Raw genomic sequence first — 56136 nt, 5'->3', positions numbered from 1 at the left:
CATGTCGCAGGATGTTGCGGCCTTTCTGATGTGGACCGCTGAACCCAAGATGATGGACCGCAAGAAAGCCGGTTTTGTCGGCGTTCTCCTGCTGACCATCCTCTCGGTTCTGCTGTACCTCACCAACAAGCAGCTCTGGGCACCGCATAAGAACAAGAAAACCAGCTGATCTTTGCTGGATTTCTGAAATAAGAAACCCCCGCTCGGTTAGACCGTGCGGGGGTTTTTCTTTGGCTGAGCTATGCCTTGGCGGCCTCTGCTTGTTGGGCCAGCAACCGCATCTATTCGACCTCAGCGGTGCGCAGCTTCGTATTGTTCAAGCGGTAAGCTGTGACCCTTTTGACCCGCTGATTGTGGCCATGACGATCTCACCTTCGGTCTGCGGGGTGGTAAAACTCACCTCGGTGAACTGTTCTGTCCGCCCCATATGCGGGTTCTCCATCAGGATGTGATGGGTCTTACCTAGCTGCGCCTGGAGATGGCGCTGGGTCTGCGCCTCTCCAGCAGCGCGCAGGCGGGCCGCACGTTCCTTGATCAGCTTGCCATTGACCTGGTTCGGGATCTTCGCCGCCGGAGTGCCCTCTCTCTTGGAGTATGGGAAAACATGAAGCCAGGTCAGATCGCAGTCGGTCACCAGTTTCAGTGAGTTTTCAAAATGGGCTTCGGTTTCAGTGGGGAAACCCGCGATGATATCGGCGCCAAAGGTCATATCGGGACGCAAGCGTCGCGCCTCTTCGCAAAAAGCGATGGCATCATCCCGCAGATGACGCCGGGCCATACGTTTGAGAATCAAATCATCGCCATGCTGCAGCGAGAGATGCAGATGCGGCATCAGGCGCGGCTCTGTTGCGATGGCCTGCATCAGGTTCTCATCTGCTTCGATCGAATCAATAGAAGAGATACGAAGGCGCGGCAAATCAGGCACCAAGCGCAGGATTCGCATCACAAGATCGCCCAGACGCGGGGTAGCGGGCAGATCCGCCCCCCAGGAAGTCAGATCAACACCGGTCAGAACCACCTCGTTGTAGCCCTTGTCGATCAGACGTTTGATCTGGTCGATGACCACACCAGCTGGCACAGAGCGCGAGTTGCCGCGCCCATAGGGGATAATGCAGAAGGTGCAACGGTGATCGCAGCCATTCTGGACTTGCACATAGGCGCGGGAGCGGGTGCCAAAGCCGTCAATCAGATGGCCTGCGGTCTCATTGACCGACATGATATCATCCACTTGGATTTTTTCGGTCTCGCCGATGAAATCCGGCCCCTTGGCGATCTGCTGCCAGGTTTCAGCCTGCATTTTCTCATTGTTGCCAATGACCCGATCAACTTCGCCCATTGCAGCAAAACTCTCGGGTTCCGTTTGCGCTGCACAGCCAGTGACAACGATCTGAGCCTCGGGGTTTTCGCGCCGCAGCCGACGGATCTCCTGGCGAGACTTCCGCACCGCTTCGGCAGTGACTGCACAGGTATTCACCACCACGAGATTGTCGAGCCCGGCCTCTTGGCTCAGCTCTTTCATCGCCTCGGTTTCATAGGCATTGAGACGGCAGCCCAGGGTGGTGAATTTTGGCGGGTTCATCCCAGGCTCTCCAGAAATTCGCGGGTGAAGCTGCCGCTGCTGACATGCATGGTCGGACCTGTCATCCATACCCCATCCTCACGCCAATCGATCCATAGGGTTCCACCATCAAGATCCACTTGGACTTTACGCCCTGTAAGCCCCCGGCGTGCTGCGGCCACAGCGGTCGCACAGGAGGAAGAGCCGGAGGCCAAGGTCACCCCGACACCGCGCTCCCAGACCCGCATCCGGATATGGTCAGGACCGACAATATGCGCGACTTGCACATTGGTGCGTTCAGGATAGAGCGGATGATGCTCATAGCGGGGACCAAACTCCTCCAGTGGAATGAGGTCGGCGTTTTCAACGAAAAAAGTGCAATGGGGGTTACCCATGCCCGTCGCCGTTGGCCCACCCTCAATCGGAAGTTCCAGCGTGTCCACCTCTTCAGCCAACGGTACCTGATCCCAGAGTAGCTGGGGTTGCCCCATGTTGACCGAAGTCAGGCCGTCTCCGCTGTCATGGGCAAGAAGATCCCCGCGATCTGTCGTCAAATGCAGTTCTGATTTACCGCTTTCTGCCATCAGGTGACGTGCGACACAGCGGGTGGCATTGCCACAGGCCGCGGATGTCGATCCGTCTGCATTGTAGAACAGGAGATGCGCGTCGGCTGGAGAATTTGCCTTGGGCGATTCGATCAGTGTGAGCTGGTCAAATCCGATGCCGAATCTGCGATGTGCGATTCCCTTTGCCAAAGCAGGCGTGACATCTAGTTTCAGATGCCGTGCATCTACAACAACGAAGTCATTGCCGAGGCCATGCATCTTCATAAAGGGGAGGGGAGTATCAGAATCTATGCGCATGACGGGCATATAGACCCGCGTTGGAAATGAATCCAGCCTGAGGCGCAGAAAGTTGGAAAAAGGGGGTTGACCCTTTGCAGGCTTGACCGTAGATACGCCGCCTATCGGGACAGCGTGACTGACACAGAAACGCAGCCTCGAAGCGAAATAAGCGCTTGATCCTTCTGGATAAATCACTTAGATCGCGAAGCACAGAGAGTGGGCCGTTAGCTCAGTTGGTAGAGCAACTGACTTTTAATCAGTGGGTCGCAGGTTCGAATCCTGCACGGCTCACCACTTTCTTCTGAGAAGCAAGATATTGCCGTTCAGGTTGCTGGGTATACTCTCAACACCCATGCGGAGAGTCGGTTACAGGGATGCGTGAAACGCGTACGAAAGTCGGCTGTTTGTTCGCCGTCCAATAGTGCGCGAACAAACCAGAATGCGTCCAGCAATAGTGTTTTCTTTAGGCTCAGTGACCATTCTTGCCTTCTGAGGGCTAAGGAAAAGCGTATTGCACTATCAGCTAGACACATCGCGCTTTCGTTCCGTTCCATTCTGGTGAGTTCAGCAAAGGGATATTGGGTTGAGAAGTTGGTGCCAATTAAGTCTAAGAATGCATGCTTCTTTGATTCGAGAATCTAGACACTGAATTTTACTGTAAAATATCAGTTGCTTATATTTTGATGAATCCCGGCGCACCTCAAAAACATGCACTGGCCTGGCAAAGAAAGAGTCCGCTCAAGGTTTTTGCTGGTGCGGGGGATCTCGAAACCCGCGTCAGCGAGTGCGTCGATCATGCTGGCGCGGTCGGTGATGCTGCCGACGCTGATCTGATCGAGGACCCAGTCGTGCAGCGCTTCACGACCTTGCGCGCGCGTTGGTGCTTCAATCGTCGCCCTCACTTCACGGGCGCTTTCTGGCTCCAAAGGCTCTGTCCAGCCATGGGTCTTGTTCAATAAACCGCGGAGGCTGGAAAAGGCGCTCTCATGTCCTGGTGGCGCGCAGAAGTGCAGCTCGACATTGCTCTCGTGCGTGTGGCGCATCCAGAGGCAGTCGTATTGATCCCGGTCCAGCCCGGCAAAGGCCAGAGCCTCAAATCGCTCAATGGCCTCTTGCTGGGCGTCGGGACTGGGATCATCGCTATCGGCAAAGCTGATCACGCCTGCCGTGTAGCTCCACTTGTTGGTGCTCGCGTCGATCAGGTCGCGGGTTTGGTCGGGGTTACCGTGCAGCACCTCGGGCAGCGGGTTGCGGATCTGGGTTTGTGGTTTACCGGTGCTATCGCGGATCAGATTGCGGTTCTCGTCATTGGCCAGAACTTCTCGAGCTGTCAGGTAGTCTACAGGGGCCGCACTGCCGCCTGTGCCAATGGAAAAGAACCATTCTTCACCGCGTGTGTGTGCCGCTACGGTCTGCGCCATCTGTCGTTCGATGACCACCAGCTGAGCCGTGACCTTGAACGCCTCGATCTGGCTCGCGCGACCAGATTTGACCGCGCCGTTGATCCAGCGGGAGAGCTGATTGAGGTTGCCGCCGAAGCGGGCAATAGCAAAGGTCAGCTTTGGGTCGACACGTGGGACAGGCTTGCGTCGACGTGCCTCGACCAGCCCCAAGGCCTCCCGCATCAGCGTGGCATTAGGTAGACTAGCGGCGAGCGCTTTTGCCACCAGCGCTGCCTTTTCCGACGGGGTGCATCGAAAGATCACGCTCTCGGAAAGGCCCTCTTTGACGCCGCCTTCGTGCGTTTGATTGGGGTTTGAAGGGGAGGCTTGCCGCCCCTCACAAGTCCCGCCGATGTAATCGGTGGGTAACCTTGCTCTCTGCTCATTGTGCAGACCTGTCGCATTCATGCTCTGAGCCCCGCCGCTTCGATTTCAGCAGTTCGGCTTCTTTGGCTTTGCCAGCTTCTCTCGCCTCTTCAAGGCTGTGAAGATATTTCAGCCAGCGGCCAGACGTGAACCAATTGTCGGAGAAGCACACCTTGGAGCGGGTGAAGCCTTCGCTTTCGCTCGCATAGGCCCGCACTGCTTCCTCGAGGTCTTTGGCATCCACTCCGTCGGCCAACGCTTGGCGGATTTGTGAGAGACAATCCGCTTTCCCACGAATGCGATCCTCGGCATAGGCGGACAAAATCTTTGCAGAAACTTCATCCTCCACCGCAGCCTTCGCGTGCGAAGGATTTGGTTTTTGATATGGTTTATATCTGTTCTTATAGGATTTGGCTCTGGGGCAGATGGCTTGCCCTAAGGGGCAAATGCATCATTTTCCCTTTCGGTCGGATCGATTTGCCCAGGGCATACCAACAGGTTCGGTCATAGCGATCATCGCTGAAATTGCCCTTGATGATGAGCCCTGCGCTGACCAGCTTTTCGAGCGCTGTTCGGATCTGCTTCTCGCTCAGATAGGGGAACAACTCACCAAAGGCAGAGATCGAGTTGTAGGTCCAATACCGCCCGTCGCGAAGGTTCCGGCGATTGGCTTGGTTCTTCTCAATCCAGAAGGTGATGTTCTGGAAAATCACTGCCGCGTTCAGGCTCATGCGTCCGGCGATTTCGGGATCAAAGCTATGGCGGCTCATGACTAACTCCAGAAATACGCACAAACGTGCGAATTTTGTACAGGTTTTGTACGGGAAATCAGCCGTTCCAGCTGATTTCGCCGCGAAAGCCGACGGGCGTTTCTGCACGCATCCGCACAACGCCCTGTAAATATGCCATATCTTTCAAGAGTTTTTGGCGACCCCGGCAGGATTCGAACCTGCAACCTGCCCCTTAGGAGGGGGCTGCTCTATCCAGTTGAGCCACGGGGCCGCTTATTTGACCTACATATGTAGATCTTGGTTTTTCTGAGCATACAGGCTCAGAGCTGCTTGCAGGGGGCAAAAGCCAATCTTCCTGCTTTGGTCGTTTTGCCTCTTGTGTCACGGACGGTCAACAGGCCTCGTTACCAATTTTGGGATGAATAGCCTTGTCCTACCCCGTACGGTCGCTCCGGAGAGGTGGAACATTGCCTCGCGATGCCTGGTTGAGCCTTGTTGCGTGAATTGACCTTTTGCATTGCATTTTGAGCGCGCCATGAGGCGCTCTGTCTTCTGACGGGTGCAAGTTGCGCCAATAGCTTTAGGGTTTCCCCCCAATCAGGGGCTTGGGCATGGTTGTTTTGACTGCTGCCATTTACCCGATGGCAAAGGCTCTCTGTCATCTTTGATGTGGGGGCTCCAAGCGGGGTTTCTTTTGTCGCATATGATCTGCCCCCATTGTATCGGATGCGCTCTCTGCGCTAACCTTCTAACAGCAGAAAATAAAAGGCCATAGAACGTGACCACGGATAACAAGCGCCCGCTCACCCTTCGCGATGTCTCTGATGCCACTGGTGTTTCTGAAATGACGGTGAGCCGCGTTTTGCGTAACCGCGGAGACGTGTCTGAGAAGACCCGCGTCAAAGTTCTGACGGCCGCCAAGGAACTGGGCTATGTGCCCAATAAGATTGCCGGGGCCTTGGCCTCCAGCCGGGTAAATCTGGTCGCGGTGATTATCCCGTCGCTTTCCAATATGGTTTTTCCCGAGGTGCTGACCGGTATCAACCGGGTTCTGGAAAACACTGAGTTGCAGCCGGTTGTCGGTGTTACAGACTATCAGCCTGAAAAAGAAGAGAAAGTTCTCTATGAGATGCTTTCCTGGCGGCCTTCTGGCGTGATCATTGCCGGGCTTGAGCATACAGAGGCGGCGCGCGCTATGCTGAATGCAGCTGGCATTCCGGTGGTTGAGATCATGGATACCGATGGCAAGCCGGTGGATGCCATGGTCGGGATTTCTCACCGCCGTGCGGGCCGTGAGATGGCCAAGGCGATCCTCAAAGCGGGTTACCGTCATATCGGTTTCATGGGGACCAAGATGCCGCTCGATCACCGAGCGCGCAAACGCTTTGAAGGGTTCACCGAAGCGTTGGCGAAAGAGGGTGTCGAGATCGAGGATCGTGCTTTCTATTCCGGTGGCTCTGCTCTGGCCAAGGGGCGCGAGATGACTCAGGAAATGCTGGAGCGCTCGCCGGAGCTGGATTTCCTCTATTACTCCAATGATATGATTGGCGCTGGCGGGCTTTTGTATCTGATGGATCAAGGCATTGATGTGCCTGGCCAGATTGGTCTTGCCGGCTTCAACGGGGTTGAACTGCTGCAGGGGTTGCCGCGCAAATTGGCCACAATGGACGCTTGCCGCCAGGAAATTGGGCGCAAGGCGGCGGAGATCATTGCCGCCCAGCTGGATGACCCCGAGGTCGAGCTGGAGAAACATGTGAGCCTGACACCCACAATCTCCTTTGGCGATACACTGAAGCGCCGCTGATGGCGCTGCCGCGTCTGGAAAACGGTCTGGCGCGGCGGCTTTTCATGGATCGTCACGCGCTGCTGGAAGCTCCAAGCGGGCCGGCCAAGGGGGCGGATCTGCTGGACTTGATCTCCCGGCTGGGATTTGTGCAGCTGGACAGTATCAATACCGTAGCTCGCGCCCATGATGTGATCCTTTATGCGCGCCGCCCCAGCTACCGGCCCAAGCACCTGACCAGTCTCTATGACCAGGGCGATACCCTGTTTGAGCATTGGACCCATGATGCGGCGATGATCCCGATGGAGTTTTACCCGCGATGGCATTTGCGGTTTCAGCGCGACGAGGCCTTGCTTCGCAAACGCTGGCGCAATTGGCGCCGGGATGGGTTTGAGCAGCAATTCGAGACAGTGCTGACGCATGTGCGCGACCATGGGCCTGTTAGTTCCTCCGATGTGGGCAAGGGCGAAAAGAAGGGCTCCGGAGGTTGGTGGGATTGGCACCCGTCCAAAACCGCCCTGGAGTACCTCTGGCGCAAAGGTGCGCTCACCGTTGTTGGTCGGACGGGATTTCAGAAACGCTATGATCTGACAGAGCGGGTGATCGAAGAGGTGCTGCGGCCTCCGCATGAAACGCTTGACCCAGCAGCCACGGTGGACTGGCTATGCAATGCGGCGCTGGACCGGCTTGGGTTTGCCACCTCAGGCGAGTTGGCTGCGTTCTGGGATACGGCCTCGGCTGCGGAGGCACGTGATTGGTGCCGCGATGCGCTGGGACGGGGGGAGTTGATCGAAATCGAGGTGGAAGCCGCTGATGGTTCTCTGCGCAAGCATTTTGCGCGACCTGATGTAGTGGAACAGGCGGCGGACCTGGGCACGGCTCCGGGGCGGATGCGGGTGCTTAGCCCTTTTGATCCGATGCTCAGGGATCGCAAGCGGGCAGAGCGGCTCTTTGGCTTTCACTACCGGATCGAGGTCTTCACCCCGGCGCCCAAACGGAAATACGGCTATTATGTATTTCCCCTGATCGAGGGGCAGCGCATGGTTGGTCGGATCGACATGAAGGCCGATCGCAATGCGGATCTGTTGCGGGTGACAGCGCTGTGGCCCGAACGCGGGGTGAAGTTTTCACCTGCCCGGATCAAGCGGCTGGAGGCAGAGCTGGAGCGGGTGGCACGCTTTGCCGGACTGGCTGAAGTGGACCTGGCGGATGAGTGGCTGAGAGAGCCGGCTTGACGGGGTGCCAAAGTCCTTTTCCCCGGCCGCAAGGCCGGGCAGCGCCCGACCCTCCCCATGGGAGGGCGCTTTCGCACCCGCCCAGGCTCGGGCGCTGCCCTCTGTAACAAAACGGGTTCTATTCCGGCCGCAGGTTTGCCTCAACAATGGCGCGGTAATCCTCCGGCGCAGGGCGGGCCTTGAACTCAGCCGGGTCAATAAAGACGCAGGTGAATTTGCCCTCAAAGCACAGGGTGCCGTTCTGGAGGGCATCCACCCGGAAGGTGACGGATTTATTGCCGATGGCACAGGGCCAGACCTCACAGTCGAGCCTGTACCGCGGAGTGACCGGACTGCGGAATTCCAGGCTCATGGAGACAAAGGGAGTGCCGGTGCCCCGGTCCAGTTCCATCTGGTACCAGCCATCGCCGTCAAGGTGGTGCTCCCACCAAGCATCGATGGCTTCCAGTGCGAATGCGGGCAGGTGGCCAGTATAGGCGATCTGTGCCGGGTCGCAGTGGCCCCAACCAACCCGGATCTGGTGTACAAATCTGCTTTTGTCGTGGTCCGGCATCCTAGGTCCTTTGTGATTTCTAGGCAGTATAGCGGTGGGACAGAAAGGAAAAACCCCGCTCGGCGAGGCGAGCGGGGTTTGATTTGTCAGGCCGCAAGACTAGTGCAGCAGCATCAAAGGTAAGAGCGTGATGATCGGGAAGAGCACCAGGATAATCACCCGGATGATGTCGGAGGCGACAAAGAACATCACGGCCTTATAGGTGTCGACCATCTTGGTCTTGCGATCCATGGCGTTGATGATGAAGAGGTTCATTCCCACCGGCGGGGTGATCAAGCCAACCTCAACCACGATCAGCACCAGAATGCCGAACCAGATGGCGACATATTCGGCCTCAATCCGGTTCACCCGGCCTTCGGTCACCCGAATGCCCAGCTCCTTCATCTGCTCGCGGGTCAGCTCTACCCCATTGGCGATGCTCTCCTGAATGGATGCGAGCATCTCCGCTCCCATACCTTCGGGCACGCCATTGCGCAGAACTTCCATTGCGGCGTCTGCCTGCATATCGACCAGGGACAAGAGGCCAAAGTCCATGACTGAAATCACCGGGAAGAAGATCGGAATGGTCAGTAGGATCATCGAGAGCGAATCCATCAGGCAACCAAAGACCAGATAGAAGGCGAGGATCAACGCCAGCACCACCCAGGGGCTAAAGCCCTGGCTGACCACGAAATCCGCCAGCTCCTGCGGCACCTTGGTGAGGGCCAGGAAACCGTTGTAGAACCCGGCGCCCAATACGATGAAGAAGATCATCGCAGTGGAGCGGGCGGTGACCATGAAGCTGTCGACCAGATTCTCGCGGTCCAGGCCGCCATTCATCCAGGCGATGAAGCCGGTGCCAAAGGCCCCGACGGCTGCACCTTCGGTGGGGGTAAACCAGCCCAGATAGATGCCGCCCACAACCAGGCCAAAAACCAGGAGTACAGGCCAGACCTTGACCAGATTGCCGAACCGTTCGGACCAGGGGATGGCCGGGCGGGTGCCTGCCGCCTTGGGGTAGAGGCGCACGTAGATGGAGACCACGATGACATAGCCAAGGGCTGCCAATAGGCCGGGGATAAAGGCCGCCAGGAACAGCTTAGCGATATTCTGTTCAGTCAGGATGGCATAGATCACCAGCACCACCGAGGGTGGGATCAGGATGCCAAGGGTGCCGCCAGCCGCCAGCGTCGCGGTCGAGAAACCGCCCGCATAGCCATATTGCTTCAGCTCGGGCAGGGCGACCCGGCCCATGGTGGCAGCGGTCGCCAGAGAAGACCCGCAGATGGCGCCAAAGCCTGCGCAGGCGCCGATGGCGGCCATGGCAACCCCGCCCTTTTTATGGCCCAGAAAGCCCTCAGCGGCCTTGAACAGGGCCGAGGACATGCCGCCCAGCGTTGCAAAATGCCCCATCAGGAGGAACATCGGCACGATGGTCAGCGAATAGGAGGAAAAGGTTGTGTAGGTCTCACTCTTGAGGCGGCCAAAGGCCACCTGGGTGCCATCGGTGACGATGATCAACCCGCCTAGGCCCACCAGGAACATCGAGAGCCCAATCGGCACCCTGAGGAAGATCAGTCCCATCAGAATGGGGAAAGAAGCAATTCCGATTTCAAGCGCGCTCACTGTTCGCCCTCCACGCCGTCCCAGATCTGGATCCGGCCGGTAAAGAATTCATAGGTGCGCACCGCGCCCATATAGATGCCGACAATGGCGGCGATGATGGCGCCCACCAGGCTGGCGGCAAAGGCCCACCAGACCGGGAACTCCAGAAGGAAGGAGGTTTCACCATTGCCAAATTTGCTGATTGTGCCTTCGGCCAAGCGCCAGGCGATCAGCACCAGGGCCAAGGCAAAGACAATTTCGGTCACCATGCGCAGGAACCGCTTTACCCCGCGCGAAAAACTATTGGCCACGACATCGACAGAGGCATGGCCCGCTGTAATCTGACAGAGCGGAAGAAAGGCGAAGATGGCAAAGGCGACACCGGCTTCAACCAGTTCGAAATCGCCATTGATCGGTCCAACCCAAGTCACCATCCAGCCAGAGAACTCTGGTGCAAGGCTGCTCATCAGATCGCTGTGAAAGGCGCCATTCAGCAGGCGCCCAACGATCGATAAGCAAGTCATAATGATGAGAAGAGAGAGGACCATACCGCCCAAGATGGCCATGCTTCTGGCCAGTCCCGACATGAGCTTGTGCATGGTGAGTACCTTTTTTTGCGTGCAAAGGGCCGCGGCACGGAGAATGCCGCGGCCCTCTGACAGTCATACAGCTTAGTTCGCGTATTGCGGTGTGTATTTTTCGATCAGCTGAGTCGCTTCTTCCAGCAAGGCTTGGCCATCGATGCCTTTTTCAGACATATCCGCCAGCCAATTGTCATAGACGGGCTGGGACAGCTTGCGCCATTCGGCAGTCTGGCTTTCGTCCAAGGTGATAACATTGTTGCCGTTATCCAGTGCCATTTCACGCGAAGGACCATCGGAATCTTCCATGGTGCCGCCCGCAAAGACAGAGAACTCCAGGCCAGAGTTTTCATCGATCGCAGCGCGCTGGGCGTCGCTCAGGCTTTCATAGCGCTCTTTGTTCATCGCCAGAACAAAGGTCAGCGTGTAAAGCGCCTTGCCGGTAAACTCGGTGTGGTTTTCGACCAGCTCCGGCACTTTCAGGGCAGCGGTCACTTCCCAAGGGATGGTGGTGCCATCAATCACACCTTTGGAGAGGCTTTCCGGGATCGCAGGAACGGGCATGCCAACTGGGGTGGCACCCAGCTCTGTCAGAAGCGCGTTTACCGAACGGCCACCACCGCGGATCTTAACGCCCTGCAGGTCGGCTGGGGACTCAATCGGGTCAGCGGTATGGATCATGCCAGGGCCGTGTACCCAGGTGCCCAGGATTTTCACATCCTTGAACTCGGTGTCCTTCATGTGTTTGTCGAACATTTCCCAATAAGCATGCGATGTGGCACGCGCATTGGTCATCATAAAGGGCAGTTCAAAGACTTCGGTCGATGGGAAACGACCGGGGGTATAGCCAACAACGGTCCAGACGATATCCGCAACGCCATCCATTGCCTGATCCAGAAGCTCTGGTGGCTTGCCGCCCAGCTGCATCGAAGGATAGCGGTCAATCTTGATCTCACCGTTCGAGGAGGCTTCGACCTTATCCGCCCAAACGTCCAGAATCAGCTTTGGCACATTGGCCTGCGCTGGCAGGAACTGGTGCAGTTTCAGTGTAACGTCCTCGGCAAAGGCCTGCGTGGCGCAGAGCGTTGCGATGGCTGCTGCGCCTGCGGCTCCAAGAAGCTTTCTACGCGTGGTCATGTGTTTCCTCCCTTTGACCTTCGTTTGTCCTACCAACAGGGGCGCAAACTAATATTGCGCACTGCGGTGCTTTCTTTTTTGTTTCTGACCCGATCTGGCTTGATCGGTTCAATAATCGAACCTTTCAGTCTCTGCTATTGGGTGCATTTGTAACTATCAATGGCAGATCATACATTTTTTACTCATGAAATGCCGGGATCGGAATCTTGGCATAAGGGTTTGATGTTACAGAAAGGCAGAATCTGCGTCGCGCTTTGATACATTCCAACATTAAGAGCTGTGAATAGCAATCCCCGTTGGCCTAACCAGAAGATGGCAATTCAAGTCGCGTGATCGGTTCTCCATAGTGCTCGCATTTCAAAACTGCGAGAATGTGACGCTATTGTTAACATGTTCCATAGTTTTTCGCTAGGTGACGTCCCTGTTGCGCGTTCCTGGATGACCAAATGCCGGGGCTATATCTGCGACGTCATGCCACTATGCAGTGCGAAAATGAGATTGCGAATGGACGCATGGAACCCGTGGTTGACGCATTCGAACGCTATCGCCACCCCGGATTTGATCACCTCACTCTTTGCAGAGTTTCAGTGAGACCGAGGTCAGACCTTCAATTCCCCCTTTGATGCTTTGTCCTGCCAGAATTGGCCCAACTCCGGCGGGTGTACCTGTCAAGATGATGTCGCCAGGTTGCAGATGGTAATAGCAAGAGAGGTGGCAGATGATTTCTTCACAGCTCCAGATCAGTTCAGCCAGTGTCGCGTCCTGTTTGATCTCACCGTCCAATTCCAGCCAGATAGGTTGTTCAGCAACAGGCCCCCAGTCACTGGCCTTGGTAAAAGGCGCTAACACGGTTCCCTGTTCCAGATCCTTTCCCAAATCCCAAGGGCGCTGCTTTTGGCGCTCACGGATCTGCAAATCGCGTCGGGTCATGTCCAGCGCACAGCCGTAGCCATATATCGCCGCGCGTGCCTCCTCTGGGCTGGCGCGAAAAGCACTGGCGCCAATTGCCAGGGCCAGTTCCATCTCATAGTGAAAATTCTCTGTCCCCGGTGGGTAGGGAACCTCACAGCCGGTAAGGACTGCATTGGCCGCTGATTTGGTGAAGTAGAAAGGTGCTTCGCGATCCACCTCAACGCCCATCTCCGCTGCATGGGCCGCATAATTGCGCCCAACGCAAAAAATGCGGTTCACGGGGAATTCTGCCGTTTCCCCATGGACCGGGATCGTCAATTGCTCTGGCCGCGGAAAAAGGGTTGGGGACATTTCTGATGCTCCTTGAGAACCGGTGGTGAACCACCATGCTCTCAAGGTGATACCAAAGCGCAGGGATGCGCAATGGCAATTTTATCGCGCCAAAGCTTTGGCCTAACTCGCCCCAGATTGATTAACGCATGACAAATGGATCCGGGATCGGGTCATCTGAGGTGCGCAGCCAGACTGCCTTCACCTTGGTGTAATCCAGAGCAGCCTGCAGCCCGCCTTCGCGCCCGTGCCCAGACAGACCATGGCCGCCAAAGGGCGCAATGGGGGAAACCGCCCGATAGGTATTGACCCAGACGATGCCCGCGCGAATGCCCCGGATCATCCGGTGTGCGCGGGTCAAGCTCTGGGTGAAGACACCGGAGGCGAGGCCGAATTTGGTGTCATTGGCAATCCGCAGGGCCTCTTCTTCGCTGTCGAAACTGACCACCGACAGCACCGGACCAAAGAATTCCTGGCTCAGACAGGACGCATCCGGCGCATCGGAACAATCCAGGATGGTGGGCGGGAAATAGAACCCCTCCCTGTCCAGGGCCTTGCCGCCCGTCACCAATCGTGCGCCTGCCGCTTGCGAGGCTTCAATTAAGGCCAGCGCGTGATCGCGCTGGGCCTTGGTGCAAAGGGGCCCGACTTCGGTTGCCATATCGTCCGGCGCGCCGATCACCACGGCTTCGGCCTTTTCCTTCAGCCGCGCCAGGAACTGATCCTTGATCGAGTTTGCAACCACCAGGCGCGAGCCTGCGACACAGCTTTGGCCGGTGGCGGCAAAGATGCCGGAGACCTGGGCGTTCACCGCGCTCTCAATGTCGGCGTCTTCAAAGACGATGAAAGGCGATTTACCGCCCAGCTCCAGCGAGGTGGACGCGAGGTTTTCCGCCGAGTTGCGCACGATGTGGCGAGCGGTTTCCGGCCCACCGGTAAAGGCCACATGGGCAACTTTCTCGTGGGCCGTCAGTGCCGCTCCCGCCTCCGGGCCGCCGGTGATCACATTCAGGACGCCAGCAGGAAAGCCTGCCTGATCAAAGATCCGGGCAAACTCCAGCATCGGGGCGGGGCCTTCTTCGCTGGCTTTCAGCACCACGGTACAGCCCGCCGCAAGTGCCGGGCCGATTTTCACCGCTGACAGAAACAGCTGCGAGTTCCAGGGCACCACAGCGGCAACGACGCCAATGGGCTCTCGCCGCAGCCAGACCTCCATGTCCGGCTTGTCGATTGGCAGATGCGCGCCTTCGATCTTATCCGCCAAGCCCGCGTAGTAGCGGTAGTATTCCGCCACATAGGCGATCTGGGCTGAGGTCTCGCGGATGATCTTGCCGGTGTCGCGGGTTTCCAGCTCTGCCAGGCGCGGCGCGTTCTCTGCCACCAGGTCTGCCAGGCGCAGTAGTAGCTTGCCGCGCAGGCTGGCCGTCATGCTGGCCCATTCGGAGCCGTAAAAGGCGTCTTCCGCCGCCCGCACGGCCCGGTTCACGTCCTGCGCGCTGGCCGCAGGCATCCGCGCCCAGGATTTGCCGGTTGCGGGATCGAGGCTGTCGAAGCTGGCGCAGCCATCCTCGAAGGCGCCGCCGATATATTGCTGAAAATCCTGCATGGTTATTCCTTATGCGAAGGCCGGCATGACATCATTGATGAAGCGCTCCAGCGAGGCTTTCTTGCGCTCAAAACTCATGCTGGAGTCTATCCAGAATGAATATTCATCATAGCCCAGGGCTTCATATTTCTTCAGCCTTTCAATCACCCCCGAAGGCTCGGCGATAACCAGATCCCGCTCCATGGCTTCGGGGCTATAGAAAGGGTGCGCAGCGATTTCCGCCTCTGTCAGCGGCTGGATCAGCCCCTGATCGACGGGGCGTTCGTTTTTGAACCAGGCGCCAAAGTAGCAGTAGAAGCGGTTCAGTTCTTCTGCGGCCAGTTTCACATCCTCGGCACTGTCAGCCACATAGGTATGCTGCAAGAGCATGATCTTGGGGCGAGGCATCTCGGGAAATTTGGCGCAGGCGGAGGTAAAACGCTCCATCAGGCTTTTGATTTCGCCGTCGCCCTGCCAGAGCGGCGTCACCTGCACATTGCAGCCATTGGAAACCGCAAATTCATGGCTGTTGGGGTCGCGGGCGGCGACCCAGATCGGCGGGCCGTCCTGCTGGACAGGTTTGGGAGAAGAGGTGGTCTCCGGGAAGGAATGAAACTCCCCCTCTTGCGCGTAGTTGCCCTTCCAGAGCTGCTGCACCGCCGGGATCAGCTCCCGCATCCGTTGGCCCGCTTCCCAGGCGTCCATGCCGGGCATCATGCGTTCGTATTCAAAGGAATAGGCCCCGCGCGCGATGCCCAGATCGAGGCGTCCGTCGGTGATGATGTCGGTCAGAGCGGCTTCTCCGGCCAGCCGGATCGGATGCCAGAAAGGCGCAATCACGGTGCCGGTGCCCAGGCGCACGTGTTCCGTGTGGCGGGCCACGTCGACGAGATTCAGGAAGGGGTTGGGTGAAATGGTGAAGTTCATCCCGTGATGCTCACCGGTCCAGACCGCATGCATGCCGCCCCGGTCAGCGATTTTGCACAGCTCGATGAATTCATCATAAAGCTGCTTCTGGTCATCCTCGGGGGAAATCCGCTCCATATGCGCAAACAAGGAAAATTTCATGCCGTTCAACTCCCTGACACGATCTTGCGGACATTGCCGCTGATTTGGTTTCCGAAATAGACCCCGTAATTGCCCATGTGGCTTTCCTTTGCGAAACGCTCCAGCATGATGCGCATGGCCGGGTCGGCAATGTCCATCAGGGTGGAGGGCGTCAGAGCGGTAAAACAGCCCTGTTTGGGCGCGCCTTCAGCCGCTTGGCACAAGAACGAGATATGCTGGTGTTCGCGCGCAGCATCTTCAAAAACTGAATAGATAAACCCTGGATCCGCCGAGAGGCCCGAAGCCTCGATCAGCTGGGTTAGGGCGGCAGAGGCACCGGATCTGCCCACTTCCATCTGTGGCAAGGTGAGCCCGCCATTGCCGTCATCCACCAAGAGTACCTCGCCGCTGCGCTCAACCAGGGCAGAGACAACCAGCCTTGCCCCCTTGGCCAGGGCTTCGGCTTCGGCGGCAGGGGTGACATAGGCGCCACGGGCATAGCCAAGACCCGGCGCAGTGCTGGTGTCAAAAGCTTCGACCTTGCCGATCAGAATGACATGGTCGCCGGCCGGAACGGTCTTGTGCATTGAGCAGTCGAACCAGGCAGAGGTGCCGGCAAGCACAGGCGCGCCATGCGGACCCTGGTGCCAATCCACCTGGGCAAAGCGGTCCTCGGAGGGGCGGGCAAAGGTGTTGGATATATCTTTCTGACCTTCCGCCAGAATATTCACTGCAAAGCCCGGCGCCTGTGTCAGGGCCTCATAATTGCGGGAGCTGTTGGCGAGGCAGACCAGCACCAGAGGCGGGTCCAGAGACACGGAGGTAAAGGAATTGGCGGTAAAACCAACCGGGGCGCCATCGAGGCCGTGCGTAGTGACAACGGTGACACCGGTCATGAAGGTTCCAAAGGCGTCGCGCAGGGCGCGCGGGTCAGAGGTCTGCATATCCTTTGCCATGGTGTGGCCCTCCTGTTCTTTGGGATCGATGTGTTCCGCCTGGTTTAGCCATTGTGAAAGGTGGTCGTTGACCGCATCAGCTGCGGTCAAATTCACCATATGGCGTCCGGTTAGGGCTACGGCGCTGCCCCGTGGAGCGGCCTCTGCCATCGCCTGGGCCATGGCTGGAGTGGAGTTCGGATCGTCTTCCCCAGTCAAGGCAAGCAAAGGGCAGGCAATGCCGCCAAAACGGCCAGCATAGGTGGCATCGCCACGGGCAAAAGCCCGGTAGGCGGTAGCGTAGCCGCCCAGGTCCACCTCGGAGAGCCATCCCGCAACTTCCTGCTGGGCTTTCTGGTCTGCGGCAGAACTGCCGAACCAGCGCTGCAGGGGTGTCTCCAGGTCGATCTGCCCGGTCTGTATTTCTTCGGCGCGGGAGACGACAGCAGCGCGGGCCGGGGCTTCGCGGCGGAAGACGCCGTTCAAAAGGGCGACACGGCGCAGGAGCTCAGGGTGTTCCACAGCAAAGCCGCCCGCAATCAGCGCCCCCATGGAGTGACCGGCCAGATTGACCGGGCCTGTGCCCAGAGCCGTTAGGGCCGCATGCAGCCAGGCCACATAATCGGGCAGATCGGAGCCCTGCGGCAGCGGCGATGTGCCGCCATGGCCAGGCATGTCCAGTGCCAGCACACGGTTGCTGCGCGACAGCGCCTCGATCTGCGGATGCCAGGCAGCGCTTTGCATGCCGACCCCGTGGATCAGTACCAGTGGCTCGCCGCTCCCGGCCTCGCGGTAGCTGAGGGTACCGAAGGGTTCAGACAGCTGCAGGGTTGTCGACATCATGGCCCAGATCCTTGAGGTCCTGATAGCGGTCGCCAATGCGGTGATGCGGGCGTCCACCGATGGAAGCTCCCAGTGCGATGACGATCTCATCCGCCGCCGGGGCATCTGCTACCGAAGTCTGGATGGTCAGATAATGTGAGCGCCGTCCGCCGTCATTCTTGTCCATCAGCGGGATCATCAGGGGCGCATTGGCCGGGCCACGGGTGTTGCAGAAGGCCAGATAGCTCTTGGCGCCGACGGCCTCACGGTAATGATTTCCAAAACGCAGCGTATGGATGAGGGCAGAGGCGTGCTCGACCTCTCCATCAAGACCAACAATAGCGGATTTACCATAGCCTTCGACAGCCGCGCCGCCGCCCGCTGCGTCCAGGATCATCTTGGTCAGCATCTCGCCTAGTCCGGGTGCGCAGTCGTGAATTTCTGGCTTCAGATCATCAACAAATCCGCGTCCCGCCCAGGGGTTTTTGATCACGGCGATGGCGGCAATCATTTTTAGCGGCTGTGGCGCTGCCTTGCCGCCCTCGATCAGGGTCTCTTCGATGTGAAGCAGGGTTTTGCGGATTTCTGCGGGCATGGGGGCACCTGAGTTAGAGGAGATTTCTTTCTTGGACTTATGGTATACCATAATCTCATTAGTCAAGATTTTGTTGTTTTAACGAGGGGCCACTGTTAAGCATGGCCCATGAAAAACTCAGATCTGGCACAGTTGAAAATCGAGCAACCTCCTGCAACTCTTAGAGAAATTGTTCAGGAGAGGATGCGGGATGCGATCATCTCGGGTCTTTTTGAGCCTGGGGAGCGACTGGTGGAGAGGCCGCTCTGTGATCAGCTGGGAGTCAGCCGCACCGTCATTCGAGAAACGATTCGATATCTGGAAGCCGAGGGGTTGGTTGAAATCATGGCCAACCGTGGGCCGATTGTGGCGCGTCTAAGCCGCGACGATGCCCGCCAGATCTACGAAATCCGCCGCATGCTTGAAGGTGCAGCGGCAATGGCCTGTGCTGAGAAATGCGCAATTGAAGGGGGGGCTGAACTGGAACGGGATCTGTCAGCGGCCCTCGCGCGATTGGAGGGTGCTTTTGACGAGACGCGCGCGGGCGCTTTGTTCAAGGCTTCGACCGGGTTCTATCAGGTCATCTTTGAGGCAGCGGGCCATCACATCGCCTGGGAGGTAGTGAACCGCCTCAATGGTCGTATTAGCCGGTTGCGGGCAATGACTCTTGCAGCGCAGCAGCGGCAGCAACCCGGTCTCAGCCATATGCAAGCCATCTGTGCTGCGATTCTGGCAGGGGAGCCTGCACTGGCGCGGGCAGCAGTTGAGGCCCATATCGCTGATGCCGCCGCAGTTGCGGAAAGGCTGTTGCTGGACGCGGAAAACAAAGAAGCAGCACTAGAGGGAAGCTGACTATGCCAAAGGCCTATTGGATCGCCCATGTGACCATCACCGACCCGCAAGCCTATGCCGGATATCAGGCCGTGGCACCTGCCGCTTTTCAGGCCCATGGTGCTAAATTCCTGGCCAGGGGCGTGGAGGCGGAGACTTTGGAAGGTGACCCATGGCAGCGCCATGTTGTGATCGAGTTCGGCTCGATGGAAGAGGCACGGGCCTGCTATCAGTCACCGGAATATGTAGAAGCGCGCAGCAAGCGTGTTGGCGCTTGCGAAGCCAGTATCACATTGGTCGAAGGTCTCGGCTGAGGCTCATTCAGTAAAGCGCCTGCCAGGGGTGCAGTGCTGACGGGGGCGGTGTCAGAGCTCTAGCGAGACCCAGAGGACCTTGGCGTCTTCGTCACTGGTGGAAACGCAACCATGGCCCATACCGCTGTCGTAATAGACGGAGTCCCCGGAGGTCATCTTTAGCGGGCGGTAATGTTCTGTATAGAGAACCAGATCGCCGCTGATTACATACATGAACTCTTCGCCGCGGTGACGCACCCAGCTGTCATATTCGGTGACATCGCGGGCTTTGATGGTGCTGATATAGGGCAGCATGCGCTTGCTGGTAAGTTCGGTGCACAGGAGTTCATGATCGTAGGTCTTGGTCTCCTGATGCTCGCCGCGCCCCGACAGGGTATAGTCGCGTCGGCCTGAAATACTGCTTTGGGCGGATTGCACAAAGAGCTGCGGTGTTTCCAGCTCAAGTGTCTGCATCAGGCGGCGGATGATCTCGAAACTTGGCCGGGTCTGGTTGTTCTCGATCTTGGAAAGGGTCGAGCGCCCGATGGCTGCAGCCTTGGCCGCTTCTTCCAGTGTCAGGCCCTTTTCCTTACGCGCATCGCGAATCATTTTTCCAAGGATTTCACCGTCCGGGGCCTCTGCGGCCTCCAGTGCGAGTCCTGTTTCCTCTGTGATTACCGGTTCCATCGCTGCGTTTTCCTCTGTTACTCAAACAGCTTAGCTTTGATATATTTTGCAGTCAAAATTTCCTCACAACTACTTTTGTTGATTAAGGGGAAAAAGTTTCCTATAGGGGACGAAATGCCGTATACGGCAGCATGCAAGATCAATATGCGGCGCATTCTCAGGGGCTGGCGACATGGAAAACTATGATCTGATTGTAATTGGCGGCGGGCCTGGCGGTTATGTCGCAGCGATCCGGGCGGCGCAGCTGGGATTGAAGGTGGCCTGCGTTGAAGGCCGCGGCGCGCTGGGCGGCACTTGCCTCAATGTTGGCTGCATCCCTTCCAAGGCTTTGCTGACCTCCTCGGGCAAGTTTGCAGAATTGTCGCACCTGGCAGCTCATGGTGTTTCCGTTGAGGGCGCTTCTGTGGATGTGCCCGCAATGATGGCGCGCAAGGACAAGGTGGTTGGCGACCTGACCAAAGGCATCGCCTTCCTGTTCAAGAAAAACGGCGTTGAGTTGATCGAGGGCTGGGCCAGCATTCCGGCTCCTGGCCAGGTTCAAGTGGGCGAAGAGCTGCTTGAGACCAAGAACATTATCATTGCCACCGGATCCGAACCCACGCCCCTCCCTGGCGTAGAGATCGATGAGGTGGACGTGCTGACCAGCACCGGCGCATTGGCACTCACCTCCGTGCCAGAGCATCTGGTGGTGGTTGGTGCCGGCGTGATCGGCCTTGAACTCGGTCAGGTCTGGTCACGCCTTGGCGCAAAGGTGACAGTTGTCGAATATCTGGACCGGGTGCTGCCTGGCATCGACGGAGAAATCGCCAAACTGTCTCAGCGCGCGCTCAGCAAAAAGGGCATGAAGTTCCAGTTGGGCCGGGCGCTGAAGAGTATAGAAAAGACAGAGGCAGGCCTGAACCTGACCCTGGAACGGGTTGGCAAAGACAAGGTCGAACAGATCGAAGCGGAAAAGGTGCTGATCGCCATTGGCCGCCGCCCCGTCACCCGCGGCTTAGGGCTGGAAGAGCTGGGTATTTCGATGACCGCGCGCGGCGTGATCGAAGTGGACGAGACCTTCCAGACCTCTGTTCCCGGCATCTTTGCCATTGGCGACTGTGTGCCTGGCCCGATGCTGGCCCATAAGGCCGAGGAAGACGGGGTTGCTTGTGTCGAGATGATCGCCGGTGAGGCGGGTCACGTGGATTACAACTGTGTTCCGGGCGTGGTTTACACCGATCCGGAAGTAGCCTCGGTTGGCTTGACCGAGGAGGCGCTGAAGGAAGCCTGCACTGAATACAGCGTCGGCAAATTCACCTTCATGGCCAACTCCCGCGCCCGTGCCTCTGGCGAAACCGATGGTGCGGTGAAGGTCCTGGCCGATCCCGCAGGCAAGATCCTCGGCGCCCATGTCTGCGGTGCCCATGGCGGCGACCTCCTGTCGGAGCTGGTTCTGGCCATGGCCAAGGGCATCACGGTGAAAGAAGTGGCTGAGACTTGCCACGCCCACCCGGCACTGGGCGAAGCGGTCAAGGAAGCCTGCCTGGACGCGCTGGGCCGCGCCATTCACGCCTGATCCGGGAGGGAAGCCAGATGACCATCCAGCTGCGGCCGCGCCATCCCGAGAAAGCCAAAAAGCCTGATAGCGTGATCCCGCGCAAACCAAAGTGGATCCGTAAAAAGAAGATCGAAAGCGCCGAGTATTACGAAACCCGGCGTCTGATGCGGGACAATGACCTCTCCACGGTCTGCGAAGAGGCGGCCTGCCCAAACATCGGTGAATGCTGGTCCAAGCGCCATGCCACCATGATGATCATGGGCGAGATCTGCACCCGCGGCTGTTCCTTCTGCAACGTGACCACCGGTCGCCCCGACGCGCTGGATGTTTTTGAACCCGGCCGCGTGGCTCAGGCGGTCAAGAAACTGGGCCTGCGCCATGTGGTGATCACCTCGGTGGATCGGGACGATCTGGAGGATGGCGGCGCCGGGCATATCGCCCAGACAATCCGCGCAGTGCGCCACCAGAATCCTGGCACAACTGTCGAAGTCCTCACACCGGATTTCCTGGGCAAGGGCGATGCGGCAGAGGTCGTCTTTGAGGCCGCACCCGATGTGTTCAACCACAATCTGGAAACCGTGCCGCATCTCTACGCCACTGTGCGTCCCGGCGCGCGCTACTACACATCGCTGCGCCTGCTGGATGATGCCAAGCGCGCCAATCCTTCGCTCTTTACCAAATCCGGCCTGATGGTTGGCCTGGGTGAGAGCATGTCAGACGTGCGCCAGGTGATGGATGACCTGCGCGCCGCGAATGTCGATTTTCTGACCGTGGGCCAATACCTGCAGCCCACGCCGAAGCATCACCCGATCGACCGTTTCTGGTCGCCGGAGGAATTCGAACAACTGGAACAGATTGCCCGCAACAAGGGTTTTCTGGGTGTGTCAGCTACAGCGCTGACTCGCTCCTCGTTCCACGCGGACGAAGATTTTGCCGCTCTCAAAGAGGCCCGGGATCGGGCTCTGGCTGAGAGTGTATGAAACCTAACGCATTGGGAGGGAAACCATGGAAGCGTTAAGTAATTTTGTAGGATGGGTGAACGGAGTCGTCTGGGGGCCGCCTATGCTGGTCATCATCCTCGGCGTTGGCCTGTTCCTGCAGGTCGGCCTGAAACTGATGCCGATCCTGAAACTGGGCATGGGCTTTGGTCTGCTGTTCAAGGGCCGCGAAGGTTCTGGCGAAGGTCAGATCACCCCGTTCAACGCCCTGATGACGGCGCTGTCAGCCACCATCGGTACCGGGAATATCGCTGGTGTTGCCACCGCTGTATTCCTCGGCGGTCCGGGCGCTCTGTTCTGGATGTGGATGACCGCGCTGGTTGGTATGGCCACCAAATACTCCGAAGCCGTTTGCGCCGTGAAATTCCGCGAGCAGGATGAAGAGGGCAACTACGTCGGTGGTCCGATGTATTATATCAAGAACGGCCTCGGCGCCAAATGGGCCTGGTTGGGTGTGCTCTTTGCTATCTTTGGCGCCATCGCGGCCTTTGGTATCGGCAATGGTGTTCAGGCCAATGGCGTGGCACAGGTTCTGGAAACCAACTTTGGTCTCAATACCTCCATTACCGGCGTCGCCCTGATGGTTCTGACTGCTGCCGTTATTCTGGGGGGTATTACCCGCATCGGTAACGTTGCTGGTAAGCTGGTGCCCTTCATGGCCGTTAGCTACATCATCGCCGGTCTGATCGTTCTGGTGATCAACGCTGATGCTCTGGGCAATGCGCTGAGCCTGGTCTTCACCCATGCCTTTACACCGTCTGCTGCCGAAGGTGGCTTTGCTGGTGCGGCTGTCTGGGCGGCGATCCGCTTTGGTGTGGCCCGTGGCGTCTTCTCGAACGAAGCTGGTCTGGGTTCCGCGCCTATCGCACATGCTGCTGCTGAGACCAAAGGTCCGGTAAACCAAGGCCTGATCGCGATGCTCGGTACCTTTATCGACACCATCATCGTCTGCTCGATCACCGGTCTGGCGATCATCGCCTCGGGTGCCTGGACTTCGGGTGAATCCGGTGCGGCCCTGACCTCGCTGGCCTTTGAGACCTCGCTGCCCGGCTTTGGCGGATACCTGATCGCCATCTCGCTGTCGATCTTTGCCTTCACCACCATCCTGGGCTGGTCCTACTATGGTGAGAAATGCATGGAATTCCTGTTTGGCGTGAAGGTGATGCTGCCCTATCGTTTGGTATGGATCGTTGCGATCTACTTCGGTGCGACCGCTGACCTCGGCTTTGTCTGGTTGCTGGCGGACACGCTGAACGCGATGATGGCTCTGCCAAACCTGATTGCCCTTGCACTGCTGAGCCCAGTTGTCTTCAAAGTGACAAAAGAGTTCTTTGCAACTGGCGGTAAATCAGAAGAACCTGGCTACAAAGCCGCAGAATAAGCAAAACCTGGAGGGGGCGGTTCCCGCGCCCTCCACTCCTTGAAACAGATAATTCAAAGGCTGCACAGGATGACCGACGCACCCAAACGCACCCCGCTTTATGACCTGCACGTTGAGCTTGGCGGCAAGATGGTTGATTTCGCCGGCTGGGAAATGCCGGTGCAGTACCCCATGGGCATCATGGGCGAGCACAAGCAGTGCCGCGAAAAAGCAGCACTTTTCGACGTTTCCCATATGGGTCAGGTGATCCTGAAAGGTGAGAACGTCGGCGAAAAACTCGAAACCCTCTGCCCGCAGGCCTATGCCACACTGAAAGAAGGCAAGGCTCGTTACGGCTTTTTCACCAATGCAGAAGGCGGCATCATGGATGACCTGATCGTCTCCAATGCCGGCGACCATTATTTCGTTGTGGTGAACGCGGCCCTGCGTCATCAGGACATCCCACACATGCAGGCCAACCTGGATGGCGTCGAAGTGACCGAGATCTTTGATCGCGCTCTGGTTGCTGTGCAGGGCCCCGCCGCAGAAGGCGTTGTGGGTGATCTTTGCCCCGCCGCGGCAGAGCTGAAGTTCATGGAAACCACACTGGCCGAAATCGGCGGTGTCGAGTGCCGTATCTCGCGCCTGGGTTACACCGGCGAGGACGGTTACGAGATCTCCATCCCGGAAGATAAGGCGATCGAAGTCTCCAAGCTTTTCCTGGCCCATGACGATTGTGAGCCCGCAGGCCTGGGTGCCCGCGATAGCCTCCGTCTGGAAGCGGGCCTTTGCCTCTATGGTAACGACATCGATCAATCGACCTCGCCGATCGAAGCATCCCTGAGCTGGGCGATCCAGAAGCGCCGCAAGGAAGAGGGCGGTTTCCCCGGCGCGGCGCGGATTCAGAAAGAGCTGGCCGAAGGGGCTGCCAAGAAACTGGTCGGCATCAAACCCGAAGGCCGCGCGCCAGCACGCCAGGGCGTTGAGATCCAATGCACCGAAGGCAACAGCATCGGCGCAATCACCTCTGGCAGCTTTGGTCCCACCGTTGGGGGTCCTGTTGCTATGGGCTATGTCTCCGCAGGCCATGGTGAGCCTGGCGAGAAAGTGAACCTGATCATTCGGGGCAAGGCGCAGCCAGCGGAAGTGGTCGCGCTGCCTTTCGTCACTCAAAACTACAAACGCTAAGTCACAAGATAAGACACGAGGAGAGTCTCCAATGACCACCTATTATTCCGAAGAGCACGAATGGGTCACTGTTGAGGGCGATGTTGCCACCGTTGGCATCACGCAGCACGCGGCGGACCAGCTGGGTGAGATCGTTTTCGTCGAGCAGAAAGAAGCTGGCGATGAGTTCGAAAAAGGCGATGAGATCGGTGTGATCGAATCCGTGAAAGCGGCATCCGAAATCTACGCACCGCTGGATGGCGAAGTGGTTGAAGCCAACGAAGTCCTGGCCGACAACCCCGGTGCGCTGAACGAGAGCCCCGAGGGCGACGCCTGGATCTACAAGATCAAATTGGCAGACGCCGCGCAGCTGGACGATCTGATGGATCTGGACGGCTACAAGGCCCTGATCGGCTAAGCGCTCTTCCCCGCCAGCCCCTAGGTTGGCGGGGTCCATTGCATCTGACAAGGACCTACAGACATGGCCTTTAAACTGACCGATTACGAAGCATATGACTTCGCGAACCGCCGCCACATCGGCCCGTCGCCCACCGAGATGCGCGACATGCTGAAGGTGATTGGCTTCAAGACCCTGGATGAGCTGATCGACGCCACCGTGCCGCCTGCCATCCGCCAGGAAGAGGCGCTGGACTGGGGCCCTGCGATGACCGAGCGTGATGCGCTCTATCACATGAAAGAGGTGGCCTCTCAGAACAAGGTCCTGACCTCGCTGATCGGTCAGGGCTACTATGGCACCACCACGCCCGCGCCGATCCTGCGCAACATCCTGGAGAACCCCGCCTGGTACACGGCCTATACGCCTTACCAGCCCGAGATCTCTCAGGGCCGTCTTGAGGCGCTGCTGAACTATCAGACCATGGTCAGCGATCTGACCGGCATGGATATCGCCAATGCCTCGCTGCTGGACGAAGCCACCGCCGCTGCCGAAGCCATGTCAATGGCGCACCGTGGTTCGCGCTCCAAGGCGAATAACGCGGCCTTCTTTGTCGATAAAAACTGCCACGCGCAGACCATCGCGGTGATCAAGACCCGCGCGGAGCCTCTGGGCATCGACGTTGTGGTTGCGGACCCTGCAGAGCTGGATGCTGGCGCCGTCTTTGGTGCGATCTTCCAGTATCCGGGCACCTATGGCCATGTGCGCGATTTTACCGACCAGATTGCCGCCCTGCACGAGCACAAGGCGATTGCCGTTGTCGCGGCTGACATCCTGGCCCTGGCGCTGCTGAAATCCCCCGGTGAAATGGGTGCGGACATTGCCATTGGCTCGACCCAGCGCTTTGGCGTTCCCATGGGCTATGGCGGCCCCCACGCTGCCTATATGGCCACCACCGACAAGCTGAAGCGCGCCATGCCCGGCCGTATCATCGGTGTCTCCATCGACAGCCGCGGCAACAAGGCCTATCGCCTTGCCCTGCAGACTCGTGAGCAGCACATCCGCCGCGAAAAAGCCAACTCCAACGTCTGTACCGCTCAGGCGCTGCTGGCCGTCATCGCGTCGATGTATGCGGTCTATCACGGCCCCGACGGGATCAAGGCGATTGCGCAGTCGGTTCACCGCAAGACTTCGCGTCTGGCCGCTGGTCTGGAAGAGCATGGCTTCAAGGTTGAGCCTGAAGTCTTCTTTGACACTCTTACTGTCGAAGTTGGCCCGCTACAGAAAACCGTCATGGAAGCGGCTGTTGCCCGCGGCGTGAACCTGCGCAAAATCGGTGAGAACTACGTTGGCATCTCGCTGGACGAGCAGACTCGTCCGGAAACCATCGAAGCTGTCTGGGGCGCCTTTGGCATCGACAAGCAGGACGACAGCTCCAACAAGCAGTATCGCCTGCCGGACTATGCGCTGCGTGAAAGCGAGTATCTGACCCACCCGATCTTCCACAAGAACCGGGCAGAGGCAGAAATCACCCGCTACATGCGCCGCCTGGCGGACCGCGACCTGGCGCTGGACCGTGCGATGATCCCGCTTGGCTCCTGCACCATGAAGCTGAACGCCACCGTCGAGATGATCCCCGTCACCTGGCCGGAATTTGGCAACCTGCACCCCTTCGTTCCCGAAGATCAGGCGCAGGGTTATCACCAGATGATCGCGGATCTGAACGACAAGCTCTGCCAGATCACCGGCTATGACGCCATCTCGCAGCAGCCGAACTCTGGTGCGCAGGGCGAATATGCGGGTCTTCTGACCATCCGCAACTATCACTTTGCCCGCGGCGAAGGTCACCGCAACGTCTGCCTTATCCCGACTTCGGCCCATGGCACCAACCCGGCATCGGCGCAGATGGTGGGCTGGAAAGTGGTTCCGATCAAAGCGGACGATCACGGCAACATCGACGTCAATGACTTCCGCGAAAAGGCAGAGAAGCACAGCGACAACCTTGCCGCCTGCATGATCACCTATCCTTCGACCCATGGTGTGTTTGAAGAAACCGTGCAGGAAGTTTGCCAGATCACCCATGATCATGGCGGTCAGGTCTATATCGATGGCGCTAATATGAACGCCATGGTGGGCCTTGCGCAGCCGGGCAAGATTGGCGGCGACGTTTCGCACCTGAACCTGCACAAGACCTTCTGCATTCCGCATGGCGGCGGTGGCCCCGGCATGGGTCCGATTGGTGTCAAAGCACACCTTGAAGAGCACCTGCCAGGTCACCCGGAATATGGCACTGCTGTTGGTCCGGTCTCGGCGGCCCCCTTTGGTTCGCCCTCGATCTTGCCGGTCAGCTGGGCCTATATCCTGTTGATGGGTGGTGAAGGTCTGACTCAGGCCACCAAGGTTGCGATCCTGAACGCCAACTACATCGCCGCACGTCTGAAGGATGCCTATCCGATCCTCTACACCTCGACCACGGGCCGTGTTGCGCATGAGTGCATCCTCGATACCCGTCCTCTGAATGATGAGGGCAACGTGACTGTGGATGACGTGGCCAAGCGTCTGGTCGACTCCGGCTTCCATGCCCCGACCATGTCCTGGCCGGTGGCGGGTACGCTGATGGTGGAGCCCACCGAATCCGAACCCAAGGATGAGCTGGACCGCTTCTGCGATGCCATGTTGTCGATCCGCTCGGAGGCGCAGGACATTATCGACGGCAAGATCGATCCCGAAAACAACCCACTGAAGAACGCGCCGCACACGGTGCGGGATCTGGTGGGCGAATGGGATCGTCCCTATAGCCGCGAACAGGCTTGCTTCCCTCCCGGCAACCTCGGTGTGGACAAATATTGGTCCGCCGTGAACCGGGTGGACAACGCCTATGGCGACCGCAACCTGATCTGCACCTGCCCGCCGATGTCGGACTATGAGGAAGACGGCGAAAGCTGATCTTTCTGAAGAAAACTGGAGCTGCCCCCTCTCGCGTGTGGGGCCGCTCCAACTCCCCTTTGACCCTGCGCAGGCCCAAGAACGGGAGACGCACTAGCAATCGGAGGAGGTGGACATGACGTTCCAAGCCCGAATTCCTGAGACCGAGGCAGAAGCCAAACCAAAGCAGAAGCACGCAGTAGTTGGCTCTTTCAGCCAGGTTACCATTGTCCTGCCAGAGGACGCGTCGGATAGTTCCGGACAGGTGCTGGCAGATTTGCTGCAGGCCGCCAATGAGGTCATTCCGGAGGCTCAGTATGGGGTCACCACCCTGCGTCTTTCCGATTTGAACCAGCTTCGTCATGGTCGCCAGAACCGCAGCCTCTGTATCTTTCTGGGGGATCTCAAGGCCCGTTGGAGGGTGACACCTGCTGAGCGCAGCCTGGTTCAGACACTTCTACATCACTGCCGCGCACCTGTGCTGGTGGGGGGGGCTGCCTTCCTGCTGCGCGAAACCGGCATGTTCCAAGGACATCAACTGGCCGTCCATTCCAACTTTGCCGCAGCAGCGGGCGAAGAAGCACTTGAGACCGCACCAGCCGGCACACAATTCCTGTCCGAAGGCCCAGTCCTATCCGCGGTCAGCACTTTGGCTGCCCTGCGGCTCCTGTTGCAGATCATTGCCCGCGATCATGGTGAGTTCATGGCGGGCGCTCTGGCGGAATATGTTGGCCTTGAGGGCGGAGACAGCCGTTTCCAAAGCAAAGCCAGTCTGGATATCCTGCAAAAAGCTGGCGGCGACATCCTGATTGAGAAAAGCCTGCACCTGATGCAGCAACATATCGAAGAGCCGATCTCTATCTGTGAGCTGGCGCGGCAGCAGGGTGTCTCGACCCGCAAGCTGCAGCGCAGGTTTCGTGAACGCACTGGTGGCGGGCCACATACCGCATACCGGACGCTTCGGATCGAACGGGCGCATCAGCTGCTGACCCATACCAGCATGAATGTCTATGAGATCGTGGCCGCAACCGGTTTTGGCACCCGCTCCAATCTGTCGCGCTGGTTCCACAAGGAACTGGGCCTCAGCCCGCAGGCGGTGCGCCGCAGTGCCTATTGCGAAGCAAGCAATGCAATACCAAAAGCAATGATGAGCTGAGACAGCTTCCAAGGCCTCTGCCGGACAATCAGAATGACACGCCCCGTAGCCAATTTCAGGCTGCGGGGTTTTTTGAAAGAAAACGCTTGAAGCTATAGTGACTAGAGGGTCTATCTAAGAGAGGTCTTAGATATTCAGAGGCCGTTTATGTCCGAATCTTGCTCCTCAACAGAAAAACTCGCCACCCATTCGGGGTGCAGCAGCTCCGCGCAACCGGGCAGCCAGACCTCAAAGGGGGACGGCTGCTGTGGCTCAGTGGCAAGTGTTCCATTGGTGACAGAGGAGCAAAGCTCGATGGGGCGTAGCTACCGGGTGAACGGGCTGGACTGCGCCGAAGAGGTGGCCATTCTGAACCGTGCCGTCGGTCCGGCTGCGGGCGGTGCCGAGCATCTCGCCTTTGATGCCCTCAATGGCCGCATGACCCTGCTGGCCAGCGCTGCGCAGATCTCTGACAAAGAGGTTATGGCGCTGGTTGCCAAAACCGGCATGAGCGCCAAAGTCTGGGATGAGGCAAGCGCCAGCGCCGATCAGGCAGCGCATCTAACCCGGCAGAAACGCTTCACCGCGATGAGCGCTGCCTTTTGGGGGGCAGGCCTTCTCTGGCATATCGGCCATTCCGGCGCCGCTGGCCTGGGAGAGCTCTTTGCGGGTCATGGCGAGGTGCCGGTTCCATTGGCGGAAATTCTGCTGTTTCTGGCGGCGATTACTCTGGGGGTTTGGCTGGTGCTGCCAAAGGCCTGGTACGCCGTGCGGAACCTGTCACCGGATATGAACCTGCTGATGGTTGTTGCCGTGGCAGGTGCATTGGGACTGGGGGAGTTCTTTGAGGCGGCGACGGTGGCTTTCTTCTTTGCGCTTTCGCTGACATTGGAAAGCTGGAGTGTAGGGCGCGCCCGCAATGCGGTTGCTGCATTGCTGAACCTGGCACCTACTGTAGCCAGGGTCATTCTGGAGGATGGCCGGGAAAGGGAGGTTGCGGCAGAAGAGGTTCGGGTTGGACAGCAATTTGTGGTGCGCGGAGGGGATCGGATACCGCTGGACGGTTTGGTGATCTCTGGGGCTGGTGCGGTGGATCAGGCACCGATCACTGGAGAGAGTGCGCTGGTTGCCAAGGAAGCCGGGGATGAGGTCTATGCCGGAACCATCAATGGGGACGGCACTCTGGTGATCGAGGCCACCAAAGAGGCCAGCAACACGGTTCTGGCCAAAATCACCCGCATGGTGGGTGAGGCCCATGCCCGTCGCGCGCCCGTCGAACAATGGGTCACAAAATTTGCCCGTGTCTATACGCCCGCAGTGATGGGACTGGCCATTGCCCTTGCGGTGCTGCCGCCGCTGATCGCTGGCGGCGGCTGGGGTTTCTGGTTCTACAACGCTTTGGTGCTTTTGGTGATCGCCTGCCCCTGCGCCCTGGTTATCTCCACCCCGGTCTCCATCGTTGCGGCCCTTGCAGCTTCGGCCCGGGCTGGAGTTCTGATCAAGGGCGGCGCCTATATCGAAGCGCCAGGCAAGCTGGAGGCGATCGCGCTGGATAAGACGGGCACCTTGACGGAAGGACGGCCAGAGGTCTTTGAAATCCTCCCCTTTGGTTCGCTTCCAGCAGCCGAGTTGCTCAGTGCTGCTGCGGCACTGGAAGCGCGCGCCTCCCATCCACTCGCACTAGCGGTCCTGGCCGAAGCGGCGCAGCAGAACCTGGCAGTTGTTGCCGCGACAGAGACGCGAACCGTACCGGGGCGGGGTGTGGAGGGGCTGTACCAGGGGCAGGACCTCTGGCTTGGCTCTCCGCGTTTTGCTGCCGAAAAGGGCCATGATGCGGCCCTACCTAAGGCTCGCATGGCAGGGCTTGAAGCCAAGGGGGCCACCTTGGTTGTGATCGGGACCGAAGCAGAGGTTCTGGGATTGATCGCCCTGCGGGACCGGCTGCGCCCCGAGGCAAAGCAGATGATTGCCGCTCTGCATGCGCAAGGGGTAAAGCAAGTGGTCATGTTGACCGGCGACAATCAGGCCACGGCTGCGGCGGTGGCCCGCGAAACCGGTATCGATCAGGTGCAGGCCGGGCTTTTGCCGCAGGATAAGGTCGCAGCCATCGAGAGCTTGACGCGGGAACACCGTATGGTCGCCATGGTAGGAGATGGGGTCAACGATGCCCCTGCCATGGCGCGGGCGAATTTTGCTGTGGCCATGGGGGCTGTGGGCTCTGATGCGGCCATCGAGACCGCAGATATTGCGCTGATGAGTGATGAGATCGCCAAGCTCCCTTGGCTGATTTCACACTCGCGGTGTACGATGCAGGTGATCCGGCAGAACATCGGGATTTCGCTGGCAACCAAATTGACTTTTGTTCTGGCAACCGCACTGGGCATGGCCTCCATGTGGGGGGCGATTGCGGCCGACGTCGGGGTGTCTTTGCTGGTAGTGGCCAATGCACTGCGCCTGTTGCAGGAGAAACCCCTAGGAGCTGAGTTGGCGCAAAACTCACCTACGGAGGCTGTAAATCCGAGGGAAGAGGTCCTGTCCTAGGTTGAAGAAAAGGGCTCTAACAAGGGAAAAAGCACAATGGGTCAGGGACCCGTTGTGCAGTTCAAGAAATAGAGGTGGCTATGCTGACCATTGGATCACTGGCGAAGAGAACGGGCACCAAGGTGCAGACGATCCGCTACTATGAGACCATCGGATTGATGCCGGAACCGGAACGCAGTGCGGGCGGGCAGCGCCGCTATGGTCAGGCAGGGCTCGACCGGCTCGCCTTTGTCCGCCACGCGCGACAGCTTGGCTTTTCGCTCGAGGCGATCCGGGATCTGTTGAACCTTGCAGATAACCCTGCTCAATCCTGTTCGGAGGCGGATTCCATTGCTCGGCAACAGCTAAAGCAGGTTGAGGACCGCATTGCCCGTTTGAATGCGCTGAAAGTCGAGCTGGAGCGCATGATATGTGAATGCGGGCAGAATTCCGTTGCCGATTGCCGGGTTCTGGAGGTACTGCGCGACCATACAGAATGTCTGACAGAGCACGACAGTATAGGAGCCTGACCAAAGTTCTCACACGGGGTCACTACAAAGTAGGCCTGGCCCCTGACCGAGGGCTGTGTCTATGAGAGGTGATGACTGCCCAATCGCTCTTCCCCGCGCTCACGGGCAAGCTGCATCTGTTTTTGACGTTCGCGAAAGCGCGCCTTGTCCTCTTCGCTGGTTTCCTCAACGCAGAGATGGCAGGAGACACCCAGCTCGAACTCTGGGCGTTTCATATCCTCGGGCAGGATCGGCCGGCGGCAGCCGTGGCACAGTTTGTGTGGCCCTTCGGCCAGACCATGGCCGACGGAGACCCGGTTATCAAAGACAAAGCACTCCCCCTGCCAGCTGCTCTCCTCCTGGGGCACCTCTTCCAGATAGCGCAGGATGCCACCTTTCAGGTGATACACATCCTCAACCCCTTGGCTCAGCAGGTAGTTGGTGGATTTCTCGCAGCGGATGCCACCCGTGCAGAACATCGCTACACGCTTGTTGTGGAAGCGCTCCTTGTTGGCCTGCCACCAGACCGGGAATTCCCGAAAGCTCTCGGTCTCGGGGTCTACCGCGCCCTCAAACGTACCGATGGCCACCTCATAGTCATTGCGCGTATCGATGACGACCACATCATCTGAGCGGATCAACTCGTTCCAGTCGTCGGGTTCGACATAGTTGCCGACGCGGGCCTTTGGATCGACATCGGGCTGCCCCATCGTGACGATTTCTTTTTTCAGACGCACTTTCATCTTGCCAAAGGGAGGCTCGGCGCTCTCGGCCTCTTTCCATTCCAAGTCAGCACAGCCTGGAAGAGATTTGATATGGCTTAGCACGGCCTCAATGCCCGAAGCAGGGCCAGCAATGGTGCCATTGATGCCTTCCTGCGCCAAGAGAAGCGAACCGGTGACTTTCATGGAAAGGCACAGCTCCAGCAGCGCCGGTTTGATTGCGGCGGGATCGGGGAAACGGGTGAAATGGTAAAGTGCGGCAATTTTAAACATGTAGCGCCATTAGAGCGCTTACTCGCGTTTTTCAAGAAAAACCAGTTCACGCTTTCGCAGCGCGCGGGTTAAGGGCACTGTGAGTACAGTGGCAATTCCTATGCAAACCATGGCGGGTCATCTAGGAAGAGATCGAACAGGCAGGGATTGAGAAATGTCAGAGACTTTGATTGTAATTGATGTCCAGAATGATTTTTGCCCAGGAGGGGCGCTAGCGGTGCCTGGCGGAGACGAGGTTGTTGCCCCGATCAACGCCATGATGGCAGATTTTGATGCTGTCGTCTTGACCCAAGATTGGCACCCGCACGGACACTCATCTTTTGCCGCAAGTCATGAGGGGAAGGCACCTTTTGAAACCATCGAACTGTCCTATGGCACGCAGGTGCTTTGGCCGGAACATTGTGTTCAAGGAGAGAAGGGCGCAGATTTTCATGGTGACCTGAACACGCAAGCTGACCTCATCATTCGCAAGGGGTTTCGACCAGCAATCGATAGCTATTCGGCCTTTTTCGAAAATGACCAGAAAACCCCCACCGGTCTTGAGGGGTATCTGCGCGACCGAGGCCTGCAAAAACTGACCCTTGCGGGGTTGGCGACGGATTTCTGCGTAGCTTTTTCAGCTCTGGATGCAGCACGCCTGGGATTTGATGTTACAGTTGCTTTGTCTGCCTGTCGTGCCATTGATCTGGAGGGGTCGCTGGACAAGGCGATGACCAGGATGAAAGAGGCGGGGGTCCGCATCAAGATCTGATGCATTAGGAAATTTGACACAAGAATGTGAGAATAGTCCTTGCAGCGGGACTGGTTGAGGCCAATGTACGATGGAGGAAGCACAGAGAACTAAGCTGGGTCCGGTTGCCCGACATCAGGCGCATTTCAGTCCGGAGGGGCTGTTTGAACGTTACCTGAGAGGGCAAATCCGGCTGCTTTGGGTTCGGTTGGCCTATTGTGCTGGAATGAGCGCATTGCTGGTGGCATTGTTCTCTCTTGAGACAGGGCTTGCTGCACTTGTTCTGACTTGGTTTGCTGAACTCACAGATACATTGGTGCTACGTTATGCGCGTTTGCGAATGCAGCGTGGTGCCGCTCTGCGACCGCTTGAACTTCTGACTGCTTTTTCCAGCCTGTTCTACGGCGCGCTTGTCTCCGCCGCTGCGGTGGCTCCGTTCTGGATGGAAGACGGAGGTCTGAACGGGCAGACGGAATTGATTTTAGGCTTTCCGGCAGCATTCTTGACAGGAGCCACACTGAATATCGGGATGGTGATTTCCTATCACCGTTTGGCTGTTCTTGCCCGTCTTGCCTGCTATGCGGTGACACCCTTGTTGTTGCTGCGGGTCTGGCAGGACGCCTGGTTGTTAAACACGGACCTGCGACTGCAGGTTGTGGGACTTGTTGCCCTATATGTGGCTTTGGTTTGGTTTATTGTCTATGCACAGCGCGGCTTTGTCCGCACCAGAACCCTGCAGCTGACACAGGCGATGCAGCAACAAGAGCTGGAAAGCGCCTACCAAAGATTGCTGGAGCAACAAACCGAGTCGCGTCGCCTCGCGCTGGTGGCACGGCATGCCAACGACAGTATTCTTATGATCGACAAGACCGGCAGGACCGAATGGGTGAACAAGGCTTTCACCAAGACCACCGGTTACAGTTTCAAGGAAGTCTATGGACAGGATCTTGGGCTGTTGCTGAACCACCCGGATACCGATCCTGTCGCTGTCAAAACCATCAATGAGGGGCGCGCCCGCGGCGAATCCTTCAGGGTGGAACTCCTGAATAAGCGCAAGGATGGGCAGGCGATCTGGGTCGAGACCATCCAGGTCCCCATTCTTGGCGCCGACGGGACGCTCCAGTCCTATATCGCAATTGAACGTGATGTCACCCAGGCCAAGGAGCATGCCGACCATCTAGAAGAAGCCCGGGCGGCGGCAGAGGAAGGAGCCCGCGCCAAGGCAGAATTTCTAGCCAATATGAGCCACGAAATTCGCACGCCAATGAATGGCGTTATGGGCATGGCCCAGCTTCTCGAAGAAACCGAGCTAGACGAGGACCAGCGCCTCTATACGGATACTATTCTCAGTTCTGCTCGCACCCTACTGGCCCTGATCAATGATATTCTGGATCTGAGCAAACTTGATGCGGGCAAGATCGAGTTGAACCCGACAGATTTCGATCCGGGTTTGCTTTTTGAAGACACTCTGCGCTTGATGCGGGTTCAGGCAGAGGCCAAGGAACTGGAACTCACCTATGAACCGCAGGCAGATCTGCCTACGAGGCTGCGTGGGGATGACAACCGGATCAAGCAGATCCTGATCAATCTGATCGGCAATGCGGTCAAGTTTACCGACGAAGGCAAAGTGATGATTGCACTTGCCAGCGAGGAGTTGCCGGACGGAAGGGCAATGATACGGTTCTCGGTCAAAGATACCGGCGTCGGTATCGCCGAGGATAAACTCAGTGGGATCTTTGAGCGCTTCACCCAGGCGGATGCGGCGATCAACCGGCGCTATGGGGGGTCAGGGCTTGGACTTTCGATCTCCCGTCATCTAGTGAACCTGATGGAGGGTGAGATAAGCGTCGCCTCCAAACCAGGGCAGGGCTCCTGCTTTACTGTGGTGCTACCGCTGGAGCAGGTTGAACCTGCTGAAGAGGTTGTAGAAAGCCCGCCCTTGGAAGAGTCGGACCTCTCCTCCCTTGCAGGGCTTCGCCTCTTGGTGGCGGAGGACAATCGGGTAAACCGGCTTTTGGTTGAAAAATTCCTCAAACAGGCGCCGATACAGACGGCCTATGCCGAAAACGGGGCTGAGGCCATTGATTTAGCCCGAAGCTGGAACCCGGATGTCATCTTGATGGACGTCAGCATGCCTGTGTTGGATGGGGTGGAAGCAACCCGCATCATCCGCGCTTCGGACCTGCGCCAGCCGGTGATCATAGCCTTGACTGCAAATGCTTTTGCCAGCGATCAGCAAGCCTGTCTTGATGCGGGCATGGATGTATTCCTGTCAAAGCCTATCGGTCGCGAGAAACTGCTATTGACCCTGCTGGCCACCCAATCCCGGATGAGGGAGCTGCACGCCGGTTGATATCCTTGCCCCTTGCCGCTGCCTGTCCTATCAAAATGGGAACCAGCAGGAGGGGATCGCCGGTGGATATCGCAACCCGCGTCTACAATCATAAATGGAAGATCGATCCGATCGTCAGATCCCTGATCGATACCGATTTTTATAAACTCCTGATGTGCCAATCCGTCTTTCGAAATCGGCCAGATGCCGAGGTGCGCTTTTCGCTGATCAATCGCAGCACCAAGGTGCCGCTGGCAGATTTGATCGACGAAGGAGAGCTGCGCGAGCAGCTGGATCATATCCGATCATTGTCGCTCAGCCGCGGGGAGAGCACCTGGCTGCGCGGTAACACCTTTTACGGCAAACGGCAGATGTTCCGCCCTGACTTTATGGAGTGGTTCGAGGGCCTGCGCCTGCCGCCCTATCATCTGGAACGCAAGGGCGACCAATATGAGCTGAGCTTTGAGGGCAAATGGCACGAGGTCATGCTCTGGGAGATACCGGCGCTCTCGGTTCTGATGGAGCTGCGATCCCGCGCTGTGCTCAACGGCATGGGCCGGTTTGAGCTGCAGGTGCTTTATGCGCGCGCCATGACGAAGGTCTGGGAAAAGATTGAGCGCTTGCGTCAGATTGATGGCCTCAGCATTGCTGATTTCGGCACCCGGCGGCGCCATGGCTTCCTATGGCAGGATTGGTGTGTTCAGGCGATGATGGAGGGGCTGGGGGAGAAGTTCACCGGAACTTCGAATTGCCTTATCGCCATGCGCCGCGAGGTGGAGGCAATCGGGACCAATGCCCATGAGCTTCCGATGGTCTATTCCGCCTTGGCCAAAGATGATGAGGCCCTGGCGCGCGCACCCTATGATGTGCTTTCGGATTGGCATGAGGAGCATGAAGGTAACCTGCGCATCATCCTGCCAGACACCTATGGCACCAAGGGCTTTCTGGAGCATGCGCCGGATTGGCTGGCCGGATGGACCGGTATCCGCATCGACAGTGGCGATCCTGCCAAAGGAGCTGAAATCGCTATCGCCTGGTGGAAGGAGCGTGGGGAAGACCCGGCGGCAAAACGCGTAATCTTCTCCGACGGGTTGGATGTAGATAAAATCGCAGCCCTGCATCAGCAGTTTTCTGGCCAGACAAAGATCTCCTTTGGTTGGGGGACACTTTTGACCAATGATTTCCGTGGCCTGGTGCCGGGTGATGCTTTGGCACCCTTCTCTCTGGTCTGCAAAGCGGTCTCTGCCAATGGCCAGCCCACGGTCAAACTCTCTGACAACCCTGAAAAAGCCATGGGACCCGCAGAAGAGGTTGTCCGCTACAAACGGGTCTTTGGGGTCGGAGAACAGGAGCGCCAGGAGGTGGTGGTCTGACGACCAGCTTCAGTTGGGGGTAACCGATGCCCCCTTGGATTTTCGGGACGCGCGAAACACAATCCAGATTGCCAAGAATACCCCAGCAAAGCCACCCAGGTAGCTGGCGTCATGCATGATGCCAGCCCGCACAAAGCCTAAAGGATCGCTGACCACAACGGGCAGAGGCAGCTCGGCTGCGATCTCGGCGTTGATCGCCAGGCTGGCAAATAGCAAACCACCTGCGGCGGCGATAGCGGTGCTCAGCAGCACTGCCGTAATTGCCCTGATGCCAGCGGCCCTGAACGGATTGGCTTCTGTAAATAGGATTGCTCCCAGGAGGAAAGGCGGCACACCAACAAACAGGCCCATCCACCAGCTCGCTTGCCACCCAACCATGGCCGCTCCGATGCGGGGGGAGAGATCCATAGGAATGGCGAATTGCTGAAACTTGTACCGCAGAAAGTAATCTGGCCCGACGCTATAGCTGATCTGATTGTGCAGCGCACCAAACAGTCCGGCGGCAAGAACCGACAGCGCGAGCAGGAGCAGAAAGATCCCGAACTTAGCCATGATGCGCTGCAACCGTTTTGAGCTGAGAAAATCCGTATAGCGCCTCAAAACCCTTCTCGCGTCCATGGCCTGATTTCCCAACCCCGCCAAAGGGCAGTTCAACCCCGCCCCCGGCGCCGTAGTTGTTCAGGAAGACCTGCCCTGCGCGGAGTTTCTTGGCCAGGCGCATTTGGCGTGCACCATCGCGGGTCCAGACGCTTGCGACCAGACCATATTCGGTTGAATTGGCAATCTCCAATGCCTCCTCCTCTGTCTCAAAGGGGATAAGCACCTGAACCGGGCCAAAAATCTCTTCCTGCGCCAGGGCATGGGTGGGTGGCACATCAGCAAAGAGCATCGGAGCAATATAGGCGCCTTTGGGGTCGGCGCTATCGACAATCCTGCCCTTGGCGGCAACCTCCAGGTCCTTGCCTTGCGCAATATACCCTTCGACGATCTCCTTCTGACGGCTGGAAATCAGCGGGCCAAGGCGCTGGTCCTCCGTGGCGGGGCCAACGGTCAATTCGGCATAGGCCGCACTCATCCGTGCCTTGACCTCTTCATAGAGCCCGCGTTGCACCAATATGCGGGAAGAGGCAGAGCAGGTTTGACCAGCATTCTGGATCCCGGCGTTGACCAGGAAGGGAAGGGCGGCATCAAGGTCGGCGTCGTCAAAAACCAGTTGCGGGGATTTTCCGCCCAGTTCCAATGTTACCGGAACCACATTGGCACCTGCTGCCTGCTGTACCAACGCGCCGGTCCTGACCGAGCCGGTAAAGGAAATGTGGTCCACACCGGAATGCGCGCTGAGGGCAGCACCGGCTTCACCGCCCAGACCAGGCACGATATTCAACGCCCCAGCTGGCAGACCTGCCTCCTGGGCGATCTGGCCAAAGGCGAGGGCTGTGAGGCAGGCTTCCTCGGCTGGTTTCAGAACGCAGGCATTGCCCATGGCCAAGGCTGCACCGATTGAGCGGCCGATAATCTGCATTGGATAGTTCCAGGGTACGATATGGCCGGTGACCCCATGTGGTTCGCGCAGGGTATAGACGGTGTAGCCGTCCAGATAGGGAATGGTTTCTCCCATGACCTTATCCGCAGCGCCGCCGTAGAACTCGCAATATCGGGCCAGGGCAACCGCATCGGCACGTGCCTGAGTCAGAGGTTTGCCAACATCCATTGCTTCCAGCGCGGCCAGATCCTCTACCCGTTCCAGAACCAGTTGCCCGATACTGGTAAGAATGCGGCCCCGTTCCAAGGCCGTCATGCGCCCCCAGCCCCCCGCCAGAGCCTCTTTTGCGGCGCCTACCGCCAGATCGATGTCTGCCTGCTGGCCGCGCGCAATCCGGCAGATCTCTTGACCATCCGAAGGGTTTACCAAGGGCAGGTTTTTGCCTCCAACAGGAGGCTGCCATTGGCCTGAGATGAAGCAAAGCGAAGGGTCAAACCATAGGGGGGAGGTATCAGTCATGATCTGGTCCTGTAATGTAAAAGCTGAAACTTTTGCTCTGGTGTTCCGTGAATGGTGCGCCTTCGTTCAGGTCGGAAACACCAGGCAGAATACTAAGGCAAGTCCCCCAAAAGGCGAGCGCCTGTGGGGATTGCCTGGAGATACCCATGCGCCAATGGCCTGGGAATTCCTGCAGCAGTAGGGCGGCGGCCTGCTGGCCCAACCCCTGGCGACGATGGCGTGGCGCAATCGAAAACTCAGAGAGTTCGCGCCTGTCATCGGGGAGGTTCAAGACTAGGGCAAAGCCGATCCTTGCGCTTTTCTGGCGGATCCAAAAGGCGGTGACATCCTTGCGGTTCAGCATCTGCCCGGATCGCTTTCCCGGATCAATTTTTGCATCGGGCGCGATCTCAGCAAAATAGGGGGCAAGCACAGAGGCAAAAAGGGCCTGTTCACGCGGCAGGATCAGTTGCAAGGAGACGGTCATGCAGCCCCCTGATCCAGATCTGGCAAGACCGGCGCGGCCTGGATCAATTGCTGTGTATAGGGGTGCTGCGGATCATCAAAGATCTCTTTGGTGTTACCCTGTTCCACAATTTCTCCTTTCTGCATCACCAGACAGCGGTCGGTGACGGTGCGCACCACTGAAAGGTCATGGCTGATAAAGAGATAGGTAAGGCCATAGGCCTCGCAAAGCTCGACCAGAAGATCCAGAATGCGAGCCCGCACAGAGACATCCAGAGCTGAGACTGCCTCATCAAAAATGATCAGTTCAGGCCGGGTGATCAAGGCACGGGCAATGGCAATACGCTGGCGTTGCCCGCCGGAGAATTGGTGGATGTATTTATGCGCATCTTCGGGCCCCAGGCCAACCGCGCGTAGTGTTTCTGCGATCAAGTCTTCGCGGGCGCCTCCTTTGGGTGCATTTGGCAGCGCGTAAAAGGGTTCGGTGATCAGTCGGTCCACCCGATGGCGCGGGTTGAAGCTGCCAACGGGGTCCTGAAACACCACTTGCATTTTACGCCGTTGCTCTGGGTTTCTAATCGCTGCGAGCGGGGCGCCATCCAATAGAATTTCGCCTCCTTGCAGAGGTTCCAGGCCCAAAATAGCCCGTGTTAGGGTCGATTTTCCGCAACCAGACTCTCCTACCAGGCCTAGGCGCTCGCCTCTGTTCAAGGTGAGGGAGACATTGCGCACCGCGCGAAAGGACTGAGGTTTCGCAAAGAGTGATGTACGGGGAAGAGGGTAGTCACGGATAGCGCCACGAACTTCGAGTAGCGGACTGGGAGACTGCGGTGCCGGCAGGGTGACTTGGTGCTTTGAGGCGGCAAAGAGCATCCGGGTATAGGGATGCTGCATATCGCGCAAAAGCCCCTGTGTAGAGCCTGTTTCTACCACCTCTCCATGACGCATGACCACGATGTGATCGGCTAGCTCTGCCACCACCGCCAGATCATGGGTGATGATCAACAGGCCCATATCATATTCCTGGACCAGATCCTGAAGCAGCTCCAGGATTTGTGCTTGGGTGGTGACATCCAGGGCCGTTGTGGGTTCGTCCGCGATCAGAAGCTTGGGGCGCAGGGCGATGGCCATGGCGATCACCACCCGCTGCCTCTGCCCGCCAGAGAGTTCATGGGGAAAGCGCGACAGAGGAAAACGCTCTGGTGGCAGCCCAACCCGTGCCAGCAGTTCGCGGGCGTGATCCTCGGCCTGTTCAGGCGGCATCGCCTTGTGGATCAGGATGGTTTCCATCACCTGTGCGCCAATGGTTTTAACCGGGTTCAGCGCCGTCATTGGCTCCTGAAAGACCATACCGATACTGCTGCCTCGAAGATCGCACATGGCTTCTTCGCTTTGCTGCAGCAGGTCGCGGCCTTCCAGACAGATAGAACCAGTGACTTCAGCCGCTTCAGGCAAGAGCTGCATCACTGAAAAGGCGGTCATGCTTTTGCCGGATCCGCTCTCACCGGTGACAGCAAGGATTTCACCCGGCGCAAGGTGGAAGGAAACATCCTTCAGGATCTCTTTTGATCCGATCCTCAGAGAAAGAGTGTTGATCTCAAGCAGGTTCATTCGCGAACCTCGCGTAGTTTAGGGTCCAGCCAGTCACGCAAGCCATCCCCCATCAGATTGAGGCCCAGAACCGAGACAATGATGGCGCTGCCAGGGATCAGCGCGAGATGCGGTGCAAAGCTGACCATGGTCTGTGCGTCAGCCAGCATGCGACCCCAGCTAGGTGTGGGGGGCTGCGCGCCAAGACCGACATAGGACAGCCCCGCTTCGGCCAGGATGCCAAGGGAGAACTGAATGGTGCCCTGTACGATCAGCAGATTGGCGACATTGGGCAGGATATGCTCAGCCGAGATCCGGACCGCGCCTTTGCCTGCGACACGTGCGGCCAGGATGAATTCCCGCTGCCAGAGCGGCAAGGCGGCACCGCGGGTGATGCGGGCAAAAACGGGTATGTTGAAAATACCGATGGCAATGATTGCATTGACGGCGCCCGCACCAAAGATGGCGGTGATCAAGATGGCGATGACCAGCGAGGGGAAGGCAAAGACCAGATCATTGCCTCGCATGATCAACTCATCCAGCCAGCTGCCCTTGCGCGCGGCGGCGGTCAGACCCAGGGGTACGCCCAGCCCCATGCCAATCCCAACGGCGACCAGTGCCACTGCAATGGACGTACGTGCGCCGACCATGACCATGGAGAAAATGTCGCGACCGAAATGATCCGTGCCCAGCCAATGGGTGCCATTGGGGATCTGCAGCTTGGCCGGGATGTTCAGCGCGGTGTGGTCAAAGGGGGTCCAGACAAAGGAGAGCAGGGCCGCCAGCAGGACAAGCGAAGAAAGGAGCCCACCAAGGATTAGATTGCGGGTCATGGACGAATCCTTTGGGGTGAGAGCAGCCCGGCTGGCAAACCGGGCCGCGCCCGACCCTCCCCACGGGAGGGCGCCTTGCACCCACCCAGGGTCAGGCGCGACCCTGAATGATATGTCGCTACGTCCATCATGTCCGGCTCCTGAGACGGGGATCGACCAGCGCATAGGCGAGGTCGACCAGGAAATTCACCAGAATGACCGCAAAGACTAGGAGCATGACCACCGATTCCACCACGATCAGATCGCGCGAAGAGATCGCTTGAAACACCAACCGCCCGAGGCCGGGCAGGAAGAAGACCTGCTCGATAATGATGGCACCGGCCAGGAGGAAGGAAAACTGCAGCCCGATGATGGTTAGCACAGGGATCATCGCATTGCGCAGCCCGTGCCGCCAGAGTGCCTGGCGGCGGGTGAGGCCTTTGGCGCGGGCGGTGCGCATGAAATCTTCTCCTAGAATATCCAGGAGGGCTGAGCGCATGACCCGCGTCAGGATGGCGGCCTGAGGCAGGGCAAGGGCGATGGCCGGCAGCGTCAGGGAATGCAAGGCGGGCCCAAGGCCGCTCTCCCAGCCTGCGAAGCCCCCGGCGTTGAACCAGCGCAGGTTGATGGCAAAAATCAGGACCAGGATCATGGCGAACCAGAAATTGGGTACTGCCACTCCCAATTGGGTTGCGCCCATGACAGCCATGTCACCACTCTTGCCCCGGCGCGCGGCGGCGTAGATCCCGGCAGGAAAGGCAATGAGGGTCGAGAGCGTCAAGGCATAGAGCGCCAGCGGTAAGGAAACCCACATGCGATCCGCAATCATCCCCGCCACTGGCGTGCGATAGGTGTAGGACATGCCAAAATCGCCCTGCAGCATGCCCTGCACCCAGGCAAAGTAGCGCTCTCCCTTGCTTTGGTCGAGGCCCAGTTCAGTCCGCAGGGCAGCCACTGTATCGGGCTCTGCATTGATCCCCAGCATGAAAGAGGCCGGATCGCCCGGGGCCACCTCTATCACAAAAAAGATCACCAGCGAGGCTACCGCAAGGCTGAGGGCCAGCGAGAGGCTGCGTTTGAGGGTGTAGCGGAGCATAGGGGTCTTTCGTCAGCCAGCAGGCGCCAGATAGTCGCTGTCTGCCACTGGTTCCTGCCAGTCGGCGGCAGAGCCATCCACAGATTCCTGGATTGCCAGATGCACCATCGCGGTTTCAGGCCCTGCGCCGTGCCAATGCTCGACACCCGGAGGGATCCAAATGGTATCTCCGCTCTTCATTTCACGTGGTGGGCTGCCGCGCAGACCGACCAGACCCTTGCCATGCAGGATATGCAGGGTCTGCCCCAGAGGATGGGTATGCCAATTGGTTCGTGCACCGGGGTCAAAACTGACCCGCAGCGCATTGACCCGCGCGGGTGGTTGTGAGTCGATAATAGGATCCATCCAGACCCTGCCAGTGAACCACTTGTCAGGGGCTTGGCGGCTCGGCCGCGAGCCAGCGGGGTAAAGTTCGATCATTGGAGCATCCCAAATTGGGTAGGGCCTGGCCCCGATCGATCGCAGAGGGCCAGGCAAGTTGTCCCTGCGCGGTTACTCAGCCCAGCTGACAGAAGTCAGGTCGGTGGCCTGAGTGGGGGCATTTGCCCAGAGGCCTTGCAGCTTGGCATTGGCAACGCTTAGGGCGGCCAGCTGGAACAGATAGCCATTCACATAGTCCTTGGAGATGGTCTCTTGTGCTTCCTGCAGCATGGATTGACGCATTGCCGGATCGGTGGTGCCGTTCAGCTTTTCCATCAAGGCTTGGAAGGCGGGATTGTCATACTGGAAATAGTATTCCGGACGGGCATAGATGCCGATATCCATCGGCTCGGTATGGCTGACGATGGTCAGGCCAAAATCCTTACCGCGGAAGACCGTCTCTAGCCATTGGGCCCATTCCACATTGATGATCTCTGCCTTGATGCCCACCTGCGCCAGTTGGGCCGCGATGATTTCACCACCACGGCGCGCATAAGATGGCGGGGGCAAGTGCAATGTGGTTTCAAAGCCATCGGCCAGTCCTGCCTCTGCCAGAAGTGCCTTGGCGCGTTCCGGGTCGTAGCCGGAGTTTCCGGTCAGGTCTTTGTAAGCCGGGTTATGCGGCGCAAAATGGCTGCCGATCGGGGTGCCGTAGCCGAACATGGCACCATCGATGATGGCCTGGCGGTCGATAGCATGGGCCAGGGCCTCGCGCACTTTCACGTTGTCAAAGGGCGCCTGCTTGTTGTTGGTCGAGAGGATCGTCTCCCCCTCGGTGGAGCCTACCAGGACCTGGAACCGCGGATCCGCATCAAATTGCGGCAGGTTTTCAGGTGCTGGGAAACCGGAAAAGGCATCGATGTCCTCGGCCATCATCGCTGCAAAGGCCGCAGTCGGGTCCGAGATGAATTTAAAGGTCGCCTTTTCCAGATGGGCAGGTGTTCCCCAATAGTCCGCATTGCGTTCCAGATCGATCCGGTCTCCCTGCACCCAACCTGCAAATTTGAAGGCACCGGTGCCCACGGGCGCGGTTTTGATGTCATCAATGCTTTCAGGTGCGACGATGACTGCATCGCCCCAAGCGAGGTTGAACAGAAAGTTGCCATTGGGCTGGTTCAGCGTCACCTGCACCGTTGCCGAATCCACAACCGTCACTCCGGCAATATCGGCAAAAAGCGCCTTTTGCGCATTGGTGCTATCTTCGGCACGGGCCCGGTCGAGGGAGAATTTGACATCCTCCGCGTCCATTGCCGTGCCGTCATGGAAGGACACGCCGATGTTCAGATGGAAGGTGTAGGTCAGACCGTCCTCGGAGATTTCCCAGCTTTTGGCCAGGCCAGGCACAACAGAGCCATCGCCCATGAAACGGGTGAGGCCTTCGAAAACGTTAGAATAGAGAACCTGATCAATTGCACCGGCTGCGGCACTTGTTGGGTCCAGATGCGGTGGCTCCAGCTGTAGCCCGATGGTGGCGCTGTCCTTTGCCCAGGCAGCACCCGCTGCAAGCGCAAGCGCGGAACTGGCGGCGAAAACAAGTGATCTGAACATCATCTTTCAACTCCCTGGTCACAATGGATGCCCTGGTTTGGGGCGTTTTTTGCAAGTCTTCCCGCTTTCCGCGAGGTAATCAAGGGCGGCGGGACATTTCGCCCTCTGGAAGCACGCGGCGTTAATTGTTACTCGTGCGCAACCCGTACAAAACCAGGGAAGATCATGAGCGCGAACACTCAGGCCCCGAAGATCACCGCAGGGACTATTCTGGCCCAAAAGGGCAAAACACCAATTGTCAGCCTAACCGCCTATACCACTCCGATGGCGCAGATGATGGATGCACATGCAGATGTTGTCCTGGTTGGCGATAGCGTCGGCATGGTGCTGCATGGGTTGCCCTCGACCCTGGGCGTCACCATGGAAATGATGATCCTGCACGGGCAGGCCGTCGCGCGGGGGCTAAAGGAAGCGATGCTGGTCATCGATATGCCCTTTGGCAGCTATGAAGAGGGGCCAGAGCAGGCCTTTGGCAACGCGGCGCGTTTGATGCGCGAAACCGGTGCTGCTGCGGTCAAGCTGGAAGGCGGCGTCGAAATGGCCGCGACCATCAGTTTCCTGACCGCGCGCGGCATTCCTGTGATGGCTCATGTTGGTTTGACCCCCCAGTCGATCAACACGCTGGGCGGCTACAAAGTGCAGGGCCGTGATGAGGCTGGTGCTTCGGTGCTGGAAGGTGCACACGCCGTAGCCGAGGCCGGGGCCTTTGCCGTGGTGCTGGAGAAGGTTCCAGAAAACCTCGCCAATGAAATCACCGCCGCGGTGCCGATCCCAACCATCGGCATCGGCGCCTCCGCAGGTTGCGACGGGCAGGTGCTGGTGGTGGATGACATGCTGGGCATGTTCACCAGCTTCAAACCCAAGTTCGTGAAACGCTATGCGGATCTGGGCACCACGGCAGAGGCGGCGATTGCCGAATATGCCGCTGAGGTGCGCGCCCGTAGCTTCCCGGCTGCCGAACATGTCTTTGCCGATCAGGCGCCCGCTGCCGCCGCTGCCAAAGCACCCTCCAAGGACTGAATACACTCATGACCGCTCCTATCATTCGCCGCCTCGCTGAATTGCGGGGCAAACATCGCGACTGGACCCTGGCCGGCGAAAGCATCGGCGTTGTCCCCACCATGGGCGCATTGCATGCCGGGCACCTGTCTCTGGTCGAAGCGGCCAAAGAGGCTTGCGACCGGGTCATCGTGACGATTTTTGTGAACCCCAAGCAGTTCAACAACCCTGAAGACCTGGCAAACTACCCACGCACCGAGCATGAGGATGCGGTCAAACTGGCGCCCTATGGAGTTGATGCGATCTATGTGCCGGACCCGGATGAGATCTACCCGCAGGGCTTTGCCACCAATGTCTCGGTCACGGGTGTCAGTGATCAGATGGAGGGCGCCTGCCGCCCAGGTCACTTTGACGGGGTGGCCACGGTGGTTGCAAAGCTGTTCCTGCAGACCGGCGCCGGTAAGGCCTTCTTTGGTGAAAAGGACTATCAGCAGCTTTTGGTAGTGCGCCGCATGGCGCGGGATCTGGACATCCCGATTGAGGTCATCGGTTGCCCCACCGTGCGTGAGACCTCTGGTCTGGCGATGTCCTCACGTAATCTGCGCCTTTCGGAGGAGGGGCTCGAGAAGGCCTCAAAGCTCTATCCCGTGCTGCAGCGCCTGTCGGCAGAGCTGAAAGCCGGCGCGGAATTCGCATCTCTGGAGCCCCAGGCGAAGGCGGCGCTTCTGGCGGCAGGGTTTGAGGAAGTGGAGTATCTTTCTCTCAACTGCACGGAAAACCTGTCTCCTCGTGATCGGGCGGATGGCCCCGCACGACTTTTTGCGGCGGCCTGGATGGAAGGCATTCGGCTGATCGACAATGTCCCTGTCGGTTAGGGCTTAGCGGGTCTGGGGCCTATTTCGACTAAATATTTAGTAGGGGCTGGCGGTGGTGCCATTTTCCTGTCTAAACTCCCGCCCTAAGACAAGTTAGCAGGGGCGGGAAATGAACTATATTCTGGCGATCGATCAGGGCACCACATCAACACGGGCCATTCTCTTTGATGGCGAGATGCAGCCGTTGCGCACGGCTCAGCAGGAGTTCACGCAACATTTCCCCCAGGCTGGCTGGGTAGAGCACGATCCGGAAGAGATCTGGGAAACCGTGCTCGCCACCTGTCGGCAAGTGATCGCAGAGCAGGGGATCGCCGCAGGAGAAATCGCCGGGATCGGCATTACCAACCAGCGCGAAACCACGGTTGTCTGGGATAAAGAGAGCGGCAAGGCGCTGCACAATGCCATCGTTTGGCAGGACCGTAGAACCGCAGACTATTGCAGCAGGCTTCGCAACGAAGGTCATGAGGCGGAGATCAGCCATAAGACAGGGCTGTTGCTGGATCCCTATTTTTCAGGAACCAAGGTGAAGTGGATACTCGACCAGCATCCGGAAGCCCGCGCAAAAGCTGCATGTGGTCAGGTTCTGTTTGGAACGGTCGACAGCTATTTGATCTGGCGCCTGACGGGTGGAGTGTCTCATGTGACCGATGCCACCAATGCTTCGCGCACCATGCTGTATGATATCCGCTCCGGAGCTTGGGATGCGGGGATCTGTGACTTGATGGATATCCCCATGGCCATGTTGCCTGAGGTCAAAGACTGCGCCGCCGAATTTGGCACCACCGATGCGGCGCTTCTGGGCGCCTCATTGCCGGTGCTTGGTGTCGCAGGGGATCAGCAGGCCGCCACCATCGGACAGGCCTGTTTTGCGCCCGGAATGATGAAATCCACCTATGGAACCGGTTGTTTTGCGCTGCTCAATACTGGTGACACGCCGGTCGCCTCGCAGAACCGTATGCTGACGACGGTTGCCTACCAGTTGGAGGGGCGCACCAGCTACGCGCTCGAGGGATCGATCTTTATCGCAGGCGCAGCGGTGCAATGGCTGCGCGATGGGCTCGGCGTGATAGAAAATGCGGCTCAGAGTGGTGAACTCGCGCAGTCAGCAGATCCTGGGCAGGATGTCATTTTGGTTCCGGCCTTCACCGGGCTTGGCGCGCCCTATTGGCAGCCGGAATGCCGCGGTGCTGTCTTTGGCCTGACGCGGAACTCTGGCCCCGCAGAGTTTGCCCGCGCAGCATTGCAAAGCGTTGCCTATCAGACCCGCGATCTCTGGGAAGCCATGCGGGCGGATTGGCAGGCTGCGGGGCAAGCGGATGCGGAAGGGGTCTCTCTGCGCGTCGATGGTGGGATGAGTGCCAGCGACTGGGCCATGCAGAGCCTTTCGGATCTGTTGGGTGCCTCGGTTGACCGGCCTGTCATGCAGGAAACCACAGCCCTTGGTGCGGCCTGGCTTGCGGGCATGAAGGCAGGGCTCTACCCTTCGCAACAGGAGTTCGCAGAAACCTGGGCATTGGATCAGCAATTTGATCCGAAGTTGCCAGCCGATCGGCGTGAGGCGGCCTATGAGCGCTGGAAGCGTGCGGTCGAAGCTGTGATCGGGTTTCAGAACTGACGCTGACAGTCAGGGCATTCGGGTGAGGGGGAGCTCCCGCGCCTGTGGCACGCGCTGGCTTTGCCAGCACATACCAAACAGTCTTGGGCCTGGCGCCGTGCTACGCCCGGCGCTTCCCAAGTAGTGAGGGCCGAAGGCCAGTCATGCCCCAGATCTAGTCGAGGATTGGTCGCTTGCCGTTTAGGTGCAAGGCCCAACGGGAAGAGGGCATGAAAATGTCCGATGACGGGCGGGAGAGCTCGGCCTGATCAGGCAGCAAGGGAGATCAAACGCCACGGGTCAATTCGGGGATTATTGACGGCGCAGCATTCAAGGCATCAATGCCAAACCCAGCAACGGATTTATACCTATTGGCATGGGCTTCCAATTCTGCGCGCGGGATAATCTCCTCGATCTTCTTAAACCGTCCACCGCAGAGATCCTCTACCCGTTGCAGGACCGCATCCGGACCTTGACCTGCGCGGTTTGCTTTGCCGATCTGCGTCGCTGCAGGGCGCATTTTTTCCTCATAGGCGCTTAAAGTGGTCTCTGACAGGCCGTGACGCAAAAAACTGGCCCCTAGGCTGCGTGCATCCAGAATGGCCTGAGATGCGCCATTGGAGCCAACAGGATAGGTCGGATGCGCAGCATCCCCCATCAAGGTTACACGACCATGGGTCCAGCGCGGTAAGGGGTCGCGATCCACCATCGGGTATTCAAAGACCCGATCGGCCTTGCGGATCAGGGCCGGAACATCGGCCCAGTCGAACTGCCAGCCTTCAAAATCACCGATGAAGTCGCCAATATCTGCTGCCCTGTTCCAATCTTCTTTGTTCCAGGTGCTTTGGGGGTCGACATGTTTCTCAGCAATCCAGTTGATCACTGATTGCCCCTGTGCATCCGGCTGCGTGATGGGGTAGGCAACAAAGCGCAAGGCGTCATGGCCAATCATAACCATCGCTGCCTGCCCCTTCCAGGCTCTGGCCCGCGAAGTTGCGCGCCAGAGGATACGCTGGTTCCAAATCGGTGCACCCTCGTTTGGGTACATCTGCTGTCGGATGGCGGAGTGGATGCCATCTGCTGCAACAATGATCTCGCCATCATGGCTCTGGCCATTCCTGAAATGCAGAGAAGCGCCTTCTTCCCGCGTTGTAAATCCAACTGCCTCAATGCCGGTGGTTATGCAATCTTCTCCGGCGCGCTCCTTTAGGGTGCGCAGCAGGAGCATTTGCAGCTCACCTCGATGTATCGAATACTGCGGCCAGGAATAGCCCGCTGCTTGCCCGCGAGGCTCTTCCCAGATGGTTCCACCGGTCTTGCTGTAAAAACCCAGCTGCCGGGTGCGAATGCCGATTGCGTCCAGGTCGTCCTGCAGCCCTAGATCAAATAGCTCACGCACTGCATTGGGTTGCAGATTGATGCCAACCCCCAGCGGGCGCAGCTCTGGCGCTGCCTCATAGATGTGAAAGGCAACGCCAATCTGATGCAGGGTGAGGCCAAGGCTGAGACCGGCAATTCCTCCGCCAGCGATAATCACACACATAGTAAGCATGCCTCCTAATTGGGTGGAAGCAAGAAACCACGTTGCACCGGCCCAAAGCAAGGAGAAACAGTTGCGCGAAGCAACTACCTCAGGTTGCAAGGGGTTTTAGCTCTGAGAAGCGATGATCAGATCAGGTCCAAAAATCACATCCGCATATTTATGCAGGTAAATCTTGAGCCAAGGGGTAAAGCGTTCCGGATGGCGCTGCACCTCTGCCAAAAGGTCGTGATAATCCATCCAGCGGGTCTCCATGACCTCATCTGGATTGGGAGCTGGCTCCAGCGGTCGGTGTGCATGGGCCAGAAAGACATCAACAACCTCATGCTCGACCATGCCATGGCCAACATCCGCGCGATATTCCAGCTTGTGGCGAAACTCAGGGAATAGACCGCGAATGCCAAGCTCTTCTTCGAGGCGGCGCACCGCACAGGCGGATGACACCTCGTCCCACAAAGGATGGGTGCAACAGGTATTCGCCCAGAGGCCCGGCGTATGGTACTTCCCTAGCGCCCGGCGCTGCATCAGAATCTTCACGCCCTGGACAACAAAGACCGAAACGGCCTTATGCTTTAGCCCCTGCTCATGCGCCTGGAGCTTTTCCACCGGTGTCAGCTCGCCGTTCACCCAGGCCGGGATCATCTGTGACATGCGGCTGGAACTGTCCTTTGCCTTCCGTTCGCGATTTGCCTTGGCTAGCCCGCCTTGCGGAGCAAAGCAACTATGCGAAAGGCCGCGCCTCAAAAGGTCGCGGCCTGACGGTACGTTCATATGGCGCTCAACACAGAGTTTGGCGCGCTTGCGGATTACTCGGAAGCGGCTTCTTCGCTGGCTTCTTCTGCTGCTTCAACAACGGGGCCATGCTGTGCGAGGAAGGCAAAGATATCTTCACCGCCCTTTTTCAGCTTAAAGGACATTTTGGATTTGGCTTTGCTGTCACCCAAATGTTCCCGCAAAAATCCACGGGGATCTGCGGTAAAGGCCGCGAAGCTCTCTGCATCCCAGACCAGACCGCCTTCACCAGCGGCAACCAGATCCTTGCTGTATTTGAAGCCGTCAGCGCTACCGGCAGCGCGGCCTGCGATGCCCCAGAGGTTGGGACCGGTCTTGCCGCCTTTGACAATGGCTTCACCGGTGTCAGAAACAACCATGTGGCAAGATTTACATTTCTTAAAGCCCTTCTCCCCCTTGGCTGGGTCGCCTTCGGCGAAGGCAGGGGCGGCCAGAAGGCCAAGGACAGCTGCTGCGGATAGGATAGATTTCATATGCTTGCTCCGATCTTGAAGTTGGCTAGGGCAAATAGCTGCCCGATTTGGTTGAGTGTCAACGGGCAAAATCGCCTCAGTGACAGAGGCCGACAGGGGTCGGCGATTTCCTTTGGCTATCCCGCGTTCCAGCAGGGTAAGAGGTCATTCTCCTTTGGCGTTGCGTGATAGACCGCGCGGCAGATCGCCCGGCTGAGGCAGAGAGAGGCCGCATGGCCAATCAGGGCCAGAGCCGCATCAGGGTTTTCCAATTGCCGTTCCCCGGTGCTGGCGGCAAAGACAAGGTCTCCGTCACCTGGGCTATGGGCGGGCAGGCAGGCACGGCCAATACCATCATGGGCCGCCGTTGCGAGACGCTGGCACTGGGCTTTGCTGAGTTCCGCATCGGTGGCGACAATGGCAATTGTGGTGTTCCCCCCCTCCACCGGGAGGGTCCCTCCTTGTGATAGCTTTTGCATGGCTTCCGTCTTGCGGCTACGCAGATCACGCCCAAGGCCCGAACTCAGATCAGGGCCCAGGCCGCCAAATTCCTGGCTGATTTCATAAGCGGCAGCCCAAAAGTGCCGTTCGCCGGGCGTTGTCACAGATCCCATTGGGTTGGCCGCAACCAATGCGCCAACCGTGACACCGCTGTCTAACACGAAAGAGGCCGAACCCAGCCCACCCTTGAGGGTGGCGGTCAAGGCTCCGGTTCCAGCGCCATGACTACCGAGTTCGAAATCCTCAGAGACAGCCTCTAGTGCTGTGCGACCAAGTGCGGGATAGGGGTTATCCTGCCAATCCTTGAGCCCGCCATTGAGCAGATCAAACAGGATTGCACCAGGAACCAGAGGAATCACCGCAGAGCCCAATGTAAAACCTCGACCCTGTTCCCGCAGGCCAGCGACCACGCCAGAACAGGCATCAAGCCCAAAGGCAGAGCCGCCGGACAGGACAAGGGCATCGATCTGGGCAACGGATTTATCAGGGGCCAAGAGGTCTGTTTCACGTGTACCAGGCGCTCCGCCCATCACATGGACAGAGGTCGTCAGCGGCGCTTTGCCCAGCAACACGGTGGTGCCTGATTTCAAGGCATCATCCTGTGCGTTGCCAACCAGCAGACCGGGTACATCGGTTATCAGGTTCTTGGGACCTGGAATCATCACGGCTTGTCCTGTTTCATTTGCCGCTTTCAGGAACTGCGGACCCGTCCCTTTTAGCGCGGATAGTCAGAGCGTCTTTGATCCGGCGCAAACAAAGCAAGGGCATCGCCTTTTGCGCCAGCTTAGGCGCCCCTTAGATTCTGGGTTTGGGTGCCGCTGTGGCCGGATCGCCAGAATTTGGCTCACCCTTGGGTTCGATCAGCAGTACTTTGCACTCGTTCTCTGCTCGCGGACGATGAGTGACCCCTTTGGGGACTACAAAGAGCTCTCCCGCTTTCACAGGTTGTGACGGCTGCCCTTCGATATCCATCACCATCTCCCCCTCTAACACGAGGAAGAAATCATCGGTGGTTTCATGAAGGTGGAAGGGGTATTCGCCCTGAAACTTCACCACCATGATCTCGTTGTCATTGTAGTCCGCGATCACTTTGGGATCCCAGTGGCTGTCAAAAAGGGTCAATTTTCCCTTCAGATTGATCGGCTTCATATGCAGCGCCCTCCGTCGACTTCCATTGCAACACCGGTGATCATGCTGGCCTCATCCGAACAGAGAAAGCAAGCGGCATTGCCCATGTCCTCAGGGGTAGAGAACCGGCCAATCGGAATGGTCGAGAGGAACTTCGCTCGGATCTCAGGGGTGTCCTCCCCCATGAAGGATTTCAGCAGAGGTGTTTCGCCCGCAACCGGGTTGATCGCATTTACGCGGATCCCTTTAGGGGCCAGTTCTACTGCCATCGTCTTGGTTGCGGTGATCATCCAGCCCTTGGAGGCATTGTACCAGTTCAGGTTGGGCCGTGGTGACACGCCGGCAGTGGAGGCCACATTGAGGATTACGCCGGACTGACGTGTTTTCATATGCGGAACCAGGGCACGTGCGGTCAGGTAGACTGACTTCATATTCACGTTGAAAACGCGGTCAAAATCCTCTTCGCTGACCTCATCCAATGGGCTCGGCAGATGGGTAACGCCCGCATTGTTGACCAATAGGTCCACCTGCCCAAAGGCCTGTATTGCGGCCTCTGCCATGGCCTCGACCGAGGAGGCCTCCGCGACATCCACTTGCTGCGCCACGGCGGCCTCACCCTTGGCAGCGGCGAGTTCTTCTGCTGCAGTCCCGTTAATATCGGCGATCAGGACGCGGGCGCCTTCGTCCAGGAATTTCTCGACGATTCCCTTGCCAAAGCCCGAAGCTCCACCTGTTACAATTGCAGACTTACCAGCCAGTCGCATGAACAATCCTCCCGTTGTTTTGGGGGCAGCATGACCAAAGGGAAGGTGGGGTGCAATCGCCGGGGTTACTCGGGTTTGATCTTACCCCGCGTCGCCTTGACTTCGCTGCGTTGTTTTTTACCTTCAAGCCGTCGTCGCACAGAACCTTTGGTTGGTTTGGTCGCAATACGACGTTTTGGCACGACCAGGGCCTTGCGGATCAGCTCTGCCAGGCGTTCACGCACTAATTCGCGATTGCGGGTCTGGGAGCGGGTTTCATCGCATTGCAGCAGGATCGCGCCTTCTTTGGTCCAGCGCCGTCCTGCCAGACGCTTCAGGCGCGATTTGACTGCAGGCGCAAGGGCAGGGGAGCGCGCCGCTTCAAAGCGTAGCTCCACGGCGGAGGAGACCTTGTTCACATTCTGCCCCCCCGGACCAGAGGCCCGCATGAAGCTCTCACTCAGCTCCCAATCCTGAATAATGATCGTGTCGGTAACATGCAGCATGGCATGTGTTTAGCGGCTGCCACGCCAATGAAAAAGGCCGCTCTCCCAGCGAGGCGGCCTTTTGTCGAGTGATGTTGTTCTGCGGTTAAGCAACTTTGGCAGAGAGCCGCGCGACAATGATACGGAAGGGGATCAGGGCCAGCAGCGCAAGGGAGAGCTTCACCAACCAGTCTGCGACTGCAAGCGAGACCCAAAGAGGCGCCAATGGTCCAGCGCCGAGCAGCGGGAGGACCTCCCCGGCCCAGGAGATATCATTGCCGGGCTCAAGCCATGTCAGCGCGCCGGAAAAAGCGATGGTGAAGAAGAGCGCAGTATCCAGTGAGGATCCAACCAGGGTTGAGGCCAGCGGCGCACGCCACCACTTCCCTTCGCGCAGGGCGGAGAAGATGGCAACATCCAGGAGCTGAGCTGTCAGGAAGGCGAGGCCGGAACCGATGGCAATACGCAATGTCACCAATGGGCCAAATTCGCCCATGATCTGCGTACCGATGAGCGAACACACGACGCCTACCGCAAAGCCAGCCAACACCACGCGGCGCGCAGGTCCGGAGCCATAGACGCGGTTCATCACATCGGTGACAAGAAAGGCGATGGGATAGGTGAAAGCACCCCAGGTCAGCCATTGGCCAAAGAGGAATTGCACCAGAATATTGGAGGCCACAACAACGGCGGCCATGGCAAGGATGCCAGGTAGATAGGATCGGGTCATGTCAGAATCCGTTTTTTATACAAGGTCGCGGCGACTTGTTGCGCGGTCAGGCGCAATTCTCGCAGAGATACTCCTGTCATTTGAGATTCTGCAAGTTAGGTTTCACAAAAAAGAGCTCCTGTGCCGGTTTGAAAATCGGATCAATTGGGGCATCAATTTGGGCATAGGTTTCAACATCCGGTGCAACCGAAGAAGGCCTTCAAAAGAACAGGGGAGGCTCCCGTCCGTCGTCGGCTTTTGGAAAAAACTCTCCTCCCGTTGGGCCTGGGTCAAAACGCGATCCAGGGCTCGGACGGCTGAGTTGAACTCCTCGGGAGTTTTGGCCTTCAGCATTTCCTCAATCATTGAATCTATCGCGGGAGAGGTAACTCCCATGATGTTCCGGCTGCCCGTTTGTGCCGCACTGTCAGATCCCCAGTAAAGTCTTTGCTCATTGCCTGGGCTGAGAGAGAGGTCGCGTCGCACCCTCGACAGGTCGAAGTCAAACCCATTTTGGCGCTGGACATATTGAGCATTATCAACGGTTTCGACCTTTAGAGAAATGCCCAGTCCCGCCAGTGCATTCGCGTAGATATCGCA

Annotated in this window: 52 protein-coding genes, 2 tRNA genes and 1 pseudogene (1 of these 55 only partly in view); 21 read left to right on the top strand and 34 right to left on the bottom strand. The window is 58.3% G+C overall.

Going from position 1 to position 56136, the window contains the following annotated elements:
* A protein-coding gene (locus RSK20926_RS20025; RefSeq protein WP_008209539.1) for a cytochrome c1 crosses the window boundary here: on the top strand, positions 1-169 show its end. The gene continues 623 nt to the left of window position 1, outside the view; the window shows 169 of its 792 coding nt (coding positions 624-792); the start codon falls outside the window, past its left edge; its stop codon occupies positions 167-169.
* Positions 170-316: 147 nt separating this feature from the next.
* Here RSK20926_RS20025 and mtaB read toward each other — a convergent pair whose 3' ends face one another.
* A complete protein-coding gene (mtaB, locus tag RSK20926_RS20020; RefSeq protein WP_008209538.1) occupies positions 317-1579 on the bottom strand; it encodes a tRNA (N(6)-L-threonylcarbamoyladenosine(37)-C(2))-methylthiotransferase MtaB in 1263 nt (420 codons plus the stop codon).
* Complete coding sequence (gene dapF, locus RSK20926_RS20015) at positions 1576-2430, bottom strand: diaminopimelate epimerase (RefSeq protein ID WP_008209536.1); 855 nt, start codon at positions 2428-2430, stop codon at positions 1576-1578. Before dapF ends, mtaB begins: the two co-directional genes overlap by 4 nt.
* Before the next feature lie 191 nt (positions 2431-2621).
* Between dapF and RSK20926_RS20010 the strand changes: the two genes are divergently transcribed.
* Positions 2622-2697: transfer RNA gene (locus RSK20926_RS20010), tRNA-Lys, on the top strand.
* 371 nt (positions 2698-3068) lie between these two features.
* Here the strand turns inward: RSK20926_RS20010 and RSK20926_RS20005 are convergent.
* From RSK20926_RS20005 to RSK20926_RS19985, 4 genes are all read right to left on the bottom strand, one after another.
* Complete coding sequence (locus tag RSK20926_RS20005) at positions 3069-4253, bottom strand: plasmid mobilization protein (RefSeq protein ID WP_008209534.1); 1185 nt, start codon at positions 4251-4253, stop codon at positions 3069-3071.
* On the bottom strand, positions 4228-4560 hold the full coding sequence (locus RSK20926_RS23245; RefSeq protein ID WP_008209533.1) for a hypothetical protein: 333 nt from the start codon (positions 4558-4560) through the stop codon (positions 4228-4230). The genes RSK20926_RS20005 and RSK20926_RS23245 overlap by 26 nt, the downstream gene beginning before the upstream one ends.
* Before the next feature lie 52 nt (positions 4561-4612).
* The gene (locus RSK20926_RS23240; RefSeq protein ID WP_008209531.1) at positions 4613-4981 is read right to left on the bottom strand and encodes a bacteriophage-related protein; all 369 of its coding nucleotides are present in this window, start codon (positions 4979-4981) and stop codon (positions 4613-4615) included.
* Positions 4982-5136: 155 nt separating this feature from the next.
* A tRNA-Arg gene (locus tag RSK20926_RS19985) sits at positions 5137-5213 on the bottom strand.
* Positions 5214-5720: 507 nt separating this feature from the next.
* Here RSK20926_RS19985 and RSK20926_RS19980 point away from each other — a divergent pair.
* The gene (locus RSK20926_RS19980) at positions 5721-6746 is read left to right on the top strand and encodes a LacI family DNA-binding transcriptional regulator (protein ID WP_008209529.1); all 1026 of its coding nucleotides are present in this window, start codon (positions 5721-5723) and stop codon (positions 6744-6746) included.
* Positions 6746-7960, top strand: a complete 1215-nt coding sequence (locus RSK20926_RS19975; RefSeq protein ID WP_008209527.1) for a winged helix-turn-helix domain-containing protein — start codon at positions 6746-6748, stop codon at positions 7958-7960. Before RSK20926_RS19980 ends, RSK20926_RS19975 begins: the two co-directional genes overlap by 1 nt.
* Before the next feature lie 118 nt (positions 7961-8078).
* Here RSK20926_RS19975 and RSK20926_RS19970 read toward each other — a convergent pair whose 3' ends face one another.
* From RSK20926_RS19970 to RSK20926_RS19930, 9 genes are all read right to left on the bottom strand, one after another.
* Entirely contained in the window at positions 8079-8513 is a 435-nt protein-coding gene (locus RSK20926_RS19970; RefSeq protein ID WP_008209525.1) for an acyl-CoA thioesterase, read from the bottom strand.
* Between the two features lie 99 nt (positions 8514-8612).
* Positions 8613-10118, bottom strand: a complete 1506-nt coding sequence (locus RSK20926_RS19965) for a TRAP transporter large permease (RefSeq protein WP_008209524.1) — start codon at positions 10116-10118, stop codon at positions 8613-8615.
* A complete protein-coding gene (locus tag RSK20926_RS19960) occupies positions 10115-10696 on the bottom strand; it encodes a TRAP transporter small permease (RefSeq protein ID WP_037255989.1) in 582 nt (193 codons plus the stop codon). Before RSK20926_RS19960 ends, RSK20926_RS19965 begins: the two co-directional genes overlap by 4 nt.
* Positions 10697-10768: 72 nt before the next feature.
* The gene (locus tag RSK20926_RS19955) at positions 10769-11815 is read right to left on the bottom strand and encodes a TRAP transporter substrate-binding protein (protein ID WP_008209522.1); all 1047 of its coding nucleotides are present in this window, start codon (positions 11813-11815) and stop codon (positions 10769-10771) included.
* 567 nt (positions 11816-12382) lie between these two features.
* Positions 12383-13078, bottom strand: a complete 696-nt coding sequence (locus tag RSK20926_RS19950; protein WP_008209521.1) for a fumarylacetoacetate hydrolase family protein — start codon at positions 13076-13078, stop codon at positions 12383-12385.
* Positions 13079-13199: 121 nt separating this feature from the next.
* Positions 13200-14663, bottom strand: a complete 1464-nt coding sequence (locus tag RSK20926_RS19945; protein WP_008209520.1) for an aldehyde dehydrogenase — start codon at positions 14661-14663, stop codon at positions 13200-13202.
* A 9-nt stretch (positions 14664-14672) separates the two neighbouring features.
* Positions 14673-15710 carry an LLM class flavin-dependent oxidoreductase gene (locus RSK20926_RS19940; RefSeq protein ID WP_008209519.1) on the bottom strand — a complete coding sequence of 346 codons (1038 nt, stop codon included), beginning with the start codon at positions 15708-15710 and terminating at the stop codon, positions 14673-14675.
* A gap of 5 nt (positions 15711-15715) precedes the next feature.
* Positions 15716-17467, bottom strand: a complete 1752-nt coding sequence (locus RSK20926_RS22615; protein WP_157133190.1) for an alpha/beta fold hydrolase — start codon at positions 17465-17467, stop codon at positions 15716-15718.
* Positions 17439-18041 carry an amino acid synthesis family protein gene (locus tag RSK20926_RS19930; RefSeq protein WP_008209516.1) on the bottom strand — a complete coding sequence of 201 codons (603 nt, stop codon included), beginning with the start codon at positions 18039-18041 and terminating at the stop codon, positions 17439-17441. Before RSK20926_RS19930 ends, RSK20926_RS22615 begins: the two co-directional genes overlap by 29 nt.
* 108 nt (positions 18042-18149) lie before the next feature.
* On the opposite strand from RSK20926_RS19930, the gene RSK20926_RS19925 reads away from it, so the two are divergent.
* Together RSK20926_RS19925 and RSK20926_RS19920 are read left to right on the top strand one after the other, a co-directional pair.
* Positions 18150-18872: a GntR family transcriptional regulator gene (locus tag RSK20926_RS19925; protein WP_008209514.1), complete on the top strand. Its 723-nt coding sequence runs from the start codon at positions 18150-18152 to the stop codon at positions 18870-18872.
* A gap of 2 nt (positions 18873-18874) precedes the next feature.
* Positions 18875-19165: a DUF1330 domain-containing protein gene (locus RSK20926_RS19920; protein ID WP_008209513.1), complete on the top strand. Its 291-nt coding sequence runs from the start codon at positions 18875-18877 to the stop codon at positions 19163-19165.
* Positions 19166-19216: 51 nt separating this feature from the next.
* Here the strand turns inward: RSK20926_RS19920 and RSK20926_RS19915 are convergent, their stop codons facing one another.
* On the bottom strand, positions 19217-19831 hold the full coding sequence (locus RSK20926_RS19915) for a helix-turn-helix domain-containing protein (RefSeq protein ID WP_008209512.1): 615 nt from the start codon (positions 19829-19831) through the stop codon (positions 19217-19219).
* Positions 19832-20003: 172 nt separating this feature from the next.
* Here RSK20926_RS19915 and lpdA point away from each other — a divergent pair, with 172 nt between their 5' ends.
* The 9 genes from lpdA (at position 20004) to RSK20926_RS19870 (ending at position 32397) form a co-directional block, all read left to right on the top strand.
* Positions 20004-21386, top strand: coding sequence for a dihydrolipoyl dehydrogenase (gene lpdA, locus RSK20926_RS19910; protein WP_008209511.1), 1383 nt, complete (start codon positions 20004-20006; stop codon positions 21384-21386).
* A 17-nt stretch (positions 21387-21403) separates the two neighbouring features.
* The gene (lipA, locus tag RSK20926_RS19905; RefSeq protein ID WP_008209510.1) at positions 21404-22348 is read left to right on the top strand and encodes a lipoyl synthase; all 945 of its coding nucleotides are present in this window, start codon (positions 21404-21406) and stop codon (positions 22346-22348) included.
* A gap of 25 nt (positions 22349-22373) precedes the next feature.
* The gene (locus RSK20926_RS19900) at positions 22374-23747 is read left to right on the top strand and encodes an alanine/glycine:cation symporter family protein (RefSeq protein WP_037255985.1); all 1374 of its coding nucleotides are present in this window, start codon (positions 22374-22376) and stop codon (positions 23745-23747) included.
* 69 nt (positions 23748-23816) lie between these two features.
* Positions 23817-24914 carry a glycine cleavage system aminomethyltransferase GcvT gene (gene gcvT, locus RSK20926_RS19895; RefSeq protein ID WP_008209508.1) on the top strand — a complete coding sequence of 366 codons (1098 nt, stop codon included), beginning with the start codon at positions 23817-23819 and terminating at the stop codon, positions 24912-24914.
* A gap of 31 nt (positions 24915-24945) precedes the next feature.
* Positions 24946-25311 carry a glycine cleavage system protein GcvH gene (gene gcvH, locus RSK20926_RS19890; RefSeq protein WP_008209507.1) on the top strand — a complete coding sequence of 122 codons (366 nt, stop codon included), beginning with the start codon at positions 24946-24948 and terminating at the stop codon, positions 25309-25311.
* A 63-nt stretch (positions 25312-25374) separates the two neighbouring features.
* Positions 25375-28233 carry an aminomethyl-transferring glycine dehydrogenase gene (gene gcvP / locus RSK20926_RS19885; RefSeq protein ID WP_008209504.1) on the top strand — a complete coding sequence of 953 codons (2859 nt, stop codon included), beginning with the start codon at positions 25375-25377 and terminating at the stop codon, positions 28231-28233.
* A gap of 115 nt (positions 28234-28348) precedes the next feature.
* Positions 28349-29368, top strand: coding sequence for a helix-turn-helix domain-containing protein (locus RSK20926_RS19880; protein WP_008209503.1), 1020 nt, complete (start codon positions 28349-28351; stop codon positions 29366-29368).
* A gap of 294 nt (positions 29369-29662) precedes the next feature.
* Complete coding sequence (locus tag RSK20926_RS19875; RefSeq protein WP_008209502.1) at positions 29663-31888, top strand: heavy metal translocating P-type ATPase; 2226 nt, start codon at positions 29663-29665, stop codon at positions 31886-31888.
* An 80-nt stretch (positions 31889-31968) separates the two neighbouring features.
* On the top strand, positions 31969-32397 hold the full coding sequence (locus RSK20926_RS19870) for a MerR family transcriptional regulator (protein ID WP_008209501.1): 429 nt from the start codon (positions 31969-31971) through the stop codon (positions 32395-32397).
* A gap of 59 nt (positions 32398-32456) precedes the next feature.
* On the opposite strand, the gene trhO is transcribed toward RSK20926_RS19870, so the two are convergent.
* The gene (gene trhO / locus RSK20926_RS19865) at positions 32457-33371 is read right to left on the bottom strand and encodes an oxygen-dependent tRNA uridine(34) hydroxylase TrhO (RefSeq protein WP_008209500.1); all 915 of its coding nucleotides are present in this window, start codon (positions 33369-33371) and stop codon (positions 32457-32459) included.
* Positions 33372-33525: 154 nt separating this feature from the next.
* Here trhO and pncA point away from each other — a divergent pair, with 154 nt between their 5' ends.
* From pncA to pncB, 3 genes are all read left to right on the top strand, one after another.
* Positions 33526-34122, top strand: a complete 597-nt coding sequence (pncA, locus tag RSK20926_RS19860) for a bifunctional nicotinamidase/pyrazinamidase (protein WP_008209499.1) — start codon at positions 33526-33528, stop codon at positions 34120-34122.
* A gap of 205 nt (positions 34123-34327) precedes the next feature.
* Entirely contained in the window at positions 34328-36454 is a 2127-nt protein-coding gene (locus RSK20926_RS19855; protein WP_232281935.1) for a hybrid sensor histidine kinase/response regulator, read from the top strand.
* A gap of 62 nt (positions 36455-36516) precedes the next feature.
* Positions 36517-37806 (top strand): nicotinate phosphoribosyltransferase, encoded by a 1290-nt coding sequence (pncB, locus tag RSK20926_RS19850; protein WP_008209497.1) that lies wholly within the window; start codon positions 36517-36519, stop codon positions 37804-37806.
* Between the two features lie 9 nt (positions 37807-37815).
* Here pncB and RSK20926_RS19845 read toward each other — a convergent pair whose 3' ends face one another.
* The 8 genes from RSK20926_RS19845 to RSK20926_RS19810 form a co-directional block, all read right to left on the bottom strand.
* Positions 37816-38358 (bottom strand): hypothetical protein, encoded by a 543-nt coding sequence (locus tag RSK20926_RS19845; RefSeq protein WP_008209496.1) that lies wholly within the window; start codon positions 38356-38358, stop codon positions 37816-37818.
* Positions 38351-39808: an aldehyde dehydrogenase family protein gene (locus RSK20926_RS19840; RefSeq protein WP_008209490.1), complete on the bottom strand. Its 1458-nt coding sequence runs from the start codon at positions 39806-39808 to the stop codon at positions 38351-38353. The genes RSK20926_RS19845 and RSK20926_RS19840 overlap by 8 nt, the downstream gene beginning before the upstream one ends.
* The gene (locus tag RSK20926_RS19835; RefSeq protein WP_008209489.1) at positions 39801-40274 is read right to left on the bottom strand and encodes a GNAT family N-acetyltransferase; all 474 of its coding nucleotides are present in this window, start codon (positions 40272-40274) and stop codon (positions 39801-39803) included. The genes RSK20926_RS19840 and RSK20926_RS19835 overlap by 8 nt, the downstream gene beginning before the upstream one ends.
* Positions 40271-41863: an ABC transporter ATP-binding protein gene (locus RSK20926_RS19830; protein ID WP_008209488.1), complete on the bottom strand. Its 1593-nt coding sequence runs from the start codon at positions 41861-41863 to the stop codon at positions 40271-40273. Before RSK20926_RS19830 ends, RSK20926_RS19835 begins: the two co-directional genes overlap by 4 nt.
* Positions 41860-42675 (bottom strand): ABC transporter permease, encoded by an 816-nt coding sequence (locus RSK20926_RS19825; RefSeq protein WP_008209487.1) that lies wholly within the window; start codon positions 42673-42675, stop codon positions 41860-41862. Before RSK20926_RS19825 ends, RSK20926_RS19830 begins: the two co-directional genes overlap by 4 nt.
* Before the next feature lie 127 nt (positions 42676-42802).
* Entirely contained in the window at positions 42803-43750 is a 948-nt protein-coding gene (locus RSK20926_RS19820; protein ID WP_008209486.1) for an ABC transporter permease, read from the bottom strand.
* Between the two features lie 12 nt (positions 43751-43762).
* Positions 43763-44170, bottom strand: coding sequence for a (R)-mandelonitrile lyase (locus RSK20926_RS19815; protein ID WP_008209485.1), 408 nt, complete (start codon positions 44168-44170; stop codon positions 43763-43765).
* Positions 44171-44242: 72 nt separating this feature from the next.
* Positions 44243-45721 (bottom strand): ABC transporter substrate-binding protein, encoded by a 1479-nt coding sequence (locus RSK20926_RS19810; RefSeq protein WP_008209484.1) that lies wholly within the window; start codon positions 45719-45721, stop codon positions 44243-44245.
* Positions 45722-45883: 162 nt separating this feature from the next.
* On the opposite strand from RSK20926_RS19810, the gene panB reads away from it, so the two are divergent.
* The 3 genes from panB to glpK all read left to right on the top strand — a co-directional run bounded on the left by panB (position 45884) and on the right by glpK (position 49207).
* On the top strand, positions 45884-46738 hold the full coding sequence (gene panB, locus RSK20926_RS19805) for a 3-methyl-2-oxobutanoate hydroxymethyltransferase (RefSeq protein ID WP_037255978.1): 855 nt from the start codon (positions 45884-45886) through the stop codon (positions 46736-46738).
* 8 nt (positions 46739-46746) lie between these two features.
* Positions 46747-47592, top strand: a complete 846-nt coding sequence (panC, locus tag RSK20926_RS19800; RefSeq protein ID WP_008209479.1) for a pantoate--beta-alanine ligase — start codon at positions 46747-46749, stop codon at positions 47590-47592.
* Between the two features lie 109 nt (positions 47593-47701).
* Positions 47702-49207, top strand: coding sequence for a glycerol kinase GlpK (glpK, locus tag RSK20926_RS19795; RefSeq protein WP_008209477.1), 1506 nt, complete (start codon positions 47702-47704; stop codon positions 49205-49207).
* 265 nt (positions 49208-49472) lie between these two features.
* Here glpK and RSK20926_RS19790 read toward each other — a convergent pair whose 3' ends face one another.
* From RSK20926_RS19790 to RSK20926_RS23235, 9 genes and pseudogenes are all read right to left on the bottom strand, one after another.
* Positions 49473-50729, bottom strand: a complete 1257-nt coding sequence (locus tag RSK20926_RS19790; RefSeq protein ID WP_008209475.1) for a flavin-dependent oxidoreductase — start codon at positions 50727-50729, stop codon at positions 49473-49475.
* Positions 50730-50834: 105 nt separating this feature from the next.
* Complete coding sequence (gene idi, locus RSK20926_RS19785) at positions 50835-51377, bottom strand: isopentenyl-diphosphate Delta-isomerase (protein WP_037255973.1); 543 nt, start codon at positions 51375-51377, stop codon at positions 50835-50837.
* 155 nt (positions 51378-51532) lie between these two features.
* On the bottom strand, positions 51533-51991 hold the full coding sequence (locus tag RSK20926_RS19780) for a c-type cytochrome (RefSeq protein ID WP_008209472.1): 459 nt from the start codon (positions 51989-51991) through the stop codon (positions 51533-51535).
* 116 nt (positions 51992-52107) lie between these two features.
* The gene (locus RSK20926_RS19775; RefSeq protein ID WP_008209471.1) at positions 52108-53133 is read right to left on the bottom strand and encodes a P1 family peptidase; all 1026 of its coding nucleotides are present in this window, start codon (positions 53131-53133) and stop codon (positions 52108-52110) included.
* A 133-nt stretch (positions 53134-53266) separates the two neighbouring features.
* On the bottom strand, positions 53267-53620 hold the full coding sequence (locus tag RSK20926_RS19770) for a cupin domain-containing protein (RefSeq protein WP_008209470.1): 354 nt from the start codon (positions 53618-53620) through the stop codon (positions 53267-53269).
* On the bottom strand, positions 53617-54363 hold the full coding sequence (locus tag RSK20926_RS19765) for an SDR family oxidoreductase (RefSeq protein WP_008209469.1): 747 nt from the start codon (positions 54361-54363) through the stop codon (positions 53617-53619). The genes RSK20926_RS19770 and RSK20926_RS19765 overlap by 4 nt, the downstream gene beginning before the upstream one ends.
* Before the next feature lie 65 nt (positions 54364-54428).
* Positions 54429-54848, bottom strand: coding sequence for an alternative ribosome rescue aminoacyl-tRNA hydrolase ArfB (gene arfB / locus RSK20926_RS19760; protein ID WP_008209468.1), 420 nt, complete (start codon positions 54846-54848; stop codon positions 54429-54431).
* An 85-nt stretch (positions 54849-54933) separates the two neighbouring features.
* The gene (locus RSK20926_RS19755) at positions 54934-55557 is read right to left on the bottom strand and encodes a queuosine precursor transporter (RefSeq protein ID WP_008209467.1); all 624 of its coding nucleotides are present in this window, start codon (positions 55555-55557) and stop codon (positions 54934-54936) included.
* 102 nt (positions 55558-55659) lie between these two features.
* A pseudogene (locus tag RSK20926_RS23235) lies at positions 55660-56136 on the bottom strand (hypothetical protein); the annotation flags it as partial.

The organism is Roseobacter sp. SK209-2-6, from assembly GCF_000169455.1.
Lineage (GTDB): Bacteria > Pseudomonadota > Alphaproteobacteria > Rhodobacterales > Rhodobacteraceae > Pseudophaeobacter.
The sequence above is the reverse complement of the archived record's forward strand: the minus strand, read 5'-3'. Positions and strand labels throughout refer to the sequence as shown.

Excerpts from the sequence above, each read along its gene's own strand:
- RSK20926_RS19770 (WP_008209470.1), bottom strand. The coding sequence starts at position 53,620 with ATGAAGCCGATCAATCTGAAGGGAAAATTGACCCTTTTTGACAGCCAC.
- gcvP (WP_008209504.1), top strand. The coding sequence starts at position 25,375 with ATGGCCTTTAAACTGACCGATTACGAAGCATATGACTTCGCGAACCGC.
- RSK20926_RS19950 (WP_008209521.1), bottom strand. The coding sequence starts at position 13,078 with ATGTCCCCAACCCTTTTTCCGCGGCCAGAGCAATTGACGATCCCGGTC.
- lipA (WP_008209510.1), top strand. The coding sequence starts at position 21,404 with ATGACCATCCAGCTGCGGCCGCGCCATCCCGAGAAAGCCAAAAAGCCT.
- RSK20926_RS19970 (WP_008209525.1), bottom strand. The coding sequence starts at position 8,513 with ATGCCGGACCACGACAAAAGCAGATTTGTACACCAGATCCGGGTTGGT.
- mtaB (WP_008209538.1), bottom strand. The coding sequence starts at position 1,579 with ATGAACCCGCCAAAATTCACCACCCTGGGCTGCCGTCTCAATGCCTAT.
- glpK (WP_008209477.1), top strand. The coding sequence starts at position 47,702 with ATGAACTATATTCTGGCGATCGATCAGGGCACCACATCAACACGGGCC.
- RSK20926_RS19880 (WP_008209503.1), top strand. The coding sequence starts at position 28,349 with ATGACGTTCCAAGCCCGAATTCCTGAGACCGAGGCAGAAGCCAAACCA.
- RSK20926_RS19775 (WP_008209471.1), bottom strand. The coding sequence starts at position 53,133 with ATGATTCCAGGTCCCAAGAACCTGATAACCGATGTACCCGGTCTGCTG.
- RSK20926_RS19810 (WP_008209484.1), bottom strand. The coding sequence starts at position 45,721 with ATGATGTTCAGATCACTTGTTTTCGCCGCCAGTTCCGCGCTTGCGCTT.
- idi (WP_037255973.1), bottom strand. The coding sequence starts at position 51,377 with ATGTCACAGATGATCCCGGCCTGGGTGAACGGCGAGCTGACACCGGTG.
- RSK20926_RS19780 (WP_008209472.1), bottom strand. The coding sequence starts at position 51,991 with ATGAAATCTATCCTATCCGCAGCAGCTGTCCTTGGCCTTCTGGCCGCC.
- RSK20926_RS19755 (WP_008209467.1), bottom strand. The coding sequence starts at position 55,557 with ATGACCCGATCCTATCTACCTGGCATCCTTGCCATGGCCGCCGTTGTT.
- RSK20926_RS19830 (WP_008209488.1), bottom strand. The coding sequence starts at position 41,863 with ATGAACCTGCTTGAGATCAACACTCTTTCTCTGAGGATCGGATCAAAA.
- panC (WP_008209479.1), top strand. The coding sequence starts at position 46,747 with ATGACCGCTCCTATCATTCGCCGCCTCGCTGAATTGCGGGGCAAACAT.
- panB (WP_037255978.1), top strand. The coding sequence starts at position 45,884 with ATGAGCGCGAACACTCAGGCCCCGAAGATCACCGCAGGGACTATTCTG.
- RSK20926_RS19875 (WP_008209502.1), top strand. The coding sequence starts at position 29,663 with ATGGGGCGTAGCTACCGGGTGAACGGGCTGGACTGCGCCGAAGAGGTG.
- RSK20926_RS19870 (WP_008209501.1), top strand. The coding sequence starts at position 31,969 with ATGCTGACCATTGGATCACTGGCGAAGAGAACGGGCACCAAGGTGCAG.
- RSK20926_RS19920 (WP_008209513.1), top strand. The coding sequence starts at position 18,875 with ATGCCAAAGGCCTATTGGATCGCCCATGTGACCATCACCGACCCGCAA.
- RSK20926_RS19900 (WP_037255985.1), top strand. The coding sequence starts at position 22,374 with ATGGAAGCGTTAAGTAATTTTGTAGGATGGGTGAACGGAGTCGTCTGG.
- RSK20926_RS19940 (WP_008209519.1), bottom strand. The coding sequence starts at position 15,710 with ATGAAATTTTCCTTGTTTGCGCATATGGAGCGGATTTCCCCCGAGGAT.
- RSK20926_RS19790 (WP_008209475.1), bottom strand. The coding sequence starts at position 50,729 with ATGTGTGTGATTATCGCTGGCGGAGGAATTGCCGGTCTCAGCCTTGGC.
- RSK20926_RS19925 (WP_008209514.1), top strand. The coding sequence starts at position 18,150 with ATGAAAAACTCAGATCTGGCACAGTTGAAAATCGAGCAACCTCCTGCA.
- lpdA (WP_008209511.1), top strand. The coding sequence starts at position 20,004 with ATGGAAAACTATGATCTGATTGTAATTGGCGGCGGGCCTGGCGGTTAT.
- dapF (WP_008209536.1), bottom strand. The coding sequence starts at position 2,430 with ATGCCCGTCATGCGCATAGATTCTGATACTCCCCTCCCCTTTATGAAG.
- RSK20926_RS22615 (WP_157133190.1), bottom strand. The coding sequence starts at position 17,467 with ATGATGTCGACAACCCTGCAGCTGTCTGAACCCTTCGGTACCCTCAGC.
- RSK20926_RS19840 (WP_008209490.1), bottom strand. The coding sequence starts at position 39,808 with ATGACTGATACCTCCCCCCTATGGTTTGACCCTTCGCTTTGCTTCATC.
- gcvH (WP_008209507.1), top strand. The coding sequence starts at position 24,946 with ATGACCACCTATTATTCCGAAGAGCACGAATGGGTCACTGTTGAGGGC.
- RSK20926_RS19915 (WP_008209512.1), bottom strand. The coding sequence starts at position 19,831 with ATGGAACCGGTAATCACAGAGGAAACAGGACTCGCACTGGAGGCCGCA.
- RSK20926_RS19765 (WP_008209469.1), bottom strand. The coding sequence starts at position 54,363 with ATGCGACTGGCTGGTAAGTCTGCAATTGTAACAGGTGGAGCTTCGGGC.
- RSK20926_RS19975 (WP_008209527.1), top strand. The coding sequence starts at position 6,746 with ATGGCGCTGCCGCGTCTGGAAAACGGTCTGGCGCGGCGGCTTTTCATG.
- RSK20926_RS19960 (WP_037255989.1), bottom strand. The coding sequence starts at position 10,696 with ATGCACAAGCTCATGTCGGGACTGGCCAGAAGCATGGCCATCTTGGGC.
- RSK20926_RS19825 (WP_008209487.1), bottom strand. The coding sequence starts at position 42,675 with ATGACCCGCAATCTAATCCTTGGTGGGCTCCTTTCTTCGCTTGTCCTG.
- arfB (WP_008209468.1), bottom strand. The coding sequence starts at position 54,848 with ATGCTGCATGTTACCGACACGATCATTATTCAGGATTGGGAGCTGAGT.
- RSK20926_RS19930 (WP_008209516.1), bottom strand. The coding sequence starts at position 18,041 with ATGCCCGCAGAAATCCGCAAAACCCTGCTTCACATCGAAGAGACCCTG.
- RSK20926_RS19815 (WP_008209485.1), bottom strand. The coding sequence starts at position 44,170 with ATGATCGAACTTTACCCCGCTGGCTCGCGGCCGAGCCGCCAAGCCCCT.
- gcvT (WP_008209508.1), top strand. The coding sequence starts at position 23,817 with ATGACCGACGCACCCAAACGCACCCCGCTTTATGACCTGCACGTTGAG.
- trhO (WP_008209500.1), bottom strand. The coding sequence starts at position 33,371 with ATGTTTAAAATTGCCGCACTTTACCATTTCACCCGTTTCCCCGATCCC.
- pncA (WP_008209499.1), top strand. The coding sequence starts at position 33,526 with ATGTCAGAGACTTTGATTGTAATTGATGTCCAGAATGATTTTTGCCCA.
- RSK20926_RS19855 (WP_232281935.1), top strand. The coding sequence starts at position 34,328 with ATGAGCGCATTGCTGGTGGCATTGTTCTCTCTTGAGACAGGGCTTGCT.
- RSK20926_RS23240 (WP_008209531.1), bottom strand. The coding sequence starts at position 4,981 with ATGAGCCGCCATAGCTTTGATCCCGAAATCGCCGGACGCATGAGCCTG.
- RSK20926_RS19820 (WP_008209486.1), bottom strand. The coding sequence starts at position 43,750 with ATGCTCCGCTACACCCTCAAACGCAGCCTCTCGCTGGCCCTCAGCCTT.
- RSK20926_RS19955 (WP_008209522.1), bottom strand. The coding sequence starts at position 11,815 with ATGACCACGCGTAGAAAGCTTCTTGGAGCCGCAGGCGCAGCAGCCATC.
- RSK20926_RS20005 (WP_008209534.1), bottom strand. The coding sequence starts at position 4,253 with ATGAATGCGACAGGTCTGCACAATGAGCAGAGAGCAAGGTTACCCACC.
- RSK20926_RS19845 (WP_008209496.1), bottom strand. The coding sequence starts at position 38,358 with ATGGCTAAGTTCGGGATCTTTCTGCTCCTGCTCGCGCTGTCGGTTCTT.
- RSK20926_RS19945 (WP_008209520.1), bottom strand. The coding sequence starts at position 14,663 with ATGCAGGATTTTCAGCAATATATCGGCGGCGCCTTCGAGGATGGCTGC.
- RSK20926_RS19835 (WP_008209489.1), bottom strand. The coding sequence starts at position 40,274 with ATGACCGTCTCCTTGCAACTGATCCTGCCGCGTGAACAGGCCCTTTTT.